At 39.8% G+C, this 57,671-nt stretch carries 51 protein-coding genes and 1 tRNA gene (1 of these 52 running past the window's edge); 19 read left to right on the forward strand and 33 right to left on the reverse strand.

What is annotated here, in order from left to right; translation table 11 throughout:
• Nucleotides 1–86: 86 nt before the first annotated feature.
• Nucleotides 87–2,495, forward strand: a complete 2,409-nt coding sequence (locus tag PVK62_RS06320) for a YgiQ family radical SAM protein (RefSeq protein WP_274443436.1) — start codon at nucleotides 87–89, stop codon at nucleotides 2,493–2,495.
• Between the two features lie 117 nt (nucleotides 2,496–2,612).
• Here PVK62_RS06320 and tyrS read toward each other — a convergent pair whose 3' ends face one another.
• The gene (gene tyrS / locus PVK62_RS06325; RefSeq protein WP_130086079.1) at nucleotides 2,613–3,893 is read right to left on the reverse strand and encodes a tyrosine--tRNA ligase; all 1,281 of its coding nucleotides are present in this window, start codon (nucleotides 3,891–3,893) and stop codon (nucleotides 2,613–2,615) included.
• A 358-nt stretch (nucleotides 3,894–4,251) separates the two neighbouring features.
• On the opposite strand from tyrS, the gene PVK62_RS06330 reads away from it, so the two are divergent.
• Nucleotides 4,252–5,022 (forward strand): phosphoribosylglycinamide formyltransferase, encoded by a 771-nt coding sequence (locus PVK62_RS06330; RefSeq protein WP_274443439.1) that lies wholly within the window; start codon nucleotides 4,252–4,254, stop codon nucleotides 5,020–5,022.
• Between the two features lie 117 nt (nucleotides 5,023–5,139).
• Here PVK62_RS06330 and cydH read toward each other — a convergent pair whose 3' ends face one another.
• A complete protein-coding gene (cydH, locus tag PVK62_RS06335) occupies nucleotides 5,140–5,229 on the reverse strand; it encodes a cytochrome bd-I oxidase subunit CydH (RefSeq protein ID WP_274443440.1) in 90 nt (29 codons plus the stop codon).
• A 184-nt stretch (nucleotides 5,230–5,413) separates the two neighbouring features.
• Between cydH and PVK62_RS06340 the strand changes: the two genes are divergently transcribed.
• Nucleotides 5,414–6,040 (forward strand): glutathione S-transferase, encoded by a 627-nt coding sequence (locus PVK62_RS06340; protein WP_274443441.1) that lies wholly within the window; start codon nucleotides 5,414–5,416, stop codon nucleotides 6,038–6,040.
• Nucleotides 6,041–6,127: 87 nt separating this feature from the next.
• On the opposite strand, the gene ptsG is transcribed toward PVK62_RS06340, so the two are convergent.
• The 14 genes from ptsG to yceD form a co-directional block, all read right to left on the reverse strand.
• Nucleotides 6,128–7,558 carry a PTS glucose transporter subunit IIBC gene (gene ptsG, locus PVK62_RS06345; protein WP_274443442.1) on the reverse strand — a complete coding sequence of 477 codons (1,431 nt, stop codon included), beginning with the start codon at nucleotides 7,556–7,558 and terminating at the stop codon, nucleotides 6,128–6,130.
• Between the two features lie 449 nt (nucleotides 7,559–8,007).
• Nucleotides 8,008–8,778 (reverse strand): TatD family hydrolase, encoded by a 771-nt coding sequence (locus PVK62_RS06350; RefSeq protein ID WP_274443443.1) that lies wholly within the window; start codon nucleotides 8,776–8,778, stop codon nucleotides 8,008–8,010.
• A gap of 1 nt (nucleotide 8,779) precedes the next feature.
• Complete coding sequence (gene holB, locus PVK62_RS06355) at nucleotides 8,780–9,751, reverse strand: DNA polymerase III subunit delta' (RefSeq protein WP_274443444.1); 972 nt, start codon at nucleotides 9,749–9,751, stop codon at nucleotides 8,780–8,782.
• Nucleotides 9,741–10,373 carry a dTMP kinase gene (tmk, locus tag PVK62_RS06360; RefSeq protein ID WP_274443445.1) on the reverse strand — a complete coding sequence of 211 codons (633 nt, stop codon included), beginning with the start codon at nucleotides 10,371–10,373 and terminating at the stop codon, nucleotides 9,741–9,743. Before tmk ends, holB begins: the two co-directional genes overlap by 11 nt.
• Nucleotides 10,374–10,375: 2 nt before the next feature.
• Nucleotides 10,376–11,386, reverse strand: a complete 1,011-nt coding sequence (gene mltG / locus PVK62_RS06365) for an endolytic transglycosylase MltG (RefSeq protein WP_274443447.1) — start codon at nucleotides 11,384–11,386, stop codon at nucleotides 10,376–10,378.
• Nucleotides 11,380–12,189 (reverse strand): aminodeoxychorismate lyase, encoded by an 810-nt coding sequence (pabC, locus tag PVK62_RS06370; RefSeq protein WP_274443449.1) that lies wholly within the window; start codon nucleotides 12,187–12,189, stop codon nucleotides 11,380–11,382. The genes mltG and pabC overlap by 7 nt, the downstream gene beginning before the upstream one ends.
• Nucleotides 12,190–12,289: 100 nt before the next feature.
• Complete coding sequence (fabF, locus tag PVK62_RS06375; RefSeq protein ID WP_122033915.1) at nucleotides 12,290–13,534, reverse strand: beta-ketoacyl-ACP synthase II; 1,245 nt, start codon at nucleotides 13,532–13,534, stop codon at nucleotides 12,290–12,292.
• Nucleotides 13,535–13,630: 96 nt separating this feature from the next.
• Complete coding sequence (gene acpP / locus PVK62_RS06380; protein ID WP_122033917.1) at nucleotides 13,631–13,864, reverse strand: acyl carrier protein; 234 nt, start codon at nucleotides 13,862–13,864, stop codon at nucleotides 13,631–13,633.
• Nucleotides 13,865–14,033: 169 nt separating this feature from the next.
• Complete coding sequence (gene fabG / locus PVK62_RS06385) at nucleotides 14,034–14,768, reverse strand: 3-oxoacyl-ACP reductase FabG (protein WP_274443596.1); 735 nt, start codon at nucleotides 14,766–14,768, stop codon at nucleotides 14,034–14,036.
• Nucleotides 14,769–14,787: 19 nt separating this feature from the next.
• On the reverse strand, nucleotides 14,788–15,711 hold the full coding sequence (gene fabD / locus PVK62_RS06390; RefSeq protein WP_274443453.1) for an ACP S-malonyltransferase: 924 nt from the start codon (nucleotides 15,709–15,711) through the stop codon (nucleotides 14,788–14,790).
• 64 nt (nucleotides 15,712–15,775) lie between these two features.
• Nucleotides 15,776–16,729, reverse strand: a complete 954-nt coding sequence (locus PVK62_RS06395; RefSeq protein WP_274443454.1) for a beta-ketoacyl-ACP synthase III — start codon at nucleotides 16,727–16,729, stop codon at nucleotides 15,776–15,778.
• A 5-nt stretch (nucleotides 16,730–16,734) separates the two neighbouring features.
• The gene (gene plsX / locus PVK62_RS06400) at nucleotides 16,735–17,760 is read right to left on the reverse strand and encodes a phosphate acyltransferase PlsX (protein ID WP_274443455.1); all 1,026 of its coding nucleotides are present in this window, start codon (nucleotides 17,758–17,760) and stop codon (nucleotides 16,735–16,737) included.
• A gap of 10 nt (nucleotides 17,761–17,770) precedes the next feature.
• Entirely contained in the window at nucleotides 17,771–17,941 is a 171-nt protein-coding gene (rpmF, locus tag PVK62_RS06405; RefSeq protein WP_122033932.1) for a 50S ribosomal protein L32, read from the reverse strand.
• Between the two features lie 16 nt (nucleotides 17,942–17,957).
• A complete protein-coding gene (yceD, locus tag PVK62_RS06410) occupies nucleotides 17,958–18,479 on the reverse strand; it encodes a 23S rRNA accumulation protein YceD (RefSeq protein ID WP_122033934.1) in 522 nt (173 codons plus the stop codon).
• Nucleotides 18,480–18,612: 133 nt separating this feature from the next.
• On the opposite strand from yceD, the gene PVK62_RS06415 reads away from it, so the two are divergent.
• The gene (locus tag PVK62_RS06415; RefSeq protein ID WP_274443457.1) at nucleotides 18,613–19,194 is read left to right on the forward strand and encodes a Maf family protein; all 582 of its coding nucleotides are present in this window, start codon (nucleotides 18,613–18,615) and stop codon (nucleotides 19,192–19,194) included.
• Between the two features lie 89 nt (nucleotides 19,195–19,283).
• On the opposite strand, the gene rluC is transcribed toward PVK62_RS06415, so the two are convergent.
• Nucleotides 19,284–20,231 carry a 23S rRNA pseudouridine(955/2504/2580) synthase RluC gene (rluC, locus tag PVK62_RS06420; RefSeq protein WP_274443458.1) on the reverse strand — a complete coding sequence of 316 codons (948 nt, stop codon included), beginning with the start codon at nucleotides 20,229–20,231 and terminating at the stop codon, nucleotides 19,284–19,286.
• Between the two features lie 444 nt (nucleotides 20,232–20,675).
• On the opposite strand from rluC, the gene rne reads away from it, so the two are divergent.
• The 3 genes from rne (at nucleotide 20,676) to cobO (ending at nucleotide 26,077) form a co-directional block, all read left to right on the forward strand.
• Nucleotides 20,676–23,624 (forward strand): ribonuclease E, encoded by a 2,949-nt coding sequence (gene rne, locus PVK62_RS06425; RefSeq protein ID WP_274443459.1) that lies wholly within the window; start codon nucleotides 20,676–20,678, stop codon nucleotides 23,622–23,624.
• A gap of 173 nt (nucleotides 23,625–23,797) precedes the next feature.
• The gene (locus tag PVK62_RS06430) at nucleotides 23,798–25,345 is read left to right on the forward strand and encodes a SulP family inorganic anion transporter (RefSeq protein WP_274443461.1); all 1,548 of its coding nucleotides are present in this window, start codon (nucleotides 23,798–23,800) and stop codon (nucleotides 25,343–25,345) included.
• 126 nt (nucleotides 25,346–25,471) lie between these two features.
• On the forward strand, nucleotides 25,472–26,077 hold the full coding sequence (gene cobO, locus PVK62_RS06435) for a cob(I)yrinic acid a,c-diamide adenosyltransferase (RefSeq protein WP_274443462.1): 606 nt from the start codon (nucleotides 25,472–25,474) through the stop codon (nucleotides 26,075–26,077).
• Nucleotides 26,078–26,163: 86 nt separating this feature from the next.
• On the opposite strand, the gene PVK62_RS06440 is transcribed toward cobO, so the two are convergent.
• The 3 genes from PVK62_RS06440 to apbC all read right to left on the reverse strand — a co-directional run bounded on the left by PVK62_RS06440 (nucleotide 26,164) and on the right by apbC (nucleotide 30,277).
• Nucleotides 26,164–28,284, reverse strand: a complete 2,121-nt coding sequence (locus PVK62_RS06440) for an AsmA family protein (protein WP_274443463.1) — start codon at nucleotides 28,282–28,284, stop codon at nucleotides 26,164–26,166.
• Nucleotides 28,285–28,456: 172 nt separating this feature from the next.
• Entirely contained in the window at nucleotides 28,457–29,104 is a 648-nt protein-coding gene (gene udk, locus PVK62_RS06445; RefSeq protein ID WP_122033954.1) for a uridine kinase, read from the reverse strand.
• A 105-nt stretch (nucleotides 29,105–29,209) separates the two neighbouring features.
• Entirely contained in the window at nucleotides 29,210–30,277 is a 1,068-nt protein-coding gene (gene apbC / locus PVK62_RS06450) for an iron-sulfur cluster carrier protein ApbC (protein WP_274443464.1), read from the reverse strand.
• A gap of 133 nt (nucleotides 30,278–30,410) precedes the next feature.
• Here apbC and metG point away from each other — a divergent pair, with 133 nt between their 5' ends.
• Nucleotides 30,411–32,471, forward strand: coding sequence for a methionine--tRNA ligase (gene metG, locus PVK62_RS06455; protein ID WP_274443465.1), 2,061 nt, complete (start codon nucleotides 30,411–30,413; stop codon nucleotides 32,469–32,471).
• Between the two features lie 247 nt (nucleotides 32,472–32,718).
• On the opposite strand, the gene pyrF is transcribed toward metG, so the two are convergent.
• The 7 genes from pyrF to aroA form a co-directional block, all read right to left on the reverse strand.
• Nucleotides 32,719–33,423 (reverse strand): orotidine-5'-phosphate decarboxylase, encoded by a 705-nt coding sequence (gene pyrF, locus PVK62_RS06460; RefSeq protein WP_274443467.1) that lies wholly within the window; start codon nucleotides 33,421–33,423, stop codon nucleotides 32,719–32,721.
• 69 nt (nucleotides 33,424–33,492) lie between these two features.
• Entirely contained in the window at nucleotides 33,493–34,662 is a 1,170-nt protein-coding gene (gene lapB / locus PVK62_RS06465; protein ID WP_274443468.1) for a lipopolysaccharide assembly protein LapB, read from the reverse strand.
• A gap of 7 nt (nucleotides 34,663–34,669) precedes the next feature.
• A complete protein-coding gene (locus tag PVK62_RS06470) occupies nucleotides 34,670–34,954 on the reverse strand; it encodes a LapA family protein (RefSeq protein ID WP_274443469.1) in 285 nt (94 codons plus the stop codon).
• Between the two features lie 133 nt (nucleotides 34,955–35,087).
• Nucleotides 35,088–35,369 carry an integration host factor subunit beta gene (gene ihfB / locus PVK62_RS06475; protein WP_045102545.1) on the reverse strand — a complete coding sequence of 94 codons (282 nt, stop codon included), beginning with the start codon at nucleotides 35,367–35,369 and terminating at the stop codon, nucleotides 35,088–35,090.
• 59 nt (nucleotides 35,370–35,428) lie between these two features.
• Nucleotides 35,429–37,102, reverse strand: coding sequence for a 30S ribosomal protein S1 (gene rpsA / locus PVK62_RS06480; RefSeq protein WP_274443470.1), 1,674 nt, complete (start codon nucleotides 37,100–37,102; stop codon nucleotides 35,429–35,431).
• A 96-nt stretch (nucleotides 37,103–37,198) separates the two neighbouring features.
• Nucleotides 37,199–37,873: a (d)CMP kinase gene (gene cmk, locus PVK62_RS06485; protein WP_274443471.1), complete on the reverse strand. Its 675-nt coding sequence runs from the start codon at nucleotides 37,871–37,873 to the stop codon at nucleotides 37,199–37,201.
• Nucleotides 37,874–38,032: 159 nt separating this feature from the next.
• Nucleotides 38,033–39,313, reverse strand: coding sequence for a 3-phosphoshikimate 1-carboxyvinyltransferase (aroA, locus tag PVK62_RS06490; RefSeq protein ID WP_274443472.1), 1,281 nt, complete (start codon nucleotides 39,311–39,313; stop codon nucleotides 38,033–38,035).
• 197 nt (nucleotides 39,314–39,510) lie between these two features.
• Here aroA and aat point away from each other — a divergent pair, with 197 nt between their 5' ends.
• The 3 genes from aat (at nucleotide 39,511) to infA (ending at nucleotide 41,227) form a co-directional block, all read left to right on the forward strand.
• Nucleotides 39,511–40,221 (forward strand): leucyl/phenylalanyl-tRNA--protein transferase, encoded by a 711-nt coding sequence (gene aat / locus PVK62_RS06495; RefSeq protein ID WP_274443473.1) that lies wholly within the window; start codon nucleotides 39,511–39,513, stop codon nucleotides 40,219–40,221.
• A 5-nt stretch (nucleotides 40,222–40,226) separates the two neighbouring features.
• The gene (locus tag PVK62_RS06500) at nucleotides 40,227–40,919 is read left to right on the forward strand and encodes an arginyltransferase (protein WP_274443475.1); all 693 of its coding nucleotides are present in this window, start codon (nucleotides 40,227–40,229) and stop codon (nucleotides 40,917–40,919) included.
• 89 nt (nucleotides 40,920–41,008) lie between these two features.
• Entirely contained in the window at nucleotides 41,009–41,227 is a 219-nt protein-coding gene (infA, locus tag PVK62_RS06505; RefSeq protein WP_005420180.1) for a translation initiation factor IF-1, read from the forward strand.
• 90 nt (nucleotides 41,228–41,317) lie between these two features.
• Here the strand turns inward: infA and clpA are convergent, their stop codons facing one another.
• The gene (gene clpA / locus PVK62_RS06510) at nucleotides 41,318–43,573 is read right to left on the reverse strand and encodes an ATP-dependent Clp protease ATP-binding subunit ClpA (protein ID WP_274443477.1); all 2,256 of its coding nucleotides are present in this window, start codon (nucleotides 43,571–43,573) and stop codon (nucleotides 41,318–41,320) included.
• 42 nt (nucleotides 43,574–43,615) lie between these two features.
• Nucleotides 43,616–43,936 carry an ATP-dependent Clp protease adapter ClpS gene (gene clpS, locus PVK62_RS06515; protein ID WP_274443478.1) on the reverse strand — a complete coding sequence of 107 codons (321 nt, stop codon included), beginning with the start codon at nucleotides 43,934–43,936 and terminating at the stop codon, nucleotides 43,616–43,618.
• A 394-nt stretch (nucleotides 43,937–44,330) separates the two neighbouring features.
• On the opposite strand from clpS, the gene cspD reads away from it, so the two are divergent.
• Complete coding sequence (cspD, locus tag PVK62_RS06520; protein WP_274443479.1) at nucleotides 44,331–44,552, forward strand: cold shock domain-containing protein CspD; 222 nt, start codon at nucleotides 44,331–44,333, stop codon at nucleotides 44,550–44,552.
• Nucleotides 44,553–44,708: 156 nt separating this feature from the next.
• On the opposite strand, the gene PVK62_RS06525 is transcribed toward cspD, so the two are convergent.
• Both PVK62_RS06525 and PVK62_RS06530 read right to left on the reverse strand, forming a co-directional pair.
• The gene (locus PVK62_RS06525) at nucleotides 44,709–46,166 is read right to left on the reverse strand and encodes a protein adenylyltransferase SelO (protein WP_274443480.1); all 1,458 of its coding nucleotides are present in this window, start codon (nucleotides 46,164–46,166) and stop codon (nucleotides 44,709–44,711) included.
• 110 nt (nucleotides 46,167–46,276) lie between these two features.
• A tRNA-Arg gene (locus tag PVK62_RS06530) sits at nucleotides 46,277–46,353 on the reverse strand.
• Between the two features lie 264 nt (nucleotides 46,354–46,617).
• On the opposite strand from PVK62_RS06530, the gene folD reads away from it, so the two are divergent.
• From folD to PVK62_RS06550, 4 genes are all read left to right on the forward strand, one after another.
• Nucleotides 46,618–47,475, forward strand: coding sequence for a bifunctional methylenetetrahydrofolate dehydrogenase/methenyltetrahydrofolate cyclohydrolase FolD (folD, locus tag PVK62_RS06535; protein ID WP_105055148.1), 858 nt, complete (start codon nucleotides 46,618–46,620; stop codon nucleotides 47,473–47,475).
• A 184-nt stretch (nucleotides 47,476–47,659) separates the two neighbouring features.
• Nucleotides 47,660–49,594: a PrkA family serine protein kinase gene (locus tag PVK62_RS06540; protein ID WP_274443481.1), complete on the forward strand. Its 1,935-nt coding sequence runs from the start codon at nucleotides 47,660–47,662 to the stop codon at nucleotides 49,592–49,594.
• A 127-nt stretch (nucleotides 49,595–49,721) separates the two neighbouring features.
• Entirely contained in the window at nucleotides 49,722–50,987 is a 1,266-nt protein-coding gene (locus PVK62_RS06545) for a YeaH/YhbH family protein (RefSeq protein WP_274443482.1), read from the forward strand.
• A 9-nt stretch (nucleotides 50,988–50,996) separates the two neighbouring features.
• Entirely contained in the window at nucleotides 50,997–52,514 is a 1,518-nt protein-coding gene (locus PVK62_RS06550; protein WP_274443483.1) for a SpoVR family protein, read from the forward strand.
• Between the two features lie 112 nt (nucleotides 52,515–52,626).
• On the opposite strand, the gene PVK62_RS06555 is transcribed toward PVK62_RS06550, so the two are convergent.
• Complete coding sequence (locus PVK62_RS06555) at nucleotides 52,627–54,855, reverse strand: NADP-dependent isocitrate dehydrogenase (RefSeq protein WP_274443485.1); 2,229 nt, start codon at nucleotides 54,853–54,855, stop codon at nucleotides 52,627–52,629.
• Nucleotides 54,856–55,025: 170 nt separating this feature from the next.
• On the opposite strand from PVK62_RS06555, the gene PVK62_RS06560 reads away from it, so the two are divergent.
• On the forward strand, nucleotides 55,026–55,646 hold the full coding sequence (locus tag PVK62_RS06560; protein ID WP_274443486.1) for a pseudouridine synthase: 621 nt from the start codon (nucleotides 55,026–55,028) through the stop codon (nucleotides 55,644–55,646).
• A 102-nt stretch (nucleotides 55,647–55,748) separates the two neighbouring features.
• Nucleotides 55,749–55,922 carry a hypothetical protein gene (locus tag PVK62_RS06565; protein WP_099047738.1) on the forward strand — a complete coding sequence of 58 codons (174 nt, stop codon included), beginning with the start codon at nucleotides 55,749–55,751 and terminating at the stop codon, nucleotides 55,920–55,922.
• 116 nt (nucleotides 55,923–56,038) lie between these two features.
• Here PVK62_RS06565 and PVK62_RS06570 read toward each other — a convergent pair whose 3' ends face one another.
• Nucleotides 56,039–56,311, reverse strand: coding sequence for a hypothetical protein (locus tag PVK62_RS06570; RefSeq protein ID WP_274443488.1), 273 nt, complete (start codon nucleotides 56,309–56,311; stop codon nucleotides 56,039–56,041).
• A 372-nt stretch (nucleotides 56,312–56,683) separates the two neighbouring features.
• Here PVK62_RS06570 and mnmA point away from each other — a divergent pair, with 372 nt between their 5' ends.
• Nucleotides 56,684–57,671: the 5' portion of a tRNA 2-thiouridine(34) synthase MnmA gene (gene mnmA, locus PVK62_RS06575; RefSeq protein WP_274443490.1), read on the forward strand. 137 nt of this gene lie beyond the right edge of the window; the window shows 988 of its 1,125 coding nt (coding positions 1–988); the start codon lies at nucleotides 56,684–56,686; its stop codon lies beyond the right edge, outside the window.

Raw genomic sequence — 57,671 nt, forward strand, 5'->3', positions numbered from 1 at the left:
GTCCCTACTTATATTGAGGGCTTTATTTTCTGGTTAAATCACTCGCAAATCGGTATAATTCGGCCTCCAAATTCTGAGGTGAACTAATGCACAACGTAACTCCAATAAACGAATACCCGAAATTCTGGGCAGAATGCTATGGAACAGCCCCTTTCTTTCCTACTTCGCGTAAAGAAATGGACCAACTTGGTTGGGATAGCTGCGACATTATCATTGTAACTGGGGATGCGTACGTGGATCACCCAAGTTTTGGTATGGCGATCATCGGACGTTTGCTAGAAGCTCAAGGCTTTCGCGTTGGTATTATTGCTCAGCCAAAATGGGACAATAAAGACGAATTCATGGCTCTTGGTCAACCAAATCTATTTTTTGGTATTACTGCGGGTAACATGGATTCAATGATCAACCGTTATACCTCAGATAAAAAACTTCGCCATGATGATGCTTATACCCCAAACAATGAAGGTGGGAAGCGTCCTGATCGTGCTGTACTAGTATATTCTCAACGTTGTCGTGAAGCCTTTAAAGACACCCCTATCGTATTAGGTGGTATTGAGGCAAGCCTTCGCCGTCTAGCGCATTATGACTACTGGTCAGATAAAGTGCGTCGCTCAGTATTGTTTGATGCAAAAGGTGACATTCTTCTATTTGGTAATGCCGAACGTGCTTTAGTCGAAGTAGCTCATCGTCTTGCCAATGGCGAAGATGTAAAAACAATGACTAATATCCGCGGTACCGCGGTGAATTTACCAGCAGAACCTGAAGGGTTTAAAATCATTGACTCTTCTCGTATTGAAAAGCCAAGCAAAGCGGTCTTTGTTCCAATCAATCCATACGCAACCGAAGAGCAGTGTGAAACCAACAAAGCTGAAGTAAAAGAAGAGCAGCCACAAGTTATTACGGTTCGTGCTTCTAGTCACGATTCAAAAACAACAGCGATTCGTATTCCACCGTATGAAAAACTAAACGGTGACCGTATTCTTTATGCTCACGCTAGTCGTATTATGCATTTAGAAACCAATCCGTACTCTGGCCGAGCATTAATTCAGCGTCATGGTGATCGTGAGCTATGGGTAAACCAAGCGCCGATTCCTCTAACAACCGAAGAGATGGATTTTGTATTTGATCTGCCTTATGCACGTGTACCACACCCGATGTATGGCAAAGCAAAGATCCCTGCGTATGACATGATCAAAACATCAGTTAACATTATGCGTGGCTGTTTTGGTGGGTGTTCATTCTGTAGTATTACAGAGCACGAAGGTCGTATTATTCAGAACCGCTCTAAAGAATCTATTATTAGTGAATTAGAAGAAATTCGCGACAAAGTTCCTGGATTTACCGGCACAATTTCAGATCTTGGTGGCCCAACAGCGAACATGTATCGTTTAGGGTGTTCTATACCTAAAGCCGAAGCAACCTGTCGTCGTCCTTCATGTGTTTTCCCTAAGATCTGTGACAAGTTAAATACTGATCACGTACATACGATTGATTTGTACCGTGAAGCTCGTAAAGTTAAAGGCGTTAAGAAAGTATTAATTGCCTCTGGTGTTCGTTACGATTTAGCGATTGAGTCTCCAGAATACGTACGTGAGTTAGTCACCCACCACGTTGGCGGCTATTTGAAGATTGCCCCTGAGCATACCGAAAAAGGCCCATTAGATTTAATGATGAAGCCAGGTATGGGAACGTACGATCGCTTCAAGTCTATGTTTGAAAAATACAGCCAAGAAGCCGGTAAGAAGCAATATCTTATCCCTTACTTTATCTCTGCTCATCCGGGTACAGAAGATGAAGATATGCTAAACCTAGCGATGTGGCTGAAGAAAAACAACCTTGAGTGTGATCAGGTTCAGAACTTCTACCCATCACCAATGTGTAATGCTACCTCAATGTATTACTCAGAAACAAACCCACTGAAACGCGTGAAATATAAAAAACGTGAAGATGTGACGGTAGCTAAAGGTGAGCGTCAACGTCGACTACATAAAGGCTTATTGCGTTATCACGATCCTAAAAACTGGAAGATGATCCGTGAAGCACTAACAGAGATGGGCAAAAAACACCTTATTGGTGATAAGCCACACTGTTTAGTACCTGAAGACGATATCGATACACAAACACCTGCTGAACGTCGTCAAACAGGACGTCACGGTGCGAAACGTTTTGCAACTAAGCATACTCAAGCACAGTTTGATGGTGACCCACGTAATAGTAATAATCGTGGTGGTCAAAATAAGAATAATCGCAACGCTAAGCCTAGCTCTCAAGGTCAAAACCGTAATGGTAACGGTGGAAAACCAGCAGGACACGCGAGCTCGGATAAGCCAGCATCAAGCGGACAGAAGAATGGCGTTCGTAATGGTTATTCAAATAATAAACCAAGTGGCAATGGTAAACCTAAAGCGACTGGTGGTAACAAGCCTACGGGTAATAAACCAAGCGCGAATAAGCCAAGCGGTACTGGCGCTAAACGTAAACCAAAGCATCGTTAAGTAAATAGAAAAAATTAACAAGCATAAAAAAAGCGAACCAATGCGGTTCGCTTTTTTATTGTCTGAATATAAAGTAATGAAACAGAGTTATCGACTCCACTCCATTGCTTATTTATTCTATTTCCAAACGTATAAGTTAAACAGTTTTTTACCACGTTTGATTACGCTGTATTTACCGAATAATGCGTCTTCTTTCTTAAGAACAACTTCAGAATCAGCAACTTTTTCGCCGTTTACTGAAACCGCACCATTACCAATAAATTCACGCGCCATCTTATTCGATTTTGCTAGTTCAGATTGAGTCAGTACTTCAACGATAGTTTGCTCAGAAGCGTCAAGCTCAGTCGTTGGCAAGCCATCTTGCGCTAACTGTGCTAAATCAGTTTCAGTTAGTGATGCGAGATCACCAGAGAACAATGCTTCTGTAATACGGATAGAAGAAGCTAAGCCTTCCTCACCGTGAACCAAACGAGTCACTTCTTTAGCAAGTACGCCTTGACCAGCAGGACGGCCTTGAACACTCTTGTCACTTTCTTCAATTGCCGCAATTTCGTCTACAGATAGGAAAGTGAAGAAACGTAGGAAGTTATATACGTCAGCATCCGCAGTACCCAACCAGAATTGGTAGAAAGCGTATGGTGATGTTTTGCTTGGGTCTAACCAAATCGTACCTGATTCAGTTTTACCAAATTTAGTACCATCTGATTTAGTTACTAGCGGTAACGTTAAACCAAATACTTTATTACGGTTCATACGACGAGTTAGATCGATACCACCAGTGATGTTACCCCACTGATCAGAACCACCAATTTGAAGCGTACATTCTTTTGCTTTGTTTAGCGCAGCAAAGTCATACGATTGAAGTAGCATGTAGCTGAACTCAGTAAATGAGATACCAGAACCTTCACGGTCGATACGTTGTTTTACTGATTCTTTTTGAATCATTGCATTTACGCTGAAATGCTTACCGATATCACGCATGAATTCGATTACATTGATTTCACCAATCCAATCTAGATTATTCACCACTTCTGCGCCATTTTTCTCTTCTGTAAACTCAACAAAAGCAGAAACTTGAGCACGGATTTTATTAACCCAATCACCAACAACGTCAGAGGTGTTCAATTGACGCTCTGCCGCTTTAAAGCTTGGATCACCAATTAAGCCAGTAGCGCCGCCAACAAGTGCTAATGGCTTATGGCCCGCTTGTTGAAAACGCTTAAGTACTAGTAAAGGAACTAGGCTACCAATGTGTAGGCTGTCTGCTGTCGGATCGAAACCACAATAGAGAGTACGACAGTCAGTTGAAAGGTGCTCAGCTAATTCTTCGTCTGCTGTGCACTGTGCAATAAGCCCACGAGCTTTTAAATCCTGCAATAATTCATTTGTTGCTGTCATAGATAACCTACTTGTACTCTAAATTTCGGTATAAAAAAGAAGATTCGATTTTACACATTTACCCGCTAAATAACAGGCTTTGTAAGTAAAAAGCCACTTTGAACTAATATCTATTTCATCTCGCCATTTGATTAAAAACTTTCTCGTTACAATTGTTTTCAATTTTAAGGAAGAAAAGTTCAAAAATTGACCTTAATTTAACGTCAAGAATTGTAATTCTGTGATGCTTAACTCAAACAAAAACAATGCTAATTTTCACCTCTTGAATCTGCTAAGTGTGCCCATATTTATTTAGTAGGTGTTGCTAAAATGCAGTCTACTTAGTTGCTATTTCTTTCTGTCTTGCTAAGGAAAAAGAATGAAAAAGTTTGCCCGTGCCGCAGTCCTAATGGTTTTAGTATTTGGACGTCCTCAAGCACAAGCTTCCTCATTAATTGAGTTTATTGAACCTGATTATCAAGAAGCAAACCAATCAGAGATCGATCATCAACATGTCCTTCATAGCCTAAATGGTCTACTTTCGATCCAAAGTTGGAACCATTTCTCACATCAACCTTATGATGATTTTGATATTTTAAATTCTAAGGCTCATCAAGCTCAGAGAGAATTAGAAAATATCTGCAAAGAGACCGCATTAATGTCAAATGCTCAGCCTCAATTTGCAGGTGTAAAAAGTACCGATCGAGCTTTATTAAAGATTGAACAAGAATTAAATGGTCAGGTAAATAAATTAACCGATATGGCAAGAGCTACAGTGGTTGCCGATTCAATACCTGATTTAGTAACGGCTTATGAATCAATAAATAGAGAAACAACCGTACTGAGTGTCACTAACCGTTTTGCAAAGCCAGCTAAATCAGGCTATCGAGATATTAAGTTGTTGGTAGAGCTACCAAAAACAAAATTAGTGGCGGAAATACAACTGCACTTAAAAGAGATTGCAACGGTTAAAAATGGAGCAGAACATAAACTGTACGAAGAAATTCAAAATATCGAGCGTTTAACCCTGATTGAAAATAGAGAGTTCACTGAATTTGAGCAAGCTCGCATTGCTAAATTAAGAGTGTTATCTCAATCACTGTATGAAAATGCTTGGCAGGCCTATTTACCGACCCAAGCGCGAGCGTAAATAACGTCTTTCTTTTAATCTATTGATTATAGAATTACCATATCAAAAACTAAAAAGAGCAACCAATAACCTATTGATTGCTCTTTTCTTTTTATCTGATTTTGCTTATTTTGTATTTCACGCCATCAAAGCCAAACTTCCAAAAAAAGCTAATCCTGAAAAAACAGCTACCGTTGTAATGAGCGCAAATTTAAAATCACTGTCCATAACGACTCCTTGTTATTGTGGTGTAACAAAAAATTAACACTACTTTGAGTTATCTTCAAGGAATCAAAAGAAGTGCCTCGTCAAGTTGGTATTGATATCACAATGTCAGCATAATAAAGCTAACATCAGCATCAAATTGACCATTTTGTGACTAAATACAAATTAATAAATTTAGAAGGTAAAAATGACCATTCTCTATTCATTTCGTCGCTGCCCTTACGCTATGCGCGCACGGCTTGGGCTTGCTCTTTCTGAAAAGTCGGTACAGCTTCGTGAAATTATATTGAAACATAAACCCGAAGCAATGATACAGGCATCCCCTAAAGGTACTGTTCCTGTCTTAATTGAAAAAGATGGACATGTAATAGATGAAAGCTTAGATATCATGAAATGGGCTTTAGAAGGCTCACAGCTATTAAATTCAGCAACGAATTCCATGCATTTATTAATAAAAGAAAATGATGAGGTATTTAAAGGATGGTTGGATAAGTACAAATACGCTGATCGCTACCCTGACTATTCAGAAGTTTACTATCGTGAGCAAGGTGAGATATTTTTAGAGAAACTAGAACGACAGTTAACTAATTCAAATCGATTATTTAGTGATGAATACAGTTTTGCTGATTTGGCTATTCTTCCTTTTATTCGCCAGTTTGCGTTTGTGGACATTGATTGGTTTACCCAAAGTAAATATCAACATGTACGTGATTGGCTTACGGCTTTCATTGATTCAGAACTATTTCTCTCAATTATGAAGAAATACCCGACTTGGCTAGAATCAAATCAAGAGATTACGTTTCCTGAAAAATAACTCCGTTATTTTATATTTACTCAACTCAGAAAAACAAAAAAGGAGACTCGAAAGTCTCCTTTTATTAGTCATCGATAGCATCGATAATTAGTTATGAGTAATCCACTCATTCATATCTGTTTTCAAGTTATCAGACTTAGTACCGAAGATAGCCTGAACACCAGAGCCTGCAACAACAACACCTGCAGCACCAAGTTGTTTCAGTTTGTCTTGATTAACCGCTTCAACACTTGCTACAGAAACACGTAGACGAGTAATACAAGCATCAAGGTTTGTGATGTTCTCTTTACCACCAAATGCAGCAACTAACTCACCAGCTAACTCAGAACCTGTTACAGCAGGACCTGCATTTTCATCTTCATCTTCACGACCTGGAGTCTTAAGGTTCATCGCTTTAATTACAAAGCGGAATACGATGTAGTAAACAACGGCATAAACAAGACCAAGACCAACAAGAAGAAGCATATTCTCTGCACGTGGAGATTGAACTACAAAGTCAATGAAACCATTTGAGAACGTGTGACCGTGAACCACACCTAGTGCGTTAGTTAGCATGTATGCAGCACCAGCAAGTACTGCGTGGATAGCATAAAGAACTGGAGCAACAAATAGGAATGCGAATTCAATCGGTTCTGTGATACCTGTAAGGAATGAAGTTAACGCAGCAGATGCCATGATACCCATTACTTTAGCGCGGTTTTCAGGTTTCGCTGAATGTGCAATTGCGATTGCAGCAGCAGGAAGACCGAACATTTTAAATAAATAACCACCAGCAAGTTGACCGAAACCGTTACCTGTAGCGCGAGAGGCGTCATCAGCAGTAAGGAAACAAGTCATGATACCATTTACTTGCTCACCAGCATTGTTCACACAAGAACCTGCTTCGTAGAAGAATGGGACGTTCCAGATATGGTGAAGGCCAAAAGGAATAAGAGAACGTTCGATCACACCGTAGATACCAAACGCCATTACTGGGTTTTGGTTTGCAGCCCAATCAGAGAATGCCGCAATTGCGCCACCGATTGGAGGCCAAATTACAGAAAGAACTAAGCCTAGAGCGATAGAGACAAAACCAGTTACGATTGGCACCGCACGCTTACCAGCGAAGAAGCCTAAGTATTCTGGAAGTTGAATACGGTAGAACTTGTTGAATGCCCAACCAGCAACACCACCAGCAAGGATACCACCAAGAACACCAGTCTCAATACCATCAACACCCATTACTGTTGCCATCACTTTAAGTGTAGCAACCATGATGCCGTAACCAACAACAGCTGCTAGACCAGCAACACCATCATTGTTTGTAAAACCAAGCGCAGTACCTACAGCAAATAGCAGAGCCATTTGACCGAATACTGAACCACCAGCTTGTTCCATTAAGTGAGAAACCACTTCAGGAAGGAAGCTAAAGTTGGCTGCACCAACCCCTAAAAGAATACCAGCTACTGGAAGAACTGATACAGGCAACATAAGTGCCTTACCAACTTTCTGTAGATTGGCAAAAAGGTGTTTAAACATGTTTTGCTCCTAATAATTATAAATACAATTGAAACCCTCAAGACCTACTAGTGAATTACGGCAATATCCCCCTTGCCTAATGTAATTAACATAATGGTAAGTAGTCGTGTATCCAATCAAACTGCCGCTAAATATAGACCTATGTAAAAACACTTTCTAGCATGTTTTCATTTAATGTTTTAAAACCCTGCAGTGATCACAAAAGCAAGGCGTAGTAAAAGTGATAAAAAAAATACAACTTAAACATAAAGCAATGATTTATATAAAAAATAATCAAAAACACTAGAAAATGAAATGTTATTTTTAGCAACAAAAATAGATAGTGTAAATAAACGGCTGCCGCAATCGATTACTTATTAAAATGAGTAACAAAAACCTGCAGAAAGTCAATTTAATAAAAAAAGAGAGGCATACGCCTCTCTTTTGCCTGTTTTATCAGCAAATTCAAATTATTTGTTCAAAAAAAGTTTTTTGAAGTTATTGGTGGTTACTTGAGCAACTTCTTCAAATGATTTCCCTTTTAATAAACCAATATACTCAGCAACATCCCTTACATAAGCAGGTTGGTTCTCTTTTCCTCGAAATGGAACTGGGGCTAAATAAGGAGAATCCGTTTCTACTAATAGGCGTTCTAAAGGTAAGCGGCGAACCACATCTTTCAATTCAGCGGCTTTATTAAACGTTACAATTCCTGATATAGAAATGTAAAAACCTAAATCCATCGCCGCTTCTGCAAATTTCCAATCCTCAGTAAAGCAGTGTATTACACCACCACATTTATCCGCTTGACCATTTTTTAAAATAGCTAAGGTGTCTTCTCGAGCTTGCCTTGTATGAATAATTAATGGTTTATTATACTCAACCGCAACTTCTACTTGCTGCTCAAATAAATCACGTTGACGAGGAGCACTTTCTGGTTGATAAAAATAATCTAAACCCGTTTCACCTATCGCAATAACACGCTCATTTGCTGCATATTGACGAAAAATAGCCAAATCAAACTCAGAATCAACATCTAAAGGGTGGATCCCACAAGAGGCATGAACTTCAGGGTGATCCTTAATTATTTCCATCATATTTGGAAAAGCAGCCAAGGTTACCCCTACAGTAAGAAACTGCTCTACTCCACGCTGTTTGGCTTTTTCAAGCACATCTGCAACGCTAGTATGTAGATCACTGTAATTTAATTTGTCTAAGTGACAGTGTGAATCAATTAACACATTACTCTCCGATAAACTCAAATAACCATTGAGTTAATAATAATTCTTTATTTAGCCCTGGATGAGCATTCAACTGTTGTCTCAGCTCATTCAAGCTTAAATATTGCTTATAAACTATATTAGCTGGGATACTTTTTGCTAAACGCTCAATACTCTCTTGCTCATCACAGTGAACCCAACCGGTAACCACGCCTAATTGTCGCTTTTGAATATCGGACAATAAGTAGCTTAACCAACAAAGAGCTTCATCTTCTAGCTTAATTAAGCTTTTAACGACATCAGAAGTGGCACAAAAAGAAGATCCCACACAGGTGCTAAAATGAGAAAGAAGCTGTTGGTGACTCGCTTGTTTCTTATCTTGATAAAAGCTTTTAACGGCTAATGGTAAATAATTATTCAAGCCTATTGATTGTGGACTGACGGTCAGGTTTTCGGTCTCAGCTAACCATTCAGCAATCACTTGCGCATTAATCTCTGGTTGTAACCATACTTGGCAACGACTACGAATTGTTGGTAACAAATGGTGCGCTGAATTGGCTAACAGTACAAATTGACAATTCTTAGGTGGCGCTTCTAGTGTCTTAAGCAATGCATTGGCTGCAGACTCTGTCATTTTCTCAGCAGGCTCAATAATGATCATTCGTTTAGCATTAAACTGTGATGACTCTAATGCCCACGAATTACACTGACGGATCTGGTCAACCGAAATAGATTTCCCTTCAACTTCAGGTCTAACCCAATGCAGATCAGGATGGTTTCCCGACTCAACCAAACCACAACTATGACAAAAGCCACAAGGCTCGGTTCCTTGTGTTAAACACAGTAAGGTATCAGAAAAATACTGAACGAGAACATCTCTACCGGTTCCATTCGGCATCGCACACAAGATGGCATGAGGCAATCGATCTGTTGCTATCAATTGCTGCCATTGCTGCCAAACACCTTGCTGCCAAGGATATAATTTAGTTGCCATTAGCCGCTAACCACGTTTCTAATGCACTAATAATTGACTGCGTTACTGTTTCTAAATCTTGTCCTGCATCAATAGTAATAATAGTTTCATCACTATTAGCAAACTCTAAGTAACGTTCACGACTGCGCTCAAAGAAATCGAGTTTCATCTGCTCAATTCGATCCAACTCTCCACGAGCTGATGCGCGTTGAAGACCTAATTTAGGATCAATGTCCATATATATGGTGAAATCTGGTTTGAAATCACCAAGAACGGTATTTCGCATTGTCGCCATTAAATCACGATCAAAACCACGACCACCACCTTGATAAGCTTGTGAAGATAGGTCATGTCGATCACCAACCACCCACTCGCCTCTCGCTAATGCCGGCTTAATTACATTACCAACTAACTGTGCTCGTGCTGCATACAGTAATAATAACTCAGCCATATCCGTTAATGGCTCATCAGGATGACCTTGCTTAACCAACTCACGCATTTTTTCAGCTAATGGCGTACCACCAGGCTCTCTTGTCGTCACTGGATTATCAATACCATGCTTAGCAAGCGTCGCTAATACATTTTTAATTGCGGTGCTTTTTCCTGCGCCTTCTAGGCCTTCAATTACAATAAATTTAGACATGATTAATTTCTTAAGGTTCTTAGGTAAGCTCTAACTGCTTTGTTATGCTCAACGAGTGATTTAGTGAATTTATGACCGCCTGTACCATCTGCAACAAAATAAAGATAACGACTAGTTTCTGGGTGCAGAGCTGCTCTTATCGATGCAGGGCCCGCCATTGCAATCGGCGTTGGTGGTAGACCATTTATTGTGTACGTATTATAAGCTGTTGGCGTACGTAGATCTTTTTTACGAATATTACCATCGTATTTATCTCCCATTCCGTAAATTACGGTTGGATCTGTTTGTAAACGCATTCCACGCTTTAAACGGTTAACAAATACAGAAGATACTCGCTCTCTTTCTGAATCAATTGCTGTTTCTTTTTCAATAATAGAGGCTAAGATCAACGCTTCATAAGATGATTTTAAAGGTAGGTTGGCTGATTTAGTTTTCCACTCTGTATTCAGTACAGCCACTAATGCATGATGAGAGCGCTCTAGAATATCAAAGTCACTCATACCTGCCGTATAGTGGTATGTTTCAGCTAAGAACAGCCCTTCTAATTTAGAACGATCAACCCCTAATTTCTCCGCAATTTCTTTTTCTGAAAGATTGCTTAGTTCGTGATCTAAGTAAGGCGCTTGCTCTAATTGTTGTTGCCATTCAGAAAAACGACTTCCTTCAACAAAGGTAATCGAAAATTGATGCTCTTTACCTGTTTTTAATTGAGTTAGTACTGTCGCTAAAGATTGGTTAGGTTCAACCCAATATGTGCCAGCTTTAATTTCCGTAAGCTCTGGAAACAATCGATGAGTAAAACGCGCCCATTGAGTCTCTGAGATCCATTGCTTCTGTTCAAATTGACGAACCAGTTTTCGATAACTAGTACCTGGTTTTACCTCAATTAACTGAGCATCCTTTAATAAAACAGGTTGATCTGTAAATTGAGTCGCTTGTTGATAGCCCCAAAAGCCAACACCAACCGCTCCTATCGCGATGAGTAAAATAAGGAATAACAATTTCTTTAGCACGAGTACAATTTCTCCTGAAATCTGTGTGTAAATTTATGTTGAGTGAATGTTGTATTAACAATTGCATTGATTGGCACAATTTCAAATAAAGAATTAGTAATAAAAACTTCATCAGCATTTTCTAGCTCACACAGTTCTACACTAACTTCATTTAACTCTAATTGAGATTCTTCTATCAACTGTTGCAGGTGCTTTTTCATCACACCCTCTATACCTGAAAAAGACAAATCAGGAGTAAAGATTCTACCATCCTTAATCCAAAAGATATTACCTATTGAGGTTTCTATAACTTTGTTATTAAGATCAAGAACCACCATATCTGTTGTTTCTGTTTTTTCTATTTCATCTTTGATTAATACTTGCTCTAATCGATTTAAATGCTTCATTCCAGCAAGCTGTGGAGATGATAAACCAAGCTTAATCATAGAGACACCTAATTCAATGCCATTTTTTTGCCATTGCTTATAATGGCTTGGATATTGAAAATCAGACACGATGACCTGCGTAGTCACACATCCTTCAGGTGAATAACCTCTGCCACCAGCACCCCGACTAATTAATATTTTAATGCCGCCAAGCGCCAGATTCTTCGCAATACTGCAAACCTGCGTTTCTAATTCATGCCAATTAGGAGGTGTCATCATTAAACGTTTTGCGGAAGTTTTAAGACGTTCTAAATGAAAAGGCCATAAACATATCTCACCATTTTCAACTTTCATGGTGGTAAAGAAACCATCTCCATATTGGGTACTTCGATCATTAATCGGTAATGTTTCGGATTCAACACCATTAACCCAGTACATAGAAACTCCAGATAATAAAAAAGGCGATTTGATATAATATCAAACCGCCTTCAAAATATAACTAACTGAATGAAACTAATTAAGCTTCATAAACAAGTTATTACATTTTCTTAAAGATTAGTGAACCGTTAGTACCACCGAAGCCGAACGAATTACAAATAGCGTATTCCATGTTCGTTACTTTACGAGCAGTATGAGGAACTAGATCGATATCTAGACCTTCTTCAGGATCATCAAGATTGATCGTTGGTGGTACAATTTGATCAACCAAAGACAGTGCTGTGATAATTGCTTCAACAGAACCAGCGGCACCTAATAAGTGACCTGTCATTGATTTTGTTGATGATACTAATACTTGCTTAGTACCCGCTTCACCAAGTGCACGTTTGATGCCCTTAACTTCAGCCACATCACCCGCAGGTGTTGAAGTACCATGAGCATTAACATAACCGATTTGTTCACCCGTTACGCCTGCATCACGCATTGCCGCTTCCATCGCTAGCGCACCACCAGAACCGTCTGGTGTTGGTGAAGTCATGTGATAAGCATCACCGCTCATACCAAAGCCAACTAGTTCACAGTAGATTTTTGCACCGCGAGCTTTTGCGTGTTCATATTCTTCAAGAACCATCATACCGGCACCATCACCTAGAACAAAACCATCACGGTTTTTATCCCAAGGACGTGATGCACCTTGTGGGTTCTCATTGTTTGTTGATAGTGCTTTAGCTGCACCAAAACCGCCCATACCTAGCTCAGTAGATGCTTTTTCAGCACCACCCGCTAGCATTGCATCAGCGTCACCATAAGCGATCATACGTGCAGCGTGACCAATATTATGAAGACCTGTAGTACAAGCCGTTGAAATTGCGATATTTGGACCACGTAGACCGCGCATGATCGACATATGACCTGCGATCATATTTACGATAGTTGAAGGCACGAAAAACGGACTGATCTTACGAGGACCTTTTTCTTTAAATGCTTTGTAGCCAGCTTCGATTAAGCCAAGACCACCAATGCCTGAACCAATTGCAGCACCGATACGGTGAGCATTTTCTTCAGTAACTTTAAAACCCGAGTCATCTAATGCCTGGATGCCAGCAGCTACGCCGTATTGGATAAATAAATCCATCTTACGAGCGTCTTTCTTAGACATATACTCTTCAGCATTAAAGTCTTTAACTAGACCTGCAAAACGAGTAGTAAACTCAGTGGTATCAAAGTGTTCGATATTAACGATACCACTTTGGCCTGCTAGCAGCGCTTTCCAAGATGCTTCAACAGTGTTACCCACCGGTGTTAGCATACCCATGCCTGTAACAACTACACGACGTTTGGACACGATATATTTCTCCGGAATTAATTGATATTAGATAGGGATTGTAGCGTACTAAAAACTCAGGCGGTCAAGATGACCGCCTGGAAGGTATTTCTTTTATTACTGTGCGCTAGTTACGTAGTCGATAGCAGCTTGAACAGTAGTGATTTTCTCAGCTTCTTCATCTGGAATCTCAGTGTCAAACTCTTCTTCTAGAGCCATAACTAGTTCAACTGTATCTAGTGAATCTGCACCTAGGTCATCAACGAATGATGCTTCGTTTTTAACTTCAGCTTCACCAACACCTAGTTGCTCAATGATGATTTTCTTTACGCGTTCTTCAAGATTGCTCATTTTAATTTTCCTAATTACAGATTTCGCTGATTTGCGATACTTGCTGTATTTTATTCATTAATAAGAAAGTTGCAAGGCCAAGATTGCTGGTCAAACCACGAAAATCGTGATTTTTAGTGCAATTTTGACCCAAAATTGACTTAAGTCACCCTTAAATCAATTTTATAAATTAAACCATGTACATGCCGCCATTCACATGCAAAGTTTCGCCTGTGATATAAGCTGCTTCTGGAGATGCTAAAAAGACAACTGCAGCAGCAATTTCTTTAGGATCACCTAAACGACCAGCAGGTACAGATGATAGTGTTGCAGCTCGCTGCTCATCATTCAAGGCTTTTGTCATATCAGTCTCAATAAAACCTGGAGCAACTGTATTTACAGTTATGCCACGAGAAGCAACTTCACGAGCCATTGCTTTAGTAAAACCGATAACACCAGCTTTCGCCGCTGCATAATTTGTTTGTCCCGCATTACCCATAGTACCAACCACTGAACCTACGTTGATAATACGACCATTGCGTTTTTTCATCATACCGCGAAGTACCGCTTTAGATAAACGGAAGATAGACGTTAGGTTGGTATCAATGATATCCATCCATTCATCATCTTTCATTCTCATAAGTAAGTTATCACGAGTAATACCCGCATTATTTACAAGAATATCTAACGCACCAAACTCATCATTGATGGTTTTTAATACTTCAGCAACAGACTCTGCATCTGTTACGTTCAGAGCTAGACCTTTACCGTTCTGGCCTAAGTACTCACTGATTGCAGCAGCGCCATTTTCAGAAGTAGCTGTACCAATAACCGTTGCTCCGCGCGACACTAATTGCTCAGCAATTGCACGACCAATACCACGGCTAGCGCCAGTAACTAAGGCAATTTTGCCTTCTAAATTCATCATTTACTATTCCCTTTAATTACTTAGCTGCTTCAAGAGAAGCGGCATCATTTACTGCTGCTGCGCTAAGTGATTTAACGATTCGCTTAGTTAAACCAGTAAGAACTTTACCTGGACCAACTTCATATAAGGTTTCAACACCTTGTTCTGCCATTGTTTCTACAACTTCCGTCCAACGTACTGGGCAGTATAATTGACGAACAAGTGCGTCTTTAATTTTTTCAGGATCAGTTTCAGCGATAACATCAACGTTATTAATAACTGGCAATGCTGGAGCAGAAAACTCAAGGCTCTCTAATGCTAGTGCAAGTTTATCAGCCGCAGGTTTCATTAGCGCGCAATGCGATGGAACCGATACTGGTAAAGGAAGCGCACGTTTGGCACCCGCTTCTTTACATAATACACCCGCACGCTCAACTGCATCTTTATTACCCGCAATAACCACTTGGCCTGGTGAGTTAAAGTTTACAGGAGAAACAACCTCACCTTGCGCAGCTTCTTCACATGCTTTAGCAATTGATTCGTTATCCAAACCAATAATGGCATACATTGCGCCAACACCAGCTGGAACGGCTTCTTGCATTAATTGACCACGAAGTTCAACTAATTTAATCGCATCTTTAAAGTCCACTACTCCTGCACATACAAGCGCAGAATATTCACCAAGACTATGACCAGCTAAAACAGATGGTTGTGCTAAACCTTGCTCTTGCCATACACGCCATAATGCAACAGAGGTTGCTAATAATGCTGGCTGAGTACGAAAAGTTTGGTTTAAATCTTCTGCTGGGCCATTTTGAACAAGTGACCACAAGTCATAACCTAACGCTTCAGATGCTTCTGAAAAAGTTTGCGTTACAACTTCGTGTTGCTCACCTAACTCAGCAAGCATGCCAACAGCTTGAGAGCCTTGACCTGGAAAAACGATAGCAAAATTGCTCATGAATATTATTTCCTTTAAATAAGCATATAAAGAAATTAGATCGCTACGATGATCTATTTCTCACTTAAAACTTAACGAGTGCAGAACCCCAAGTGAAACCACCACCAAATGCTTCAAGCAATAAGGTTTGACCTCGTTGGATTCTGCCATCACGTACTGCTTCATCTAATGCCGTAGGCACCGTTGCTGCAGAAGTATTTCCGTGACGATCGAGAGTAACAACAACTTGATCCATCGACATCGACAGTTTCTTCGCTGTTGCTTTAATAATTCGTAAATTTGCCTGATGAGGTACTAACCAGTCTAACTCTGATTTATCCATTTGATTTTTATGAAGTGTTTCTTTTACCAAATTCGATAACTGAGTCACGGCAACTTTAAAGACTTCATTCCCAGCCATGTGTAGCCACTTATCTGCTTCTTCATTTTTACGAGAAGGTACAGGTAAAGAAAGTAATTCACCAAATTTACCATCAGCATGTAAATGCGTTGAGATAATACCAGGTTCTTCACTTTGACCAATAATTACAGCGCCAGCACCATCACCAAATAAGATAACAGTAGAACGGTCTTCTGGGTTGCAAGTATGAGATACCGCATCAGAACCAATAACCAGTACATTTTTCGCCATGCCAGTCTTGATGTGCTGATCAGCCACACTCAATGCATAAACGAAACCAGAACAAGCTGCTGATAGATCAAACGCTGGACAGCCTTGGATCTCTAATAATCCTTGGACTTCACATGCAGCAGAAGGAAATGAGTACGTTGGTGTACTTGTTGCCAAGATAATCAGATCAATATCATGCTTATCTATTCCAGCCATTTCGATTGCATTTACAGAAGCCAAGTATGCCATAGTAGCCACTGATTCATCTTTGCCAGCAATGCGACGTTCACTAATACCAGTACGAGCTAGAATCCACTCATCACTTGTATCGACCATTTTTTCTAAATCCGCGTTAGTGCGAATTTGTGCTGGTAAATAGCTACCAGTGCCTAAAATTTTGCTATACATGAAGACTAATAATGCCTCTCGAGTAAAACTGCCTCCAAGCGATCACTAATACGATTAGGTATTTGACGCTTGACCTCATGAACCGCTTCCTTGATAGCATTGTTAAAGGCAGATATATCTGCACTTCCATGACTTTTTATAACAATGCCGCGCAATCCTATCAGACTTGCGCCGTTATACTGGTCGGGGTTCAACTCTTTTAAGCTAGAAATGACATCACCAAAGAGCCATTTCGCTAAAATTTGTTTAAATTTTGATGTTACTAGGTGTGATTTTAGTTGAGCTAGAAATAAATGCGCAACGCCTTCACTTGTTTTCAAGCAAACATTACCAACAAACCCATCACACACGACTACATCAGCAATACCTTGATAAAGCTTATCACCTTCAATATAGCCAATATACTGAATATCTTGGCATTGATGTAACATTTCAGAACAACGTTTTATTTGATCATTACCCTTAATTTCTTCTTCACCAATGTTCAATAGAGCCACTTTTGCTTTTCGCCCTAATGATTGTTCCGCTAATTCAGCGCCCATGACAGCAAATTGAAATAAAGTATCAGCATCGCATGATACATTAGCGCCGAGATCTAACATCCAAGTACGTTGATTATTTTTCGTTGGTAATGGACTGATCAATGCAGGGCGTTCTACACCAGGAAGAAGTTTTAAAGTAAAACGAGATAATCCCATTAATGCACCAGTATTGCCTGCGCTAATACACGCTTGAGCATCTGTACTGGAAACTAAATCAAGGGCGACTCTCATTGAGCTACCACGACTGTGTCGGAGAGCTTTTGAAGGCGGTGTGTTATTACCAATTACGCTGTCGCTATGGACTATTGATAATCTTGAGTTGGGGGTATAATTTAGGCGTGTTAATTGTATAGAAATCGCATCACGATCTCCAACAATAGTTATTTTTAGCTCTGGGAATTGCGACAATGCCTGCACGGCGGCAGGCACTGTAACTTGGGGACCGAAATCCCCACCCATCGCATCAATTGCAATGGTTAGCTGCTGCAAAGCGTCAACCTTACTTGTTGATTACCTTGCGGCCACGGTAGAAACCGTCAGCTGTAACGTTGTGACGAAGGTGAGTTTCGCCACTAGTTGCGTCTACAGATAAAGCAGCTGTAGTTAGTGCATCATGTGAACGACGCATGCCACGCATTGAACGTGATTTTTTGCTCTTTTGTACGGCCATGGACCCTACTCCTCAATTACTGTTGTTTTAAAGATTTTAAAACATCAAACGGATTCGGTTTCTCTTCCTCTTCAGGAATTTCGCCAAATACCAAATTGTTAGATTTGACCTGACAATCTTTAATGTCATGCATAGCGACTTGCGGCAACGCTAGAATAAACTCGTCAGTTACCAACTCAACGAGATCAACTTCACCTACTTCATTTAAATCTACAAACTCATATTCCTCAGGAACTAGAGCTGCCTTCTCTTCGCTTAAAAAAGGCGTACACTTAAATGATACATTTAGGTGATGTTCAAAATTTTTATTACAGCGTTGACATTCCAACAATACATTGACGCTAGCTTTACCAGAGATAACGGCTAATCGTTGTTCGTCAACTTTAAATGACATCGTGACTTCAGCATCACTTTTCACATCTTCAGTAGATTCAGCCAAACGCTTTAAAATATCAGATTGGATGATTCCATCGTAATCTAATCTTCGTTGAGCGTTTTGGATTGCATCAACTGTTCGTGGTATTTTTACCTTTTGCATAGGGCGCGCATCTTATCTTTCTAAAGCCTTAGAGTCAAAGAAAAATGGCAAAAAATATGCTTTTTTTCTTCCCAGTTGCTATTTCAGCAGAGTTGCTAATAATAAACGAAAAGTTTAAGAAGAAGAACCCATTATGCAACCAAAACTCATTCTAGCTTCAACATCGCCTTTTCGACGCTCGATCTTAGAGAAGATCCAAGTCCCTTTTGATGCAATTTCACCCAATTGTGATGAGACACCATTGGAAAATGAATCACCTAGAGATTTAGTCACTCGCTTAGCTGAGCAAAAAGCACTCTCTTGTGGCATTAAGGATCCTAATTGCTTGATCATAGGATCTGACCAAGTCTGCGTGATTAATGATCGCATTATTGGGAAGCCATTAACACGCGAAAAAGCCATTACTCAACTTCAGGAAGCCAGCGGGCAAATTATTACTTTCTATACTGGTTTATCACTGTTTAATAGCACGACAATGAAGAGTGAAACCCTTTGTGAAGAGTTTAAGGTTCATTTTCGCCAGTTAACAAAAAAACAAATTGAAAATTATGTGGATAAAGAAATGCCATTGTATTGTGCTGGTAGTTTTAAGTGTGAAGGGCTTGGTATTGCCTTATTTGAAAAACTAGAAGGAAAAGATCCAAATACTTTAATTGGTCTTCCCCTGATAACACTGATAGATATGCTAGAACGTCAACAATTCCAAGTTTTATAAGCAATTTTTTGCTCAAAGCTGTGAGTAAAAAAAAGCGATAAGTGTTAAATAACACTTATCGCTAGAATAATAAAAAGAGTAACAACAGATTACTTTTTAGAACGTAATCCTTTTAAAACTCTTTCTAGTCGATTTTCCATTGGAGCGCTGATATCCATTAACTCTTCCGTACTTGGATGAGTAAATTTGATATTCGCTGCATGTAAGAACAATCGATCTAAACCAAACTGTCCTGAATAAGCATCAAATCGTCTATCTCCATAACGATCATCCCAACCAATTGGGTGGCCGGTATATTGTGCATGTACACGAATTTGATGGGTACGCCCTGTAATTGGACTTGCCTGAATTAATGTTGCTTGCTCAAACTTCTCTAAAATCTTAAAGCGTGTTTCAGAAGGCTTACCATTAGGGTTCACTCGAACAATACTATTCACTTCATTTTTAAGTAAAGGAGCATTGACCACTTTACAGGTACTTTTCCATTCACCCATAACTAAAGCAAAATAATATTTTTGAACCGTCTTATTTCGGAACTGTTCTTGTAATCGACGTAATGCCGAACGCTTTTTAGCAATTAAAAGAATACCTGATGTATCTCTATCAATTCGATGCACTAGTTCTAGAAAACGAGCCTCTGGACGTAACGCACGTAACGCTTCAATCGCCCCAAATTTTAAACCACTACCACCATGTACCGCAGTACCCGATGGCTTATTCAAAATAAGAAGGTGATCATCTTCATAAATAATGCAGCTTTCAAGCTCAGAGACTTTTGCTAATTTAACATTTGGCAACTCAGGAGCGGTTGATTCAGGTAACTTCACTGGAGGGACTCGAACTATATCCCCCTCTTGAATTTTATATTCTGGTTTAATGCGTTTTTTATTTACACGAACTTCGCCTTTACGCACAATTCGGTAAATCATACTTTTTGGTACATTTTTTAAGCGGGCAAGAAGAAAATTATCGATTCGTTGCCCTGCAAAATCGTCATCGATCTCGACGAATTGCACTTTAGGTTTATCTTCATTCATTTGTGTATTCTACTGTCTTAATTCTAATTGATGAACCTTTTTTAGCTCACTTTCAAATAATCAAGATTGCTGAGCCTTGATCTGACTGTTATAGTGAGCATCTGAAATCAGCCCAGATGGCTATTTCTTCACCTTGGTGAGCATAAAAGCACCAACACGAACTAAAAATATACTGCTCGAATGCGGTGATGCAGCAATTGGCGTAAGACATCCGTACTGCTTTGAGTTTTTTTGCTTGATATGCCTCAACCATTTTTTATGTTTTAACGACCGCGAATTATTGCGGATCAGCACTATTTTATCGATAGTGTTGATGTGGATTGTGCCCTAGAGCATCCCTGAGTTCCAGCCGTGAGGCTGCACATGTAATCAGCCTTGGGATCTGGCACCATTTGAAATGGATGTGGACAAACAAGCTCGACAATTTGTAATGAGTATTCCCTAATGAAAAGAATGTTGATTAACGCAACCCAAAAGGAAGAGTTGCGCGTCGCATTAGTTGATGGCCAACGCCTTTTTGATCTAGATATCGAAAGCCCTGGTCACGAATCTAAAAAAGCTAATATTTATAAAGGCAAAATCACACGTATCGAACCAAGCTTGGAAGCAGCTTTTGTTGATTACGGCGCTGATCGCCACGGTTTCCTTCCCCTTAAGGAAATTGCAAAAGAATATTTCCCACAAGGTTACACTTATCAAGGCCGTCCAAATATCAAGGACGTATTGAAAGAAGGCCAAGAAGTTATTGTACAAGTTGAAAAAGAAGAGCGCGGCAATAAAGGCGCAGCTTTAACAACATTTATCTCTCTTGCCGGTAGCTACCTTGTTCTTATGCCTAATAACCCTCGTGCTGGCGGAATTTCGCGCCGTATCGAAGGTGAAGAACGCACCCAATTAAAAGCAGCACTAAGTACATTAGAACTACCTCAAGGTATGGGCCTGATCGTACGTACTGCTGGTGTTGGTAAGTCAGCAGAAGAACTAGAGTGGGATTTAAACGTACTCCTAAATCATTGGGAAGCGGTTAAACACGCCTCAGAATCTAATCAAGCGCCTTTCCTAATTCACCAAGAAAGTAACGTAATTGTTCGCGCAATTCGTGATTACTTACGTCGTGATATTGGCGAGATCTTGATTGATAGCCCAACAATTTTTGATCGTGCTCGTCAGCACATCCAACTTATTCGTCCTGATTTCTTATCTCGCGTTAAGTTGTATGAAGGCGAAGTACCGCTATTTAGCCACTACCAAATTGAAAGCCAGATTGAATCTGCTTTTGAACGTGAAGTGCGCTTACCTTCTGGCGGCTCAATTGTTATTGACCCAACAGAAGCACTAACTTCTATTGATATCAACTCAGCTCGTGCAACTAAAGGCGGCGATATCGAAGAAACAGCATTAAATACTAACCTAGAAGCAGCAGATGAAATTGCTCGTCAATTACGTTTGCGTGATCTAGGTGGCCTAGTTGTTATCGACTTCATTGATATGACGCCTGTTCGTCACCAACGTGAAGTAGAAAACCGTATGCGTGAAGCTGTTCGCATGGACCGCGCACGCGTTCAAATTGGTCGTATTTCTCGCTTTGGTTTATTAGAAATGTCTCGCCAACGCTTAAGCCCGTCTTTAGCTGAAGCAAGCCATCACATTTGTCCTCGTTGTACGGGTACTGGTGTGGTTCGTGATAATGAATCTCTAGCACTGTCTGTTTTGCGTCTTATTGAAGAAGAATCTCTTAAAGACAATACAACACAAGTACTTGCTGTTGTTCCTGTCTCAATTGCTTCTTACCTGCTCAATGAAAAACGTCGTTCAGTTCAGCACATTGAAAAATTCCATAACGTTCGCGTTATCATTGTTCCTAATTCAGACATGGAAACGCCTCACTTTGAAGTGGTTCGTATTCGTGAAGGTGAAGAACAAGATATGCTTTCTTACCTTCTGCCTAAGAAGCTAGATTCATTACGTGAAGCGGAAGCAAAAGAAGCTCCTATTTCTAATGCTGCACCTAGAAAACGTGAAGAACCTGTACTTCAAGGCTTTAGTGCCCCTACTCAAGCCGCTCCAATGGCAAAAGTAGAAGAAACTAAAGCGGCCACTTCAACAGAAGATAAATCAGGCATTATTAGCCGTTTCTTCTCTGCAATTGCGAACTTCTTCTCAACACCAGAAACAGCGCCTGTTGCTGAAGCTGAGAAAAAAGTAGAAGAAGAAAAACCAGCTCAACCTCAACGTCGTAACCAAAATCGTAATAACGATCGTCGTCGAAATGAAAATGGTCGCAATAATCGTAATCGCCGTAACGGTAATGAACCTCGTAATACCAACGAAAATCGTAATGATAATCGTCGTGGTAAAAAAGTTGAAGACACGCCAGTTGCTACTGCTAAACCAGTAAAATCAGCTGATAACAAGCCAACTAAACAGCCTAAAGTTCGCAAAGAAATTGTAGAGCAAGGCACTCAATTGGCAGCGGAAGCACAACAAGCACCAGTTCAAACACCTGTAGAAAAACGCGAAAAAACGGTTCAAGTTAAACAACGCCGTCAACGTCGTCAATTACAGAAAAAGGTACGTACTGGTCAATCTGTTGACGTTGAAACTAAAGTAGAAGCTGAAGTAGTAACAGCGGTTGATACTCAAGTACAACCAGCAGTTCCTGTTGAAGCAAATACCGAGCGTAAAGAAGGTCAACGTCGTAACCGTCGTTCTCCACGTCATTTACGTGCTAGTGGTCAGCGTCGTCGTCGTCGTGATCGTCGTCCGTTTAACCCTTCTCGTTTATTTGCTGGTGTTGCATCACCAGAGCTAGCGATGGGTAAAGTTTGTCCTGATTACACGCGAATTTTAGAGCAGAAAAAAGCCAAGCTGCAACAAGAGAAATTCGTAGATAACGAAACTCAAAATGCACAGGATAAAGCAAAACAATCGACACCAGCGAAAGCTAATGTCGGCGGTGTCGCTTTCCCTGAAATGGCAATGGGTAAAGTACTACTTCCTTACATTGCAGCGCCTACTGTAGAAGCGGTAGCTGTAGAAGCAGTCGTTACTGAAACACCAGTAATTGAAACTCCAACAATCAACGAAGCACCTGCGAAAGTAGAAGCCCCTGTTGTTGAACAAAACGTTGAAGTTAAAGAAGAAGTAATTACTCCGGCTGTTATTGCAGTTGAAGAATCGCTAACTCCTGCTGTTAATGTTGTTGCTACAAAGCCTCAATATAAAGGTCAAGCATCTTCTGGTATGACAAAAGCAAGCGGTCCAACAGAGATTAAAGAAATCACTGTAACGGCTGCAACATTCAGAACAGAACGCTTTGTACCAAAACAAGCGGGTAGCCAAACAGCCACTTCTCAAGCAAGTGCTGTAATGGCAAAAACGGCTGGTTTATAACTTTTTAGGCTAACGCCTTCTAATAGATAAACCTGAATTAAAGCAAGTTACGTTTCGGCGTAACTTGCTTTTTTTATATTGATAACCTGAATAAATATTGAACTTCATCACGCATTTCTGTACGATCCTCGTCATAAATGACTGAAAAACAACCAAGAAGATATCTAAAAAACATGTTTGAATTCCCAAAATTTTCTAATCATTCAGTAAAGAATGATGTTCTATCAGGACTAACCGTTGCGCTGGCTCTTGTTCCAGAAGCCGTAGCCTTTGCCTTTGTTGCCGGTGTTGACCCAATGGTTGGCCTTTATGCTGCATTTATCGTTGGTTTAATTACGTCTATCATTGGCGGACGTCCAGGCATGATCTCTGGTGCAACAGGCGCTATGGCTGTTGTTATGGTTACTCTTGTTGCTATGCACGGCGTTCAATACCTTTTTGCTGCCATTTTACTCGCCGGTATTCTGCAAATTACCGCTGGTTTATTAAAACTAGGTAAATTTATTCGTATCGTTCCACACCCTGTAATGATCGGTTTTGTAAATGGCCTCGCTATTGTTATTTTCCTTGCTCAACTTGGCCAGTTTAAAGCCCCGGATGCGCTAGGTAATCTTGATTGGTTACAAGGTCCAGAAATGATGCTAATGCTTGGTCTTGTTGCATTAACAATGGCTATCATTTATTTTTTACCAAAACTAACCACGGCTGTTCCTTCTTCTTTAGTTGCTATCATCGTTGTAACTGGTTTAGTTCAAGGATTAGATTTAGACACCCGTACTGTTGTTGATTTCTTGCGTACAATGAGTGGAGATGAAGCTGCAACACTTGCTGGTTCACTGCCTACCTTCTCTGTACCTAATGTTCCTCTTTCTTTAGAAACCTTATACATCATTTTCCCATACGCATTAATTTTAGCGGCAATCGGTCTAATCGAGTCATTACTGACCCTAACCGTCATTGATGAAATGACAGGTACTCGCGGCCAATCTAACCGTGAATGTATTGGCCAAGGCGTTGCGAACGTAACTTGTTCTGTATTTGGTGCGATGGGCGGCTGTGCAATGATTGGTCAATCTATGATCAATGTAAACTCAGGTGGCCGTGGTCGTTTATCAGGTATTACCGCCGCACTTGCTCTACTTGGTTTCATTCTTTTCGCTTCTGGCTTAATTGAAATGATCCCATTAGCGGCATTAGTTGGTGTTATGTTCATGGTTGTTATTGGTACCTTTGAATGGGCTACATTCAAACTGGCTCGTCGCGTACCAAAACAAGACTTCTTTGTCATTGTTTTAGTAACCGTGGTTACTGTACTAACCGACCTTGCTGTTGCCGTTGGTGTTGGTGTTGTCGCTTCTGCGCTAATGTTTGCATGGCAACACGCGAAACACATTTACTCAACAAATTCAGTTTCTAACGACGGTTCTAAGGTTTATGAAATTAACGGCCCAATCTTCTTTGGTTCTGCTGCTAACTTCTTAGAGTTATTTGATGTAGAAAATGACCCGCAAGACATCGTGATTGACTTTGCGGCATCACGAGTGGTAGATCACTCAGCGATTGAAGCGGTTGATACTATCGCTGAACGCTACTCTAAAGCTGGTAAAAAAGTACATCTGCGCCATTTAAGTCAAGATTGCCATGCGCTTCTAAACAAGGCTGGTAGCCTAGTAGAGATTAATGTGCAAGAAGATCCAATCTACAAAGTGGTTAGCCAATAGTTGTTCTTTCACTTTTATAATTGATTGATAATAAAAATCCCGATATGGTTCTCCTATCGGGATTTTTGTATTTATCCCGTGACAAAAATTAAAACGGCTTCCTCCTCTTATTTAATGGAATAAAAAATGACTGACCGAGAACAAAAAAACGAACGCTATAAACAACGTCAATCAAAGATCAAAGAAAATGTAGATAAGCGTGTAGAAGAAGCACAAACAGAAAAAGGTTTACTGATTGTAGTTACCGGCAATGGAAAAGGTAAAACAACATCAGGTTTTGGTACCGTAGCCAGAGCCGTTGGCCATGGCTTAAATTGTGTTGTTGCTCAATTTATTAAAGGTACTTGGGATTGTGGCGAAAGAAACTTACTAGAAAGTCATGGCGTCCCTTTCTATGTAATGAAAACAGGATTTACTTGGAATACACAGGATAAAACCGCTGATACAGAAGCCGCACAGCGTGTATGGAAAGAGTGCAAGAAAAGTCTATCTGATGAGTCAATCGATCTCGTTTTATTAGATGAGATGACTTATATGGTCACTTATGGCTATATTGACTTAGAGGAGCTTAAAGCGGCTTTGATAAATCGCCCCAAAATGCAATCGGTGGTAATTACAGGACGAGCAGCCCATCGTGAATTAATTGAAATGGCTGACACGGTATCTGAAGTTCGAAATGTAAAACACGCCTTTGATTCAGGTGTTAAAGCCCTAAAAGGCATCGACTGGTAGGTTACCTCTCTATCCTTAATAATAAATAAAATGGCCTGTATCAATCATGATTACAGGCCATTTTTAACTGTTATTATTACGGTAAATTAATTAAAAAGTCCTTTCAGCAGTTTATTTGCTGCTTCTTTTACTTTTTCATCCTTAATTTTATCACCATACTTCTCTTCAAGTTTTTCTATACCACGATCAATTTCTTTCTTGGCTTTCTGTTGCAGAACATCATCAAATTCAAGCTTATATTTTGGCTTAGCCCATGGCCCAGTAATTCTAATTGGTATGGTTATGTCTTTTAGATCATCAATGTCTTTACCGCCCTGGCCTTTTAATGTGCCAACAATTGATGTTTTAATTAGCATGTTCGCCGTTTCATGAACGTAATCAGCAGAACCGTTACCATGAATACGCAGTAATGGGGATATCATTTTAATATTTTTCGTCGTTGCGTTACCTTTTGATAAATAAAAGTCCGCCGTTAACGCGCTAAAATCTGTTTTCTCAGCTTCTTCACTGCCCTTAACTTTTTCACCTTTAATCTTTGCATAGGTCGTGCGGATCAATAATGGAATATTAATGCCATTAACAGCACCATCGGCAAAATTAATTGATGCTTTACCTTTAAGGTTTTCTTTTAAGGCACTTGGTTTTAAGCTCTTACCTGAAACATTCAGTGCCATATTACCATTGCCTTCAATGAGGCTTTCACCCATAACATCTGTCAGTAAAGGAGCAACTTGTACCCCTTTGATTGATTGCTTAATACTATACGTGGGCGTGGTTTTACGAGCATCCAAGGTCGCAGTCATATCAATAGCACCATCGTATAGATCAGAGTGGAATTTCGTCAGTTTTAACACCCCACGATTAACTGAAAATACCGAGGTTACATTTTGCATCTTGGCATTATTTGCCTTAAATTTATCAATAACAACCGAGCCTGCCACATCAAGTGTTTTTAATGCACTTAAATCAGGTTCCACTTCTTTCGCCTTACTCGCTGATACTTTTTTATTACTGTTTGTTGTTTTTTCAGTTGCTGTTGCTTCACTTTGAGGTAAGGTTGCTAATAATGCATCAACATCAACATTTGGACTCTGCAATTCAAAACGTACCTTAGGAATATCGTTTAACTGAACGCTCATCTTGCCATTAAAATCAGTATCTACCGCTGACAGAGCCAATTTTTCAATCTTTAAATACGATTTATTTAAATCAAATGAGCTGTTAAAACCAATAACGGCCGTAACATCTTCATTTGGTATCCCTTTTCCCTTCACATTATTTGTACTTGAAAAGTCTTTAACTTGAACAACGTCTAATGCTTTTGGAACATATAATGCAAATGTAGAGTTTGAACTTACTTGAAGTGCATTAGCCTTACCCGCCGCCTTTAAACGAATGTTCGCCCACTCATCAAAAGAGAATTGATCAATGCTGAATGTGATATCTTTAAATTTATTTGATGCATCAGAATAAGAAGCAGTAAACTCAGTCTGTTTTAATGACGCCGCATCTAATGTAGCGGCAATATTTAACTCAGTCTTACCGTCTAGCGCCACTTTTTGCTGGCCTAAGTCTCCTTTTAAATTAAAAGATAACGTTGCCCACTCACCAGGACTGAACTGAGATAATGACAAATTCATATCACTAAAATACATTTTAGTGCCTGCTTTATCATCTTGAATAAGCACTTTCGCATTGGTTAATGCAATACCGTCTAAAGTCAGCTTCCAATCATTAAGCTGCGCGCTCGGTTTGGTATTTTCAGCGCTAACCGTTTCTGTTGGTATTACTTCCGCGGTAGCATCTTTTACTTTTTCCGGCCCAATGTTATCAAGGTTACTCACCCCATTTTTTAAGGTATGCAAAGTAAAAGAGGCACCATCTAGAGTCACTAATCCAATATTAATTTCATGTTGGAGCAATGGACGCACATTAAGATCTAAAACCGCATTATTAAACTTCACAAGATCAGGAGTAGCGAAGCCATCTGGATTACTTAGAGCGACCTCACCAATAGAGAAGCCAATCGTTGGAAAAAAACGCCAGTCGATATCGCCATCAATGGTTAACTGACGACCAGTCTGCGCTTCTACCTGCTCTTTTATCAGCGGTTTGAAGTCATTGGGATTCACAAGCAGCACTAGCACAAAAAATGCAACGATGACTGCGATAAACGGAATGCTAATTAATAAGGCTATTTTTTTCACGACCAAAATCCATCTATTGTATTTAAAGGGTTAAAATAGTGTTTTTTATGCCATTAGTTAGACATAAAAAACATACGGTTATCTATAGTTATATACCTAAATATTTCAAAGTGACAGAAAGCAGACAAAAAAAAGGCCAACAATGACGTTGACCTCTTTAAAAATCACTATATTACGCTTTTAGTAAGCGTGAAATATGAGCTTTCAATACATCAATCGCAATTCTGTTTTTACCACCGCGTGGAACAATGATATCTGCATGTTGTTTTGATGGATCAATAAATTGCATAAACATTGGGCGTACTGTTTTCTGGTATTGCTGGAATACCGATTCCATTGTACGGCCACGTTCTTCTACATCACGCTTAGCGCGGCGTAACAAACAAATATCTAATGGCGTATCCATAAACACACTTGCGTGCATTAAATTACGTAAACGCGGATCAGTTAAAAGTAGAATACCCTCTAGGATGATCACTTTTTTAGGAGTCATCACATCGACTTCAGAAGTGCGAGTATGCTCTGTATAGCTGTAGGTTGGAATATCAACCGCTTCACCACGCATAAGCTGTTCAAGATGCTCACAAAGTAATTCGTGATCAAGTGCGCTTGGGTGATCGTAATTTGTTTTGACTCTTTCTTCCATGGTCAGGTGGCTTTGGTCCTTGTAGTAACTGTCTTCAGTTATTACACCAATTTGATGATCGCCAACTTTTGCTCGTAGTTCATTATAAATAGTCGAAGCGATCAAACTCTTACCTGAAGCTGATGCCCCTGCAATACCTACGATAATACAGTTTTGATTACTGTTCTCTGACATAAAAGATACCTAAAAGTGTGCGAGATGCGGTGATTAAAATAAAACCGCCTAATTATAGGGATTACGAACTACACTTTCCACCGATAATTACACTTAACTTTGACACTATAATGACTTGAACATTATTTGGTCAACAATGACCTCTCCTTGCCAATATAATCGGCTAGACACCTGCTCTGCTAACTGAATATAGAGCTGACTGTGGGCACTTGTCACATTGGAAGCCACACTTGGCGTCCCAGAATCCGTTTCACTTCGAATATCAATATGTAAAGGAAGCTTACCTAATAATGGAATCGCATAATGTTTCGCCATTGATTCTGCACCGCCAGTCCCAAAGATTGCTTCTTCATGCCCACATTGAGAACAAATATGCACACTCATATTTTCAACCACACCAATCACGGGAATATCCACTTTAGTAAACATATTAACCCCTTTGATTGCATCCATTAACGCGAGATCTTGAGGAGTCGTGACAATCAATGCTCCCGTTGTCGGGATTTGCTGCGACAGGGTTAATTGAATGTCACCAGTACCAGGTGGCATATCAATGACTAAATAATCCAAGTCAGGCCATAAGGTTTCATTCACCAACTGTGATAAGGCTTTAGAGGCCATTGGACCACGCCATACTGCCGCTTCTGCTTTATCTACTAAATAACCAATTGAGTTACTATAGAGACCATGAGCTTCAACTGGCATCATTCGATTATTATCAACAATGTTTGGTTTTCTATCTTCAACACCCAACATTAGAGGTACAGATGGCCCATAAATATCAGCATCTAAAATCCCAACTCTCGCGCCTAGATGTTGGAGTGCTAATGCTAAGTTAACCGCCGTCGTTGATTTACCCACCCCACCTTTACCAGAGCTTACTGCAATAATATTTTTAACGCCTTTCACTGCCGGTTTATTTGTTTTTAAAGTCGCAGGTTTCATGACAATTACGACGGATAATGACGGTGTCGCTAAGATTACTTTTTGTGATTTCACCCAAGAGAGTAATTCCTGCTTAATTGAGTCAGAAACAAAAGGTAATGTTACTGTAATCACCCCTGTTGCCGCGATTGAAACCATATTAGGGATCTCAGCCCAACCCTCACAAAGTTGTGGGTGCGTAAATTCATTTAACCAATTTTTAATCTCTGCCATCGTTGTAAATGCCATCTTAGCAACTCCTCATCTATTTTTACCCATCCTATCACTAATTGAACCCTTGATCCTCTATGCTTTCTAGCTCGCTTCAGGTACTATTTATCTCTTAAAATTTTCACCCATCACATTAAGCGAAAGAGAAGATATGGCTACAGATCCGAGAAAAATTCTGGTTACATGTGCTCTACCGTATGCAAACGGTTCAATCCACCTAGGTCATATGCTTGAGCATATCCAAGCGGATATCTGGGTTCGTTACCAACGTTTACGCGGCAACAACGTTAACTTTATTTGTGCAGATGACGCTCATGGCACACCAATCATGCTTAAAGCTCAACAGATGGGTATTACTCCTGAAGAAATGATTGCAGCAGTTAGCGAAGAGCATCAAAAAGATTTTTCAGGCTTTGACATTAGCTTTGATAACTATCACAGCACACACAGTGATGAGAACCGTGAACTAGCCTCTCATATCTACCTAGAGCTAAAAAAGAACGGTTTTATTACTAGTCGTACTATCTCTCAGTTATTTGACCCTGAAAAAGAGATGTTCTTACCTGACCGTTTTGTAAAAGGCACATGCCCGAAATGTAAATCAGAAGAGCAATACGGTGACAACTGTGATAACTGTGGCGAAACGTACAGCCCTACTGATTTAATCAATCCTAAATCAGCCGTTTCAGGCGCAACACCTGTGATGAAAGATTCAGAGCATTTCTTCTTTGACTTGCCTCAATTTGAAAGCATGCTAAAAGAGTGGACTCGTTCTGGCTCTCTTCAAACTGAAACTGCAAATAAAATGCAAGAATGGTTTGAATCTGGTTTACAACAATGGGACATCTCTCGTGATGCGCCTTATTTTGGTTTTGAAATCCCAGGTGAAACTAACAAGTTCTTCTACGTTTGGCTAGATGCCCCAATTGGCTACATGGGTTCATTCAAAAACCTTTGTAACAAGCGTGACGATCTAAACTTTGATGAGTACTGGAAGAAAGACAGCACCACAGAGCTTTACCACTTCATTGGTAAAGACATTGTTTACTTCCACAGCCTATTCTGGCCTGCAATGCTAGAAGGCTCAGGTTTCCGTAAGCCAAACAATGTATTTGTTCATGGTTACGTTACTGTGAATGGCGCAAAAATGTCTAAATCAAAAGGCACATTCATTAAAGCAGGTACTTACTTAAATCACTTAGATCCTGAGTGTTTACGTTATTACTACGCCGCTAAACTTAACAGCCGTATTGATGATCTTGATTTAAACCTTGAAGATTTCACTCAACGTGTAAACTCTGATGTCGTTAATAAGATTGTTAACCTCGCTTCTCGTAACGCTGGTTTCATTACTAAACGTTTTGATGGCAAACTTTCTGATAACTTCGTTGCTCCTGAACTTTACAACGAATTCGTTGCTGCTGAAGGTCGCATTGCTGAGCTATACGAAACGCGTGAATTTAGTCGTGCTATTCGTGAAATTACCGCGCTTGCTGATAAAGCAAACCAGTACATTGACGAAAAAGCACCTTGGGTTCTTGCAAAAGAAGAAGGTAAAGAACAAGAGCTACAAGAAGTCGCTTCTGTTGGTATTAACCTGTTCCGCGTATTAATGGCTTACCTAAAACCTGTAATGCCAGAGCTTGCTGCACGTACTGAAGCTTTCTTAAATGAAACACTGACGTGGGAAGGCATTGCACAACCACTAACGTCTCATGAGATCACTAAGTTCAAAGCACTATTTGCTCGTATTGATCCTAAGAAAGTAGAAGCAATGGTTGAAGCTTCAAAAGCAGATGCAGCTATTGAAATGGCAGCAAAAGAGAAAGCGGAAGCGGACAAAGAAAAAGCAAGCCAAACGGAACTAGACAAAGAACCAATCGCGGATGAGATTGAATTCGATGCGTTCGAAGCGGTTGATATGCGTATTGCTCGTATTATCTCTTGTGAAGAAGTTCCAAAGGCAAATAAACTGCTTAAATTCCAATTGGACATCGGCGGTGAAACTCGTCAAGTATTCTCTGGAATTAAATCAGCATACAAACCTGAAGAACTAGAAGGCAAGCTAACTGTTATGGTTGCTAACCTTAAACCTCGTAAGATGAAGTTTGGTATGTCTGAAGGCATGATCCTAGCTGCAGGCCCTGGTGGTAAAGATCTTTGGATCCTTGAGCCACACGACGGCGCTCAACCTGGTATGCGCGTAATGTAATTCTTTTTCTAAAAGATAATACCAATCGTAGTAAATAACTGCTCATCCTAGCTAGTTAAAATGCTCGATAACTGCGTTGAAATTTTTGATTGTAGAATAACTACTTATCGAAAAATTTCGCCTTGTTCTCAATCATTTTTCCTGCGCTATTTCTGATCACTTACTTACTGTGATTGGTATAACTTACAAACAAAAATAGAGACCAAATGGTCTCTATTTTTTTATCTATTTATAGGTGATTACAAACTTATAAAACAGACGCTAAAGAAAGATTAATCTCATTTAATACTTGTAATGGATTCTCAGCTTGTGTGATCGGGCGGCCTATCACTAAATAATCAGAACCTGAAATCATTGCATCTACCGGTGTCATAATTCGTTTTTGATCACCTACAGCAGAGCCAGCAGGACGAATACCAGGAGTCACCAATTTAAATTCTTTACCTAGATCTGCTTTTAACATTGATGCTTCTTGTGCTGAACATACAACGCCATCTAAACCACTATTCTTCGTCAATGCAGCAAGACGTTTCACTTGTTCTTGTGGCGCAATATCTAAACCAATACCCGCCAAATCTTGTTGCTCCATACTTGTCAGTACTGTTACACCAATAAGTAATGGTCGATCTTTACCATACGGTTCTAAAATCTCACGTGATGCCGTCATCATACGCTCACCGCCACTCGCGTGAACATTAACCATCCATACACCCATTTCAGCAGCAGCACGCACCGCTTTTGAACATGTATTCGGAATATCATGAAACTTTAAATCTAGAAAAACAGAAAAACCACGCTTATGAAGCTCTTTTACAAACTCAGGGCCAAATAAAGTAAACATCTCTTTGCCTACTTTTAGTCGGCAAGAGCTAGGATTAATTTTATCAACAAATGCTAATGCGTCTGCTTGATTGTCATAATCCAATGCCACAATCACCTTTTGGTCTTTCATTTTCTCTCCTTGGGAAATTAATCTACTTACATTTTATTTAAAAAAAGAGGCACAAATTGCGCCTCTTAATTATTCACCATCTAAACCTTTAATAGGCTTAATAACGCCCCATCCTTTACAAGAAGGACATTGCCAAAACAATCGATGAGCAGAGAAACCACACTTAACACAGCGATAATTTGGCTTCATTTTTAGTTGTTCCCCTACCAAGTTTTGTAAACTTGCTAGGCTTGCTTTTGCTCGACCATCTTCAGCGTCATCAACATGATAGCCCATCAGACGATAGAAGCCTTTCATTGTTGGATTTTTAAGAAGCTGCTTGGTCATATAACTTTGTGCTAACGCCGTGCCTTCGTGCTTAGCGATTAAATTAGAAAACATAAGCTCTGCACTTGCTCCAGCCCCTTTTGCAATAGCTTCTTTTAAGAAGTTAAGCAGTGAGCCTTCTCTATCTAGATGTTCATAGCACTCAGCTAATAGCGGCAACGCTTCACTTATGAAGTCGATATCTTGATCTAATACCGACTCTAACTGGCTTGCAGCGCCTTTATAATTTTCTTCTTCTATGAGTAACTTAGCCATCATAATTGATGCACGTACACATTGATTATCAACAGATAATGCTTTTTTTAAATTCTGTTTGGCTTTGTTTAGGTTACTCTCTGCGAGTTCTTGCATTGCTAATTCACAGTAGTAGTGAGCTATATCAGGTTTTAGCTTTTTCTTACCCATTTTGACTAAACTGTTAGCAAAGGTAATGGCTTGTTCCCATTCACGAGTTTGTTGATGAATAGCGACAAGTTGCAATAAAGCAGCTTCTCTATGATCCGGTTCATCGATCAATTGCTCAAATATTTTTTCAGCTCGATCGAGAATACCAGCAACCATATAATCTTTGGCTAATTGCTGTAGAGCGATATTACGTTGGTCTAACGTTAGGTTTGGACGAGCAATAAGGTTTTGGTGAATCTTAATGGCTCGATCGACCTCTCCTCGGCTTCTAAAAAGATTACCTAGCGCAAGGTGAGTATCAATCGTATCGCTATCAACTTGGAGTAGTTCGATGAAGTGATCTACCGCTTTATCTGATTGGTCAGAAAGCAATAAATTCAAGCCCGCCACATATTGACGTGACAGGTGATTAGTATCTCTTTGACGTTGTTGTCTCGCACTCCTATTACCCATATACCAGCCATATCCAGCTGCAATAGGTAATAATAGGAATAGCAACTCTAACATTCAGTTATTACCCTTTTGTTGAATCTAAACGTAATTTATCCAACTCAAGCGTTTTCTTTTCAAGACGTTTACGTAAACGGCGCTGAGTCATACTTACTTTTAAATACATACTTCCGCAAATCAACCAACCGAGGCCAAAACCAGTCGCAAAGAAAATACCAAGTAAAGTAGATAATTGGAAATCACCTTGAGCTAATAAGTAATTAAAATTTACAATAATCTGATTCTGTGCACCCACAGCTAATGAAATCAAAAATAAAATAATCAATAAAACAGCAACAACAATTTTCACTGGTATTTCCTCCAGTTAATGAATATCCAAAGTATCTTATTTTACAGATCTAAAGATACACCTAAACGCACTGAAAATGAACATAAAAAAACGGCATACTAAAAAGTATGCCGTTTTTATATGCCAATTCACATTAGCTGAAATTCACACGTTCACGCAGTTCTTTACCTGGTTTAAAGTGAGGAACGAATTTACCGTCCAATTCAACTTTATCACCAGTTTTTGGATTACGACCTAAACGAGGCTCTCGATAGTGTAGAGAAAAACTACCAAAACCACGAATCTCTATACGATCCCCGCCCTCTAGCGTTGTTGCCATCTGTTCAAGGATTTCCTTGACTGTATCTTCAACCTGCTTAGCAGAAAGTTGAGGCTTTTTACTACACAGTTGTTCAATCAGTTCAGATTTTGTCATAAATGACCTCTCCTACGTTATCGAAAGAAAAGGGAGCATTACGCTCCCTTTAAATTTACTTATTCGCCTTTAGCAGCTTTGAAAGCATCAGCCATAGCGTTACCGAAACCACCGTCTTCAGACTTAGTGTTCAGTGAAGCCATTGCTTCTTGCTCGTCAGCTTCATCTTTAGCTTTGATAGATAGGTTAACTACGCGGTTCTTACGGTCTACACCAGTGAACTTCGCTTCAACGCTATCGCCAACGCTTAAGATTAAAGATGCATCTTCAATACGGTCACGAGAAAGCTCAGAAGTACGGATGTAACCTTCTACGCTGTCTGCAAGAGTGATTGTAGCGCCTTTAGCGTCAACAGCTGAAACAGTACCGTTTACTAGAGTACCTTTCTTGTTGTCTGCTAGGTAGTTGTTAAATGGGTCTTCTTCCATTTGTTTAACACCTAGAGAAATACGCTCACGCTCTGCATCTACTGCTAGAACTACAGCAGAGATTTCGTCGCCTTTCTTGTACTCACGTACCGCGTCTTCACCTGTAGCATTCCAAGAAATGTCAGATAGGTGAACTAGACCGTCGATGCCGCCGTCAAGACCGATGAAGATACCAAAGTCAGTGATAGATTTGATCTTACCAGTAACGTGGTCGCCTTTAGCTTGCGCTTCAGCGAATGTCTGCCATGGGTTAGCTTTACATTGCTTAAGACCTAGAGAGATACGACGACGTTCTTCGTCAATCTCAAGAACCATAACCTCAACTTCGTCGCCTACATTAACAACTTTAGAAGGGTGGATGTTCTTGTTAGTCCAATCCATTTCAGAAACGTGTACTAGACCTTCAACGCCTTCTTCGATTTCAACGAAGCAGCCGTAGTCAGTTAGGTTAGTAACACGACCAGAAAGTTTGTGACCTTCTGGGTAACGCTTAGCGATAGCTACCCATGGATCTTCGCCAAGTTGCTTAAGACCTAGAGAAACACGAGTGCGCTCACGATCGAACTTAAGAACTTTAACATTGATCTCGTCACCAACATTTACGATCTCAGATGGGTGCTTAACACGCTTCCAAGCCATATCTGTGATGTGTAGTAGACCGTCAACGCCACCTAGATCAACGAATGCACCGTAGTCAGTAAGGTTCTTAACGATACCTTTAACTTCCATGCCTTCTTGTAGAGAAGCAAGTAACTCGTCACGCTCAACACTGTTTTCAGATTCGATAACAGCACGACGTGAAACAACAACGTTGTTACGCTTTTGGTCAAGTTTGATTACTTTGAACTCTAGCTCTTTGCCTTCAAGGTGCAGAGTGTCGCGTACTGGACGTACATCAACAAGAGAACCAGGTAGGAATGCACGGATACCGTTAAGTTCAACTGTGAAGCCGCCTTTAACTTTACCGTTGATAACACCCATAACTGTTTCAGCATCTTCGTATGCTTTTTCAAGTTGGATCCAAGCTTCGTGACGCTTCGCTTTCTCACGAGAAAGTTGAGTTTCACCGAAACCATCTTCAACAGCGTCAAGAGCAACGTCTACTTCAGAACCAACTTCAACTTCAAGTTCGCCAGCAGCGTTCTTGAATTGTTCAGCTGGAATTGCTGCTTCAGACTTAAGGCCAGCGTCAACAAGAACGAAACCGTTCTCGATAGCTACTACAGTACCTTTAACGATGCTGCCTTGTTGGAATTCAGTTTCAGATAGAAACTCTTCAAAGAGTTGAGCAAAAGATTCAGTCATTAATTTGATCTTCAATATTAAACGTCCATGGGTATCCTACCGCATGGGGTTGATAGTAAGGTTAGTTATCATCCTTGCAACTAACTAAGTTTTTAATTATAGCTTAGATTCAATAAAAGCAATAGCTTGAGCAACTACTTCTTCAATATTCATTGACGTTGAATCTAATACTAAAGCGTCTTCAGCAGGACGTAATGGCGCGACAGCTCTATTGCGGTCTCGATCATCACGTTCTTGAATTTCGCCTAAAAGACGGTCAAATCTAACATTTAACCCTTTCTGTTGCAACTGCTTCATTCGGCGATTCGCTCGTTCTTCAGCACTTGCATCTAAAAATATCTTAACTTCTGCGCCCGTAAATACGACCGTTCCCATATCTCGGCCATCAGCAACAAGACCAGGAGCTGAAGCAAAGGCTCTTTGACGACGCAATAAAGCTTCACGAACCTGTGGTAATGCTGCTACTTTTGAGGCAGCCATCCCGGTCTCTTCTTTACGAAGCTCAGAAGAGACATCTTCGCCTTCTAAAATGACTTTTACTAAATCACCTTCGGCTTTAAATTGCACATCGAGATTTGCAGCAAGAGGAACAAGTGCCTCTTCTGAACCTAAATCAACGCCATGGTGGATTGCAGCTAATGCTAACACGCGATAAATCGCACCAGAATCTAATAAGTTATAACCTAGCTTTTCTGCAAGTAACATGCACAACGTGCCTTTACCTGCTCCACTTGGACCATCAACAGTAACGACTGGTGAATGAGTTGTCATGGAGTTCTCCAATTATTTATTGTGATTGGTTTCTACGGGCGCATTATACCCAAGTCAGATTATTTATATACTCTAGATAGCCAAAAACTAAAAAAGCCCTGTATCTTTTTATACAGGGCTTATGTCAATAAAATCGTACTCTTATTTGTAAATCAAAAATTACACACTTAACTCTTTTAATTTATCAAAATAATCAGGGAACGTTTTTGATGTACAACCAGGATCATTAATCGTCACTGGCGTATCGCTCAATGCCACAAGAGAAAAACACATCGCCATACGGTGATCATCATAAGTATCTATTGCTGCATGCTTTAATGATGTCGGTGGCGTTATCGTAATGTAATCCTCACCTTCCTCAACTTCTGCACCCACTTTTCTTAATTCTGTCGCCATCGCCGCTAAGCGATCGGTTTCTTTTACACGCCAGTTATATACATTGCGAATAGAGGTCGTACCCTCTGCGAATAACGCTGCGGTCGCTATTGTCATCGCGGCATCAGGAATATGGTTAAAATCCATATCAATAGCTTTTAGCTCTCCTTTGCTGGCAATAACATAATCATCACCCCATTCAATCTCAGCCCCCATAGCCGCTAACGCATCAGAAAACTGAACATCGCCTTGAATGCTTTTTTTGCCAATTCCCGTGACTTTAACTGAACCACCTTTAATGGCTGCCGCCGCTAAGAAATAAGACGCTGACGATGCATCACCTTCAACAAGAAAATCCCCCGGCGCGACATACGTTTGATTAGCAGGTACAACAAAGGTTTGATAGTTTTGATTATCAATCTTAACTCCAAACGTTGCCATTATATCTAATGTAATATCAATGTATGGTTTAGAGACTAAATCACCCACAATATTAATCGTAGTATCTTGAGTTGATAATGGTGCAGCCATTAAAAAAGCGGTTAAAAATTGACTTGAGATAGAACCATCGATTTCTACCGTTCCGCCTTTTAATCCTGTCCCTTTAATTTTTAATGGTGGGTAGTTTTCATTTTCTAAATATTCAACATCAGCGCCCGCCGCTTTTAATGCGGAAACTAAATGACCAATGGGACGCTCTTTCATGCGAGGTTCGCCAGTAAGAACGAACTCCCCTTTACCAAGGCATAATGCAGCGGCTAATGGTCGCATTGCTGTTCCTGCATTACCAAGAAAGAGTTCCAAAGCTTCAGTTGACTCAAAGGCATGGCCTAAGCCAATAACTTCACACACTGTTTTATCTTCGGATAAATTATATTTCACCCCTAATGACTTTAATGCATTAAGCATGTGACGAATATCATCACTATCAAGTAGGTTGGTAAGTGTTGTTTTCCCTGAAGCTAATGCGGCAAGTAATAATGCTCGATTTGAAACACTTTTTGAGCCAGGTAGATTTATTTGACCATCAATTTTTGAAATTGGTTGAAGAGTTAAGCTTTCCATGTTTATGTAAAAATTCCTATACAAATAAATAATAATGCTACGCTCGGTATTTCACCTCATGATTGCATAGCTGTTTCAGCTTTCATTGTTATTTTTTGTTATTCTTCATACTTTCAGAGTAACGAAAACCAAAGCGTTGTACCAGAGCCAATGTCGTCTCTTTACTTAAAAATAATGAATACTTATTTCTTTTACTTATGACTATTTATTTACCCCAACTTGATTCAAATGATACAAGCCCTTTCCCTGTCATCGAAAGTGCATTAAATGATCCTGATGGATTACTTGCAATGGGGGGGGACTTATCCTCAGTTCGTCTACTCAATGCTTACCAACATGGTATTTTCCCTTGGTATAGTAATGGCGATCCTATTTTATGGTGGAGCCCAAGTATTCGAGGTGTTTTTTTACCAGATCAATTTACACCGTCGAAGAGTTTAAAAAAGTTTTTTCGAAAATCAAACTATGAAGTCACCATAAACAAATCAACAGCTCAAGTGATTGAACTTTGTTCATCCACTAGAAGTGCAGAAGAGACGTGGATCATGCCTGAAATGATCCACGCCTATAAGCAGCTCGCAGCATTGGGTATTTGTCATTCTGTCGAAGTCTGGTGTAATAATGAGCTTATTGGTGGACTGTATGGTCTCCAGATCGGCCAAGTATTTTGTGGTGAATCTATGTTTTCATTACAAGCAAACGCCTCTAAGATTGCGTTATGGTTATTTTGCGAACACTTCGTTAACGCTGGAGGAAAATTAATTGACTGTCAAATGATGAACCCTCACCTGGAAAGCCTGGGAGCGATAGAAATGAAACGATCGGACTTTAAGATCACACTGGGCAAACTTGCAAATACTCAGGTAGCATCAAATTGCTATCTACCACAATTATTAGAGGCTAAATAATCACCATGAGTCCATTCTCTCTTGAAGTTGGATTAACCTCCGAAGGCCCTTGCAGCTATCTTCCTGACCAGCAAGAACGCCTAGCTGTCGCAATGGATCAAGAGCTGTATTCGCCTATGGGTTATCAAACATTAATTCGCCTTGGATTTAGACGTAGTGGCTCTACTATTTATAAACCTATGTGTAATGCTTGTAGTGCGTGTCAACCTTTACGAATTGATGCAGAAGAGTTCTCACCAAGTAAAAGTCAAAAACGAATTTTAAATAAATTGTCTGCGTTTACTTGGGAAATAAAAACAGAGATGGATGATGAATGGTTCGCATTATATGAACGATATATAACCGCTCGCCACCGTTCAGGCAGTATGTTTCCTGCGAATAAAGAACAATTTTTTGAATTTTCTCAAGCAGAATGGTTACCTAGCCATTTTCTTCATATTTATGAAAATAATGTTCTTATAGCAATCGCAGTAACCGATATCTTAGTTGACTCCGTCAGCGCTATGTATACGTTTTTTGAGCCAGAGCATCTGTTATCTCTAGGAAGTGTTTCTATTTTAATTCAACTAAAATTATGTAAACAATTACAAAAAAACTGGCTTTACCCTGGTTATCAAATAGACGATTGTCCAGCCATGAAATATAAAGATCGATATAAACCTAACCAAAAGCTAGTAAATATGGTCTGGCGAGGGTAAAATGCCCACCAAACTTTACATACATCATTTTTAAGGGCATTATTGGCCGCTTGAAAATCAGCCAAAGCTATCTATATAAAGAGGATTCAATGGCAAAAGAAGACGCAATTGAGCTGCAAGGCACGGTTCTAGATACTCTACCAAACACAATGTTCCGCGTAGAATTAGAAAACGGTCACGTTGTTACTGCTCATATCTCAGGTAAAATGCGTAAAAACTACATCCGTATTCTTACTGGTGACAAAGTAACAGTTGAAATGACTCCTTACGATTTATCTAAAGGCCGTATTGTCTTCCGTGCTCGTTAATTTGTCATTTTTAGCAAATTAGTTTGCTATAAATAATAATAAAAAAACCCAGTCAATGACTGGGTTTTTTATTATTTAAACATGTATCAATTAATGCACAGCTTCTGCTTCACTGGTAAACTCAAAAGCAAGCTCTCCGCCTTTATTCAGTTTAACTCGAACCGTACCACCATTAACTAACTCACCAAATAACAATTCATTGGCCATTGGTTTTTTCAGGCTCTCTTGAATAACTCGAGCCATTGGACGTGCTCCCATTGCTTTATCATAGCCTTTCTCTGCAAGCCATTCTTTCGCTTCTTTTGATACTTCCATTGATACACCGCGTGCATCTAACTGCACTTGCAATTCAACAATGAACTTATCAACAACAAGAGATATCACATCTTTGCTTAAATGTTCGAACCAAATAATGTTATCTAAACGGTTTCTAAATTCAGGCGTAAAGATTTTTTTAATCGCTGCCATTGCATCAGTACTATGATCTTGTTGAATCAGACCAATCGATTTCTTCACCGTTTCTTGAACCCCGGCATTGGTTGTCATAACAAAAACCACATTACGGAAATCTGCTTTACGACCATTATTATCAGTCAGCGTACCATTATCCATAATTTGAAGTAGTAAGTTAAAAACATCTGGATGTGCTTTTTCTAGCTCATCAAGTAAAACCACAGAATGAGGGTGTTTAATCACGGCATCGGTTAGTAGGCCACCTTGCTCATAACCAACATAGCCTGGAGGAGCACCGATCAAACGACTTACTGTATGGCGCTCTCCATATTCAGACATATCAAAACGAAGAAGTTCAATTCCAAGTGCTTTTGCTAATTGAACCGTTACTTCTGTTTTACCAACCCCTGTAGGTCCAGCAAACAAGAATGAACCAACTGGCTTATTATCCGCACCTAAACCTGCTCGACTTAGCTTAATGGCTTCACATAACACATCAATGCCTTGGTCTTGCCCAAACACTAACATTTTAAGCTTCGTATCCAGTTTTTTCAGTACATCTTTATCACTAGTAGATATTGATTTTTCAGGGATCCGTGCCATCTTAGCCACCATCGATTCAATATCAGCAACATTGATGGTTTTCTTTCGACGACTTGCTGGCATTAAACGACAGCGAGCTCCAGCTTCATCAATTACATCAATGGCTTTATCTGGTAGATGACGTTCATTGATATACTTAGCAGACAACTCTACCGCAGCTCGTAGCGCTTTATTGGTATAACGAACTTCATGATGCTCTTCGTATTTACTCTTAAGTCCAATAAGGATCTTAGTAGTGTCATCCAATGATGGTTCTAGAATATCAATCTTTTGGAAGCGTCGAGCCAAAGCTCGTTCTTTTTCAAAAATAGTGCTGTGCTCTTGATAAGTTGTTGAACCGATACAGCGTAACTTACCGCTGCTTAATAACGGTTTAATTAAGTTTGCAGCATCAACTTGACCACCCGAAGCCGCTCCGGCACCGATAATGGTATGGATCTCATCAATAAATAAAACCGCATGCTCTTCATTCTCAAGCTGCTTTAAGATGGCTTTAAAACGTTTTTCAAAATCACCACGATACTTAGTGCCAGCAAGCAGTGAACCAATATCTAATGAGTAGATGATGCAGTCTTTAATGACATCAGGAACTTGCCCCTCGACAATGCGCCAAGCAAGACCTTCAGCAATGGCTGTTTTACCTACCCCGGCTTCACCTACTAATAATGGGTTATTTTTACGACGACGACACAATACTTGAACTGTGCGTTCAAGCTCTTGATCTCGTCCAATCAGAGGATCAATCCCGCCGTTTTTAGCTACTTGGTTTAAGTTAGTCGCAAAACTTTCTAACTGATCTTCGGAATTAGCTTCGACTGCTGTTTCGACATTATTTGAATTGCTATTTTCATCTCCGTGATCAGGAGCACCGTGAGAGATAAAATTAACAATATCTAATCGGCTAATGTCATTCTTTTTAAGGAGGTATGCGGCATGCGATTCTTGCTCACTAAAAATAGCGACAAGAACATTTGCACCAGTGACTTCACTGCGCCCTGATGATTGAACATGAAAAACAGCTCGCTGAAGAACACGTTGAAAGCTTAAAGTAGGTTGAGTTTCACGACTTTCATCATCAACAGGAATCAACGGTGTCGTTTGTGTAATGAATTCATCAATTTCAGTTGCCAATACCTTTAAATCGGTATGGCAAGCTAAAAGAGCTTCGTGAGCAGATGGGTTCTCTAATAGAGCAAATAATAAATGCTCTACTGTCATGAATTCATGACGCTTTTCTCGTGCACGAGCAAACGCGCTGTTTAAACTCGCTTCTAATTCTTTATTTAGCATAGGAACCTCCCAAAACACCAAAATATGGTGTAACGAACAAACTTACGCTTGTTCCATTGTACACAGCAGTGGGTGCTCATTATCACGCGAATACGTATTGACTTGCGCAACTTTAGTTTCTGCAACTTCAGCAGTAAAAACCCCACATACTGCTTTCCCTTCATAATGCACTGTTAGCATTAATTGTGTTGCTTTTTCCAAATCCATGGAAAAAAATTTATCTAAAACTTCGACAACAAACTCCATTGGAGTGTAATCATCATTATTTAAAACCACCTTATACATTGCTGGTGGTTTTAACCCAGTTTTCTCCAATTCCAAGACATCTGAATCAGGAGAAATCCATTCATATGGTTTGCTCATGTCGCCAACTGATTAGTTAAATAACATTCCCAGATACCTTTTAGTATCCCCTTATTATTCAGCCTAATCCAGACCGGTAACGACATCAAACAAAAGATGTCATTTTCATGTCTTTATCACTTATTTTTTACTTAATCGAATACAAAATCGACGATACAAACTAAAGGATAGTGTGTTTTTTTTGTTATCACCAACTTATTTATCAGCCTGATATTACTGATAATATTGTTAACTCAAGATGTAAGATGAGACACAAATGTAACAAAAGTAAACAAAATGCACTTGACTCCCTCTTTAGATTTAATAGAGTGTACTAATTAGTGGTTATCAATTAATCAGATTTTTAATTGATAAACATTATGCTAGGTAAATTAAATGCAGAGGGATGTATAGCATGGCAACAGGTACAGTAAAATGGTTCAATAACGCCAAAGGGTTTGGCTTCATTTGTCCTGAAAGTGAAGATGGTGATATTTTTGCTCACTATTCTACAATTGAAATGGATGGCTATCGCACATTAAAAGCGGGACAAGCCGTTACCTATGAAATCCATCAAGGACCAAAAGGCTTTCATGCAAGTGAAATAAAACCACTTGAGGGAGAAGTTGCTAAGTAACTTCACTTTATGTGATAGCCAAAAAGGTGAGTAATGATACTCACCTTTTTTGAACCTATCGTAATAGCAAAACTCCAACGGCTATAAATACTGTAGATGAGCAAGAAAAAATAAAAAGCAGCGAATAAAACCGCTTTTTACTTCTCTATTTATCGATTATGAGGAACAACTAATTTCCATTTTCTTACCCCACTCAGGAGGCAAACAAGCATACTGTTCAAAATCAGGATGTTCATCAAATGGCGACGCTAGTAACATAGCTAATACCTCAGCGTCACTGTAATCCCCCTCTTTAGCCTTATCAATCGCCTGCTGAGCTAAATAGTTTCGAAGAATGTATTTAGGGTTTACCTTTCTCATCTCTCTACAACGCACCTCGGCATTCTCTGCTTCACTTTCACAACGAATTAAATAAAAGTCCATCCATAACGTTGCCGCGTCTCTATCTATAAATAAATCCACCACCGTTTGCTTATCTTGAGTATCTAAATAAGATAGGGATCTCATAAAGCGGGTGTAATCAACTGAATGTTGAGACAACAACTCAAACATCGATTCAAATAAACGACTGTCCCCCTCTTGCTTAGAGAGCAGGCCCAATTTTTTCCGCATCGCTTGGCTAAAATAAGCGTGTAATTGAATTTCGTATTGCTCTAAAGAGGCTGCTAAATCTGATTTATCAATCAATGCAGACAAAGAATGAGCCAGTGCAGATAAATTCCATAATCCTATTTTAGGCTGTTGATTAAATGCATAGCGTCCTTGGTAGTCAGAATGATTACAAATGTAACCAGGCTCATAATCATCAAGAAAACCAAAAGGACCATAATCAAAGGTTTGGCCAATAATCGACATATTATCCGTATTCATAACTCCATGAGCAAACCCAACCGCCTGCCACTGAGCAATCATATATGCCGTTCTAGCTATAATTTCATTGAACATTGCAACATATGGTTTCTCTTCATTTAAGCAATCAGGAAAATGCCATTCAATCACTTTATCCGCTAATAATTTCTGCTCTGCCAATAAATTGGAATAAAACAGATGCTCAAAATGACCAAATCGAATATGAGTCTCAGCCATTCGAATAAGTAAGGCTCCTGTTTCATAACCTTCTCTAAAAACAGGTGTATCACTCGTCATCATCCCTAATGCTCTTGTTGTAGGAATGCCCAACCCTGCCATCGCCTCACTACACAGATATTCACGAATAGTAGAGCGCAATACTGCACGGCCATCACCAGAACGAGAATAAGGCGTTAGCCCTGCTCCTTTTAAATGAAGATCAAAACAGTTTCCTTCTTTATCTGCTATTTCAGCAAGTAATAATCCTCGTCCATCACCAAGATCTGGATTATAGCCACCAAATTGATGTCCGGCGTATTTCATCGCTAATGGTGAAAAAACAGACGGCACAATCTCCCCAGAAAAAGAAGATAACAGCTCTGGGTTATTCTGCGGCATTTCAGGTAAACCAAATCTCATAGCCAATTCACTGTTCCATATAAGCCAATCAGCGTTTTCTAGTGGCGTTGGTTGAACATAAGTAAAAAAACAACGAGGCAGTTCTGAATAACGGGTAGTAATTGAAAAGGCATTCCAAAAAGACATGAGAGTAATCCATTAACGGTGCAATGGACTAACGCTAGCATATTGATAAATTATATGACAGAAATGAAAAAAGCCGCACTAACCATGAGGTTAATGCGGCTTTTCCAATTTGGTACGCCCTGAAGGATTCGAACCTTCGACCACCTCCTTAGAAGGGAGGTGCTCTATCCAGCTGAGCTAAGGGCGCTCTATGGGGTGGGATTATACGAATATACGAAAACAGATCAATCCTTTTCTTATCATTATCTTGCTGAATGCTGAAAAATAAAGCAGATTGCCTATTGTTTGATTAAATATAAGCCTTTAACTTCATTCTCATTAGCATATTTATGGATACTGTTATTTTTATAATTTCACAAGCAGAGAAAGCAATCGTTTGCGTCTAGCTATTACTATTTAATTCTGAGACAATACGAACGTCAATCAGTCAAAGCCCTTGTATAGGATTATTATGACCGCTCAAATTATCGATGGAAAACTTATCTCCCAAACTGTTCGCTCAGAAGTTGGGGCTCGTGTTAAAGCTCGCGTAGAAGCCGGATTACGCGCTCCAGGGCTAGCCGTAGTATTAGTTGGACAAGATCCAGCCTCTCAAGTTTATGTTGGAAGCAAGCGCCGTGCTTGTGAAGAAGTCGGCTTTATTTCAAAATCTTATGATTTACCAACGACAACAACAGAAGCTGAATTGCTTTCTATTATTGACACATTAAACCAAGATGCAGAAATTGATGGTATTTTAGTTCAGCTACCTCTTCCTGCTGGAATGGACAGCACCAAAATTTTAGAGCACATTGACCCAGAAAAAGACGTCGATGGCTTCCACCCATACAATGTAGGCCGTCTTTCTCAACGTATTCCAAAGTTACGTTCATGCACCCCAAAAGGTATTATCACTCTGCTTGATCGTTACAATATTCAAGTACGTGGAATGCACGCGGTTGTTGTTGGAGCATCAAACATCGTTGGTCGCCCAATGACCCTTGAATTACTGCTTGCTGGCTGTACGACTACAACTTGTCACCGATTCACTAAAGATCTTGAACACCATATTCGTCAAGCCGATCTTGTTGTGGTTGCCGTTGGTAAACCAAACTTCATTCCAGGTGAGTGGATTAAAGAAGGCGCTGTCGTGGTCGATGTCGGCATCAATCGCTTAGATTCAGGTAAATTAATTGGTGATGTTGAATACGATGTAGCAAAAACAAAAGCAAGTTACATCACCCCTGTTCCTGGTGGCGTCGGCCCAATGACAGTGGCTAGTTTGATTGAAAATACCTTATTAGCTTGTGAACAATACCACTGCAAATAGCATAAACTATTAACTAAAATATCAATTAGCGAGCTTTATTAGGCTCGCTTTTTTTATATCTGCGCACTGCCACATTTCTTGATTAAATTTCATCCTATTTTCAGTTTTTTCTTGGACAAAATAAGGGTTTAGTAACTAACCTTAAGATGCTTAATAAAAAAATGGATGACAAGAGGAAATGGATATGAGTATTTTTGACCACTATCAAGCCCGTTATGAAGCGGCAAAAGATGAAGAGATTTCACTGCAAGATTTCTTGTCCTTATGTAGTAATGACAAAAGTGCTTATGCCAATGCAGCAGAAAGACTTCTCATGGCTATTGGGGAACCGGAAGTTATCGACACTGCTCTTGACCCTCAACTTAGCCGTATATTTTCCAACCGAGTGATCTCTCGCTATGAGACATTTAAAGACTTCTACGGTATGGAAGAGCCTATTGAACAGATTATTTCTTACCTAAAACATGCAGCTCAAGGTCTCGAAGAGCGTAAACAAGTGCTTTACCTATTAGGCCCAGTAGGTGGCGGTAAATCATCATTAGCAGAAAAGCTAAAAAGCTTAATGCAAAAATTACCTATTTATATTCTAAGCGCGAATGGCGAAAAAAGTCCCGTCAATGACCATCCCTTCTGTTTATTTGACGTAACAGAAGATGGCGAACTGCTAAAAAAAGAATATGGTATTGAGCCTCGTAACCTTCGTTCAATAATGTCTCCCTGGGCTGCAAAGCGGTTAAATGAGTTTGGTGGTGATATCACTAAATTTAAAGTCATTAAAGTTCATCCCTCAATTCTTGACCAGATCGGGATAGCCAAAACCGAACCCGGTGATGAGAACAACCAAGATATTTCATCATTAGTTGGGAAGGTCGATATTCGTCAGTTAGAGCATTTTGCCCAAGATGATCCCGATGCTTACAGCTATTCAGGATCACTCTGTAAAGCCAATCAAGGCTTAATGGAATTTGTAGAGATGTTCAAAGCCCCAATTAAAGTACTCCACCCTCTTCTAACTGCAACCCAAGAAGGTAACTTTAATGGTACAGAAGGCTTATCCGCCCTACCATTTGATGGCATGATTTTGGCTCACTCAAATGAATCAGAATGGCAAACGTTCAGAAATAACAAAAACAATGAGGCCTTTCTAGATAGGGTATACATAGTTAAAGTTCCTTATTGTTTACGCGTATCAGAAGAAGTAAAAATCTACCAAAAGCTATTGGAACACAGTGATCTATTCCATGCGCCTTGCTCTCCAAGTACCTTAGATATTTTGGCTCAATTCTCGATACTTTCGCGCCTAAAAGATCCTGAGAATTCATCTCTGTTCTCAAAAATGCGCGTTTATGATGGAGAAACACTCAAAGACACCGATCCAAAAGCCAAAAGCTATCAAGAATATCGTGATTTTGCAGGAGTTGATGAAGGCATGTCAGGGCTTTCAACACGATTTGCCTTTAAAATCCTATCTCGTGTATTTAACTTTGACCAAACCGAAGTTGCCGCCAACCCTGTTCATCTGTTCTATGTAATTGAACAACAGATCGAACGAGAACAATTTGCTCAAGATATTGCTGATAAATATACCGAATTCGTCAAAGGCTTCTTAGTCCCTAAATATGTCGAATTCATTGGAAAAGAAATCCAAACCGCTTATTTAGAGTCGTATTCAGAGTATGGTCAAAATATCTTTGACCGCTATGTCACCTATGCCGACTTTTGGATTCAAGATCAAGAATATAGAGATCCAGAAACCGGACAATTGTTTGATCGCTCAGCCCTCAATGATGAATTAGAAAAAATTGAAAAAACCGCAGGGATAAGTAACCCGAAAGATTTTCGAAATGAAATTGTTAACTTTGTTCTCAGAGCGAAAGCCAATAACAATGGCCAAAATCCAAATTGGACGAGTTACGAAAAACTTCGAGTGGTTATCGAGAAAAAAATGTTCTCCAATACTGAAGATTTACTTCCAGTGATCTCCTTCAATGGAAAAACCTCAACTGACGATCAGAAAAAACACGATAACTTCGTTGCTCGCATGATGGAAAAAGGCTACACCAAAAAGCAAGTTCGTCTATTAGCAGAATGGTATTTACGTGTTCGAAAATCTTCATAAGTAAACAACAGGACGTTGCAGCCCATAATCAATTATGGGCTGATCCAGTAACATTTTGATTGAATTACTGTCTATATAAGTAGGCAGAATACTTTATCAAGGTGGTATGAATTAGGAGGGCAATATTATGGCTCAATTTATTGACCGAAGGTTGAATGGCAAAAAGAAAAGCACCGTCAACAGACAGCGCTTTATTCGTCGCCATAAAGATCAAATTAAACGTGCAGTCTCTGATGCCGTAAATCAACGTTCAGTCACTAATACTGAGGGTGGTGAAAGCATTTCGATTCCAAAAGGAGACATTTCCGAGCCTGTTTTTCATCAAGGCCAAGGCGGGATTCGCGAGCGCGTTCTTCCCGGTAATGATCAATTCATCAAAGGCGATAAAATTGACCGTCCACAAGGGGGGGCTGGTGGTTCAGGCGCAGGAGACGCGAGTGCTGATGGTGAGGGAGAAGATGAATTTAGCTTTCAGATCTCAAAAGATGAGTATTTAGACATTCTATTTGAAGAGCTTGAGCTTCCTAACTTAGAAAAAAATCAAGTCCAAAAAATCACCGAATGGGAAACCCACCGAGCGGGCTATCAAACGGCAGGGATCCCATCCAATATTGATATCGTTCGCTCATTACAACAATCACTGGCTCGCCGAACCGCCATGACAGCAGGCAAAAAACGCTTACTGAGCGAGCTTGAGCTAGAATTAGAACAGATCAAAAACAGTGAACCCGCTCACCCACTTGCTGTTCGTAAAATGAAAGAAGAAATAGAAGAGCTACGAGAAAAAATTAAACACGTCCCTTACATTGATTCTTTCGATCTACGTTATAAAAACTACGAACGCACCCCTATTCCATCAAGTCAGGCTGTCATGTTTTGTTTAATGGATGTCTCAGGCTCAATGGACCAAGCAACCAAAGACATAGCAAAACGCTTTTATGTTTTACTTTATCTATTTCTTACTCGCACTTATGAAAATGTCGAAGTCGTTTTTATTCGCCACCACACTCAAGCAAAAGAGGTCAACGAACACGACTTTTTCTATTCTCAAGAAACCGGCGGAACCATGGTTTCTAGTGCCCTAAGATTAATGAAAGAAGTGATCGCTGAGCGATTTCCGGTTAATGAATGGAACATCTATGCCGCTCAAGCGTCTGATGGCGATAACTGGGCAGATGATTCACCAAAATGTAAAGAGTTACTCACGGCTTCAATTCTTCCATATTGCCAGTACTACTCTTACATTGAAATAACCAAACGTCACCACCAAACATTATGGACTGAGTACGAAAAGCTAGCACAAGGATTTGATAACTTTGCGATGAAAAACATTCGTTCGCTTGAGGATATCTACCCTATTTTCAGAGAGTTATTTAAAAAACAGCTGGCTTAGGAGGCAAGGATGAAGAACAAAAAAATGCTACCTGATGGGCCAGATTGGACCTTTCAAATGCTAGAGCAATATCATGTTGAGATAAAAAAGGTCGCAGAATTTTATCGCCTAGAGACTTATCCCAACCAGATTGAGATTATTACCGCAGAGCAAATGATGGATGCTTATTCTAGTGTTGGTATGCCGATTAACTACCACCACTGGTCTTTTGGTAAAAAATTCATTCAAACAGAACAAAACTACAAACATGGCCAAATGGGATTGGCCTATGAAATAGTGATCAACTCCTCACCATGTATTGCTTATTTAATGGAAGAAAACACCATCACAATGCAAGCCTTAGTCATGGCTCACGCCTGCTATGGGCATAATTCTTTTTTTAAAGGTAATTATCTATTTCAAACATGGACAGATGCGAGTTCAATTGTCGATTATTTACTTTTTGCTCAACAATACCTTACTCAATGTGAAGAAAAGTATGGGGTTGATGAAGTGGAAAAGATCCTCGATTCTTGCCATGCCTTAATGAACTATGGGGTAGACAGGTATAAACGCCCAGAGAAAATCTCAATCGCAGAAGAGAAAATCCGCCAAGAAGACAGAGAAGCCTATCTTCAATCTCAAGTGAATGACCTATGGCGAACCGTGCCAAAAGCGAAAGAAGAAAATAGTGAAGAAAAAATACGTTTTCCCTCTGAGCCTCAAGAAAACATTCTTTATTTTATAGAAAAACACGCACCATTATTAGAGTCATGGCAACGAGAAGTAGTTCGAATTGTCAGAAAAATCAGCCAATATTTTTACCCACAAAAACAAACTCAAGTCATGAATGAGGGCTGGGCGACATTTTGGCATTACACCATCTTAAATCACCTTTATGATGAAGGCCTAGTATCAGAAAAGTTTATTCTAGAGTTCTTACATAGCCATACTAATGTGGTTGCTCAACCTAGTTACAACAGCCCTTATTATAATGGGATAAATCCTTATGCTCTTGGCTTTGCCATGTTCCAAGATATTCGCAGGATATGTGAAGAACCCACCGAGGAAGACAAAGAGTGGTTTCCTGATTTAGCTGGCAGTGATTGGCTCGATGCCGTCCACTTTGCCATGCATAACTTCAAAGATGAGAGTTTTATTAGCCAATACTTATCGCCTAAACTCATACGTGAATTTAAGTTATTTTCTATTTTAGATAATGATAAAAATAAACATATTGAAGTTAATGCAATTCACGATGAAACAGGTTATCGGGAAATAAGAGAAAAGCTAGCAGCTCAGTATAACTTAAGTAATCTTGAACCTAATATTCAAGTATGGAATGTCGATGTTCGAGGAGACCGATCGTTAATACTTCGCCATATTCCACATAACCGCATTCCTTTAGATAAAGGTCATGAAGAAGTGATGAAACACCTTCATCGTCTATGGGGGTTTGATGTGATTCTTGAAGAGGTTATTTCATTTAATCGAGCAGAGATTATCTCTTCTTGCCCAAAGCGTAATTATTACAATACCAGTATTTAATACCAATCGTAGTAAATAACTAGTCGCCCTAGCGGTTAAATAGAAAAAGCCTTGAGATATCGCAACCTCAAGGCTTTATTTTATCTAACGACGATTATAAGTAATCGATGAATTATAGTGATGCTAATGCTGCATTTAATGTAGCACTAGGACGCATTTCTTTCACAGCAAGCTCAACAACAGGCTGGAAGTAACCGCCCACATCCCCTGCTACGCCTTGCGCTGCATTTAGTTCATCAACAATCTTAGTTTCATTAGACGTTAATGTTTCAGCTAAAGAACCAAAATAAGCTTGAAGCTCTGCATCTTTTGTTTGTACGGTAAGCTCTTGAGCCCAGTACATTGCAAGATAGAAGTGACTCCCACGGTTATCTAGCTCACCGACACGACGTGATGGTGATTTATTTGTTTCAAGGAACTTAGAGGTTGCGGCATCTAATGTATCTGCAAGGATTTGTGCTTTTGCATTACCTGTTGTCACACTTAAGTGCTCAAATGAAGCAGCCAGCGCTAAGAACTCACCTAAAGAATCCCAACGTAAATGGTTTTCTTTTTCGAATTGTTGTACGTGTTTTGGCGCTGAACCACCCGCGCCAGTTTCAAACAGACCACCACCATTCATAAGAGGAACAATTGACAGCATTTTTGCTGACGTACCAAGCTCTAGAATTGGGAATAAATCCGTTAGGTAATCGCGCAGTACATTACCCGTTACAGAGATAGTATCTTCACCTTTAATAATACGCGCTAACGTATATTCAGTGGCTTCAACAGGCGATAGGATTTTAATATCAAGACCTGCTGTATCGTGTTCAACAAGGTAAGTATTTACCTTTTTAATCAACTCAGCATCATGAGCACGATTTGCATCCAGCCAGAAAATAGCAGGAGTACCCGTTGCACGAGCACGGTTCACGGCTAATTTGACCCAATCTTGAATTGGAGCATCTTTTGCCTGACACATACGCCAGATATCGCCTTCACCAACAGAATGCTCAATTAGCGCTGAACCTGCTTCATCAATCACTCGTACTGTACCTGCTTGAGGTAGAATGAACGTCTTGTCATGAGAACCATATTCTTCTGCTTTTTGAGCCATCAAACCTACGTTTGGTACAGACCCCATTGTTGTTGGATCAAAGGCACCATTTGCTTTACAGAATTCAATCACTGATTGATAAACACCCGCATAACAACGATCTGGGATCATCGCTTTCGTGTCTTTTAGTTGACCATCAGGTCCCCACATACGGCCAGAAGTACGTAGTGCAGCAGGCATAGATGCATCGATAATCACATCACTTGGCACGTGAAGGTTTGTAATGCCGCGATCTGAATCAACCATAGCAAGTTCAGGTTGGTATTCATAAACAGCCGCAAGATCAGCTTCAATCGCTGCTTTTTCAGCGTCTGGCAATGAGGCGATTTTAGTGTAAACATCACCGATACCATTGTTTGCATCAACACCTAGCTTTTCAAAGGTTGCTGCATGTTTTGCAAACACTTCTTTATAGAACACTTTTACAGCATGACCAAAAATAACAGGATCTGATACTTTCATCATGGTTGCTTTCATATGCAAAGAAAGCAGGACATCTTCTTCTTTCGCTTTTTTGATTTCAGTGTCAAAAAACTCAACTAACGCTTTCTTGCTCAGACAAGAGGCATCAATGATCTCTTTATCTTTCAGTGCCAAACCTTCTTTAAGAACCGTCACAACACCATTGTTAGCAACAAATTCAATACTCACATTTGTTGCACCATCAATCGTTACTGATTGTTCACTTGAGTAAAAATCGCCTTCACTCATGCTTGCAACGTGTGATTTAGAATCAGCAGACCAAGCCCCCATTGAGTGTGGATTATTACGAGCGTATTGCTTAACCGCACCAGGCGCACGGCGATCAGAGTTACCCTCACGAAGAACAGGGTTTACTGCTGAGCCTTTAATCTTGTCGTAAACCGCTTTAACGGCTTTTTCTTCGTCTGTTTTTGCTTCTTCTGGGTAGTTAGGTAGAGCGTAACCTTTTGCTTGAAGCTCTTTAATTACCGCATGAAGCTGAGGAATTGACGCACTGATATTTGGAAGTTTAATGATATTGGCTTCTGGCGTTTTTGCTAGTTCGCCAAGCTCTGCTAATGCATCACTAATGCGTTGTTCTTCTGTTAAGTATTCTGGAAAGTTTGCAATTACACGACCAGCAAGTGAGATATCACGTGTATCAACGTCAATATTTGATGACGCTGCAAATGCTTGAATAATTGGAAGAAGTGAATGCGTCGCCAGTGCTGGCGCTTCATCAGTGATAGTATAAATAATCTTAGATTTTTGCGTTGTCATTTAATTTCCCTATTTAATCCACAAAACCCGTAACAAAACGTATAATAGGCTTTGTAATTTACCGACTTTATTTTTATTAGTCTCTTGTTTCACGCGCGTACTATAGCGAAAAGCGGCGAACTTTAAAACTAAACACCACAAAAGCTTTACAATTTTGCAAGGTAGTTAACATGACATTCAAGCGTTCCCCTAATTGGAAAAAACCAGCCTTTAAGAAAAAAACGGCTCAAAAACCACGCCCTGCACCAAAAGATCGTAAAGTCCTTATCTTTAATAAACCTTTTGATGTATTGAGTCAATTTACTGATGACCAACATCGCCAGACGCTCGCAGATTTTATTTCAGTAAAAGATGTTTATGCCGCAGGTCGCCTTGATCGTGATAGCGAAGGGTTATTAATATTGACCAATGATGGTGTCCTGCAAGCGCGATTAACTCAGCCTGAATCGAAATCACCAAAAACCTATTGGGTACAAGTTGAAGGCGCGCCAACCGAAGAAGATTTAGAAAAACTTCGTCAAGGCGTCGAGTTAAAAGATGGCATGACACTGCCAGCAAAAGTAGAAATGATGGCAGAACCTAATTTATGGGAGCGTAATCCTCCGGTTCGATTCCGAGCTGCCATTCCAACGACTTGGATTGCGATAACGATTATTGAAGGCCGTAATCGTCAAGTTAGACGCATGACAGCACATATTGGTTTCCCAACGTTACGTTTAATTCGTTACTCAATGGGCGATTGGACTATAAAAGATGTCCCTCACGGTGAATGGAAAGAAGTCACTCTATAATCACAACAATAAGAGATGTAAACATTAAGTTAAAAAGCGCTACACGTTTAGTGCTTTTTCGCTTAGACTCAAGAAAAGACGATAACGTTATAAGGAATAAAAATGAATGTAATCATTAAGGTAGCAGGGATTGCTAGCGTACTATTATTATCTGCCTGTGCTCCAGCAGATAGAGCAGATATAAACTCTACTGAACTGACTAACGAGCATTATAAGAACCAAGAAAAACAACAACAAAACTGCATGTTAACAGGTGAAATTGGCTGTGCTGACTAAGTAAGCTAATCTCAAAATAACGTATTTAGACCAATTAAAAAGGCCTGATAGAATCACTACTATCAGGCCTTAATTTCAACATCAAAAAGACAGTTTACTGCCCTTTAGTATTGAGTTTATTCATCACCAATAAAGCTCATATCTGGTAATGATTCTAAGTTTTCTTTATAACGCTTTTGATTAAATTCTGCGCCATTCTTCATCACATCAAAGACTTCAACAGCCAACGCGCACGCCATCATTTCAATCGCATCTTCGCGTGGGTTACCCGTCATTACCAAACGCATTAATGTCTCTTTTACTGCAACTGGGCTGCCATCTTCAATTTGATTTTTTACGGTCTCAATCAATGTTTCTTCAGTCATGAAATCGTCTTGTTGATCTGTCATCTTACTTCTCACTCAATAATTTCGCCTACTATGCCATAAATGCAAAGAAAGAGGCGCAAATTATTTAGCATTGAACATTTTCTTACCTGTTTTATCTTGATCGGACCAAATACTTCAGTAGCCGCATTATAGTTAGGAAGCAATACATCAGGCGCGTTACCCTTAGTAAAACATTGGGCAGCAACCGCAAGAGCATTACAAGTTGATACGGGAAATTTACATCGTTGAGCAAAACGCTTAAATCTTAAGGAATAGATCCAAAAAAATCATTTTTATTTCGCAGATATAATTATGTGATTTTGCTCTCGGATCTGTCCTGAGGATATTCTTTCTGTTAGAATCTGCCTCAAGTTTTATTAGTGGTGTTAAAGAATGTCAGACAACAGCCAAAAGAAAGTCATCGTCGGTATGTCCGGTGGTGTAGATTCTTCAGTATCAGCCTACCTACTTCAGCAACAAGGATACCAAGTTGAAGGTCTTTTCATGAAAAACTGGGAAGAAGATGACAACGAGGAATATTGTACTGCTGCCGAAGATTTAGCCGATGCACAAGCGGTGTGTGACAAATTAGGTATTCACCTTCACACCATTAACTTTGCGGCAGAATATTGGGATAACGTTTTTGAATATTTCTTAGAGGAATACAAAGCGGGCCGTACGCCAAACCCTGATATTCTATGTAATAAAGAAATCAAATTTAAGGCTTTCTTAGAATTTGCTGATGAAGTGCTAGATGCAGATTTCATTGCTATGGGTCACTACGTTCGTCGTACTTTCCCAACCGCAGAAGAAATCGCAAATGGTGCAAAACCACAAATGCTTCGTGGTTTAGATTCAAACAAAGATCAAAGTTACTTCCTATACACATTAAGCTCAGAGCAAGTTGCTCGTAGTTTATTCCCTGTTGGTGAGCTTGAAAAACCAGAAGTGCGCCGTATTGCTGAAGAGCAAGATTTGATCACAGCGAAGAAAAAAGATTCAACGGGTATCTGCTTTATCGGTGAGCGTAAATTCACTGAATTCTTAGGCAAATACCTACCAGCGCAACCTGGTAATATCGAAACCCCTGAAGGTAAAGTGATTGGTCAACACCAAGGTTTGATGTACCACACTCTAGGCCAACGTAAAGGATTACACATCGGTGGTTCTAAAGGCGGCGGCGGTAACGAAGACCCATGGTTCGTTGGTGAAAAAGATTTAAAACGTAATGTGTTAATTGCCGTTCAAGGTAAAGATCACCCATTACTAAAATCTCAAGGCTTATTAGCTTCTCAACTGCACTGGGTTGATCGCACTCCGATTAAAGCCCCATTAAGCTGTACGGTGAAAACACGTTACCGTCAAACTGATATCCCTTGTA

Origin of the sequence: Aliivibrio sp. S3MY1 (genome assembly GCF_028765575.1) — a bacterium.
Taxonomy (GTDB): Bacteria; Pseudomonadota; Gammaproteobacteria; order Enterobacterales; family Vibrionaceae; genus Aliivibrio.

What these genes read in the sequence shown, in the direction of transcription:
- PVK62_RS06320 (WP_274443436.1), top strand. Translation starts at nt 87, where the DNA reads ATGCACAACGTAACTCCAATAAACGAATACCCGAAATTCTGGGCAGAA.
- tyrS (WP_130086079.1), bottom strand. Translation starts at nt 3,893, where the DNA reads ATGACAGCAACAAATGAATTATTGCAGGATTTAAAAGCTCGTGGGCTT.
- PVK62_RS06330 (WP_274443439.1), top strand. Translation starts at nt 4,252, where the DNA reads ATGAAAAAGTTTGCCCGTGCCGCAGTCCTAATGGTTTTAGTATTTGGA.
- cydH (WP_274443440.1), bottom strand. Translation starts at nt 5,229, where the DNA reads ATGGACAGTGATTTTAAATTTGCGCTCATTACAACGGTAGCTGTTTTT.
- PVK62_RS06340 (WP_274443441.1), top strand. Translation starts at nt 5,414, where the DNA reads ATGACCATTCTCTATTCATTTCGTCGCTGCCCTTACGCTATGCGCGCA.
- ptsG (WP_274443442.1), bottom strand. Translation starts at nt 7,558, where the DNA reads ATGTTTAAACACCTTTTTGCCAATCTACAGAAAGTTGGTAAGGCACTT.
- holB (WP_274443444.1), bottom strand. Translation starts at nt 9,751, where the DNA reads ATGGCAACTAAATTATATCCTTGGCAGCAAGGTGTTTGGCAGCAATGG.
- tmk (WP_274443445.1), bottom strand. Translation starts at nt 10,373, where the DNA reads ATGTCTAAATTTATTGTAATTGAAGGCCTAGAAGGCGCAGGAAAAAGC.
- pabC (WP_274443449.1), bottom strand. Translation starts at nt 12,189, where the DNA reads ATGTACTGGGTTAATGGTGTTGAATCCGAAACATTACCGATTAATGAT.
- acpP (WP_122033917.1), bottom strand. Translation starts at nt 13,864, where the DNA reads ATGAGCAATCTTGAAGAACGCGTAAAGAAAATCATCATTGAGCAACTA.
- fabG (WP_274443596.1), bottom strand. Translation starts at nt 14,768, where the DNA reads ATGAATTTAGAAGGCAAAATTGCCTTAGTTACTGGCGCTAGCCGTGGT.
- fabD (WP_274443453.1), bottom strand. Translation starts at nt 15,711, where the DNA reads ATGAGCAATTTTGCTATCGTTTTTCCAGGTCAAGGCTCTCAAGCTGTT.
- PVK62_RS06395 (WP_274443454.1), bottom strand. Translation starts at nt 16,729, where the DNA reads ATGTATAGCAAAATTTTAGGCACTGGTAGCTATTTACCAGCACAAATT.
- rpmF (WP_122033932.1), bottom strand. Translation starts at nt 17,941, where the DNA reads ATGGCCGTACAAAAGAGCAAAAAATCACGTTCAATGCGTGGCATGCGT.
- yceD (WP_122033934.1), bottom strand. Translation starts at nt 18,479, where the DNA reads ATGCAAAAGGTAAAAATACCACGAACAGTTGATGCAATCCAAAACGCT.
- PVK62_RS06415 (WP_274443457.1), top strand. Translation starts at nt 18,613, where the DNA reads ATGCAACCAAAACTCATTCTAGCTTCAACATCGCCTTTTCGACGCTCG.
- rluC (WP_274443458.1), bottom strand. Translation starts at nt 20,231, where the DNA reads ATGAATGAAGATAAACCTAAAGTGCAATTCGTCGAGATCGATGACGAT.
- rne (WP_274443459.1), top strand. Translation starts at nt 20,676, where the DNA reads ATGAAAAGAATGTTGATTAACGCAACCCAAAAGGAAGAGTTGCGCGTC.
- PVK62_RS06430 (WP_274443461.1), top strand. Translation starts at nt 23,798, where the DNA reads ATGTTTGAATTCCCAAAATTTTCTAATCATTCAGTAAAGAATGATGTT.
- cobO (WP_274443462.1), top strand. Translation starts at nt 25,472, where the DNA reads ATGACTGACCGAGAACAAAAAAACGAACGCTATAAACAACGTCAATCA.
- udk (WP_122033954.1), bottom strand. Translation starts at nt 29,104, where the DNA reads ATGTCAGAGAACAGTAATCAAAACTGTATTATCGTAGGTATTGCAGGG.
- apbC (WP_274443464.1), bottom strand. Translation starts at nt 30,277, where the DNA reads ATGGCATTTACAACGATGGCAGAGATTAAAAATTGGTTAAATGAATTT.
- metG (WP_274443465.1), top strand. Translation starts at nt 30,411, where the DNA reads ATGGCTACAGATCCGAGAAAAATTCTGGTTACATGTGCTCTACCGTAT.
- pyrF (WP_274443467.1), bottom strand. Translation starts at nt 33,423, where the DNA reads ATGAAAGACCAAAAGGTGATTGTGGCATTGGATTATGACAATCAAGCA.
- lapB (WP_274443468.1), bottom strand. Translation starts at nt 34,662, where the DNA reads ATGTTAGAGTTGCTATTCCTATTATTACCTATTGCAGCTGGATATGGC.
- ihfB (WP_045102545.1), bottom strand. Translation starts at nt 35,369, where the DNA reads ATGACAAAATCTGAACTGATTGAACAACTGTGTAGTAAAAAGCCTCAA.
- rpsA (WP_274443470.1), bottom strand. Translation starts at nt 37,102, where the DNA reads ATGACTGAATCTTTTGCTCAACTCTTTGAAGAGTTTCTATCTGAAACT.
- cmk (WP_274443471.1), bottom strand. Translation starts at nt 37,873, where the DNA reads ATGACAACTCATTCACCAGTCGTTACTGTTGATGGTCCAAGTGGAGCA.
- aroA (WP_274443472.1), bottom strand. Translation starts at nt 39,313, where the DNA reads ATGGAAAGCTTAACTCTTCAACCAATTTCAAAAATTGATGGTCAAATA.
- aat (WP_274443473.1), top strand. Translation starts at nt 39,511, where the DNA reads ATGACTATTTATTTACCCCAACTTGATTCAAATGATACAAGCCCTTTC.
- PVK62_RS06500 (WP_274443475.1), top strand. Translation starts at nt 40,227, where the DNA reads ATGAGTCCATTCTCTCTTGAAGTTGGATTAACCTCCGAAGGCCCTTGC.
- infA (WP_005420180.1), top strand. Translation starts at nt 41,009, where the DNA reads ATGGCAAAAGAAGACGCAATTGAGCTGCAAGGCACGGTTCTAGATACT.
- clpA (WP_274443477.1), bottom strand. Translation starts at nt 43,573, where the DNA reads ATGCTAAATAAAGAATTAGAAGCGAGTTTAAACAGCGCGTTTGCTCGT.
- clpS (WP_274443478.1), bottom strand. Translation starts at nt 43,936, where the DNA reads ATGAGCAAACCATATGAATGGATTTCTCCTGATTCAGATGTCTTGGAA.
- cspD (WP_274443479.1), top strand. Translation starts at nt 44,331, where the DNA reads ATGGCAACAGGTACAGTAAAATGGTTCAATAACGCCAAAGGGTTTGGC.
- PVK62_RS06525 (WP_274443480.1), bottom strand. Translation starts at nt 46,166, where the DNA reads ATGTCTTTTTGGAATGCCTTTTCAATTACTACCCGTTATTCAGAACTG.
- folD (WP_105055148.1), top strand. Translation starts at nt 46,618, where the DNA reads ATGACCGCTCAAATTATCGATGGAAAACTTATCTCCCAAACTGTTCGC.
- PVK62_RS06540 (WP_274443481.1), top strand. Translation starts at nt 47,660, where the DNA reads ATGAGTATTTTTGACCACTATCAAGCCCGTTATGAAGCGGCAAAAGAT.
- PVK62_RS06545 (WP_274443482.1), top strand. Translation starts at nt 49,722, where the DNA reads ATGGCTCAATTTATTGACCGAAGGTTGAATGGCAAAAAGAAAAGCACC.
- PVK62_RS06550 (WP_274443483.1), top strand. Translation starts at nt 50,997, where the DNA reads ATGAAGAACAAAAAAATGCTACCTGATGGGCCAGATTGGACCTTTCAA.
- PVK62_RS06555 (WP_274443485.1), bottom strand. Translation starts at nt 54,855, where the DNA reads ATGACAACGCAAAAATCTAAGATTATTTATACTATCACTGATGAAGCG.
- PVK62_RS06560 (WP_274443486.1), top strand. Translation starts at nt 55,026, where the DNA reads ATGACATTCAAGCGTTCCCCTAATTGGAAAAAACCAGCCTTTAAGAAA.
- PVK62_RS06565 (WP_099047738.1), top strand. Translation starts at nt 55,749, where the DNA reads ATGAATGTAATCATTAAGGTAGCAGGGATTGCTAGCGTACTATTATTA.
- PVK62_RS06570 (WP_274443488.1), bottom strand. Translation starts at nt 56,311, where the DNA reads ATGACAGATCAACAAGACGATTTCATGACTGAAGAAACATTGATTGAG.